Source organism: Lentzea sp. NPDC051838 (assembly GCF_040681245.1).
In the GTDB taxonomy this organism is placed as follows: domain Bacteria; phylum Actinomycetota; class Actinomycetes; order Mycobacteriales; family Pseudonocardiaceae; genus Lentzea.
In genome coordinates this window covers 1-57,177 of the sequence record NZ_JBFAYI010000021.1, presented here as the reverse complement: position 1 = coordinate 57,177, position 57,177 = coordinate 1, and the positions used below count along the sequence as shown (strand labels likewise).

Below are 57,177 nucleotides of genomic sequence, written 5' to 3'. Positions count from 1 at the left end.
GTCAGGCACGGTGAGACGGCGTCGAACATCGAACGCAAGCTGGACACGGCCATGCCAGGTCCACCCCTCACCGAACTGGGCCAGAAGCAGGCCCGCGAGCTGTCGGACGTGCTGGTCGGCGAGGACATCGCCGCCGTCTACGCGAGCATCGGCCTGCGCGCCCAGCAAACCGCCGCCCCGACCGCCGAACGCCTCGGCCTGCCCGTGCAGATCCTGGAGGGCGTCCACGAGATCCAGGTGGGCTCGCTGGAGGGGCGCAACGACCCCGACGCCTACCGGATCTACCTGGAGACGGTCATCAAGTGGGCCGAGGGCGACCTCGACCTGCCGTTCCCCGACGGCGGCGAGTCCGGGCAGCAGGTCCTCGACCGCTTCCTGGGTGCCGTCGAGTCGATCAGGCAGGACGGCACGGTCATGGTCGTCACCCACGGCGGCTCCGGACGGATGGGTGCGTTAGCGCTGGCGTCCAACGTGCCGGTGGAGCTGGCGGAGAACCTGCTGCCGAACACCGGCGTCGTGGTGCTGGAGTCCGAGGGCGACGGCTGGGTGTGCCGCTCCTGGGCAGGCGTGGAGCTCTAGCCCCAGCCCAGCTCGTGCAGCCGAGCGTCGTCCACCCCGAAGTGGTGGGCGATCTCGTGCACCACCGTGATGATCACTTCCTCCACGACGTCCTCCTCGGAGTCGCAGATGTCGAGGATCGCCTCGCGGTAGATGAAGATGTGGTCCGGCAGGTTGCCGCCGTAGTCCGTGCTGCGCTCGGTCAGCGCGATCCCCTGGTACAGCCCGAGCAGTGACGGTTCGTCGGGGTTGCGGTCCTCGACCAGCACCACCACGTTGTTCATCGCGTGCGTGAACTCCGGCGGGACCAGGTCCAGGGCTTCCTCGACCAGCTCGTCGAACCGAGCACGGGTCATCTCGACGGTCATCGGGGCTCGGTGGTCGTGGTCGGGCTGGACGAGGACGGCTTGTCGGGCTTGCCCGAGTCCGACGGCTTGCCGGACTCCGAAGGCGGCTTGCCCGACTCGGAGTGCAGCGGCGCGCCGGTCGGCTCGTCCTGCGGCTTCACCGAGGTGGTCTGCGGCGGGTTCGCGGTGGTCAGCGGGGCGCCGTTGGGGTTGCGGACGCTGTCCTTCCACGCCACGAGGTTGTTGCCCTGGGGGACGGCGCCGATCTTGCAGTTGGCCTTGCGGGAACCGACGGCCCAGCTCTTCTCCGAGCGGGTGTCCCAGGTGACGAGCAGGTTCTTCGCCTTCAGGTCGGCACCGCCGGTGTAGTCCGCGGCGATGGCGGCGCACTTCTCGGACATGGCCGAGTCCTGCTTCTCGATCGGCATGAACTCGCCCTCGGGGTGCTGGACGACGCCGACGATCTCGAACGCGTGCGGCTGGTCGCAGCCGACCGGGTCGCCGACCGTGTTGTTCTCGCCCAGGGCGACGCAGACCGCCGGGTCGTAGACGTTCGACTGGTCCTGGGTCTTCGCGCTGCCGAACGACGGGAGTGCCGCTCCGGAGGGCGCTGTGACCTGCAGGCCGCAGCGGATCTGCCGGTAGTTCTCGGACCAGCGGTGCTCGTCCGGGTTCAGGGTGCTGACGCCGTACTTGCCGTCCGGGTCGAGCTTGCCGGACATGTACGAGCTGGCGGCGGAGGCGCAGTGCTCCTGCGAGATCTTCTCCCAGGCGTCCGCGTTCGGGAACGGCGCGTCCTTCGGGTACGCGGCGGTGATGTCGGCCGTGCCGGTGACCTCGAAGCGGTGGGCGGCGCCGCAGTCGACCTTCTGCGCGTCGGAGAGGTCCTTCTTCTCCCAGTTGAGGCACTCGCCCGCGTTCGCCTGGTAGGCCGCGTTGACGAGCTCGCGTTTCGACCCCAGCGGGCCTCCTGCCAGCACGGACGTGAACGCGGACAACATCAACAAGACGAACGCGCCGAGGAAAGCGCCGACCATCACAAGCCGCGTGTCGCGGATGTGACCAGATCGACTCAACCAACCGGCGCTCGGAGACATCTCATCCATGATGCCCGTGCCGTGTGAGACGGCTGTGCGCCGGGTTCGGTCGAGTGTTGCTATTAGGACACTCGTCACGGAATCGGCCGTCGTTCAGCCGCGTCGCTAGGTACCTTGCCCGCGGGAGTGGTGATGACTGACAACAACGTGCCAGGACCTGGCCAGCCGACGCCCCAGCCAGGGCCCGGCCAGCCGCAGCAGCCGCAACAGCAGCCGCCGCAGTACCAACCGGCGCCGCAGCCGAACGCGCCCGTCAAGGGCAAGGGCAGCATGCGCCAGCAGCAGGCCGGCGTGACGCAGCCGCGTCAGGCGACGGTCGCCGAGCAGCGCGCTCGTGCCGCCGCGTTGAAGGCGCAGCAGGAGCGGTTCGCCGCCGAGTCCGCCGCGTTCGAGAAGAAGCGCAAGACCCGCAAGCGCCTGCTCATCGGTGGTGGTGTCACCGTGGGCATCGTGGCGCTGGTCGCGATCTGGTACGCCGCCGCCAGCCCGTCCAACGTGACGGCGCAGTGCACGGACCAGAACAACGTGATCGTCGACGACGACTACTGCTCCGACAGCTACTACCGCAGCCACGGCGGCTACAGCAGCGGTGGCTTCATCTACATCGGCAGCTCGTCGTACCGCTACAACTACGGCGGGTCCGGCGTGGTCGGGCAGAAGGTCACCGGCGGCAGCTACACGATCCCCAAGGGCGCGAACGTCACCACGAAGTCGGGCACGTCCGTCCAGCGCGGCGGCTTCGGCATCAGCAGCGGCTCGTCCAGCAGCGGAGGCTGACCCAGTTGCGTCGTGACACCTCGCAACCGCGGCCGAACTGGCAGCGCACGGTCTCGGACCAGGGGTTGGTCTTCGGCCTGCCCGCGAAGTACGCGAACGGAGCCGATCGCCCGTACTGGGACGAGTCGGTGCACTACGTGTTCGAGATGAGCGAGATCCTCTCGCTCGAAGCCGACGTCGAGCTGCTCCACTCCATGTGCCTCGACGCGGTGGACAACGTGGTCCTGACCGAGCGCTACCGGGACTTCGGCATCCCAGAGTGGGTCTGGCCGCACATCGCCGAGTCGTGGCGCCGCCGCGACCCGCACGTCTACGGCCGCTTCGACCTGCGCTACGACGGCTCCGGCCCGGCCAAGCTGCTCGAGTACAACGCGGACACCCCCACGTCACTGCTGGAGGCCGCGTACATCCAGTGGTACTGGAAGGAAGAGGTCTTCCCGGACGACGACCAGTGGAACTCGCTGCACGAGCGCCTGGTCGAGCGCTGGACCGAGATCGGTGCCAAGCTCCCGTCCGGTGAGCTGCACTTCAGCTGGTCGAGCGCGGACCCGTCCGGCGAGGACCACCTCACCGCCGCGTGCCTGCAGGAGACGGCCGCGGAGGCCGGCCTGAACACCGTGGGCATCGCGATGGAGGACATCGGCTGGGACACGCTGCTCAACAGGTTCGTGGATCTTGAGGAATCGCCGATGAACGCGGCGTTCAAGCTCTACCCGTGGGAGTGGGTGGTCGAGGAGCAGTTCGGCCGCCACGCCGTCGAGTCGCTGCCCGGCACCCTGTGGATCGAGCCGCTGTGGAAGATGCTGCTCTCCAACAAGGCGCTGCTCGCGATCCTGTGGGAGATGCACCCCGGCCACCCCAACCTGCTCCCGGCCTTCCTGAACGACCCCGGCCTGCTCACCGAGTACGTGCGCAAACCGCTGCTCGGGCGCGAGGGGTCGAACATCCAGATCGTCGCTCCTGGCTACGAGACGCAGACCGGTGGCGTGTACGGCAAAGAAGGTTTCGTGTACCAGCTGTTCGATCCGCTTCCGGAGTTCGACGGCTACCGCCCCGCATTGGGTGCCTGGGTCGTCGGCGACACGTCGGCAGGCCTCGGCATCCGGGAAACGGTCGGTCTGGTGACCGACGATGGCGCGGCGTTCGTGCCGCATCGAATTGTTGAGTAAGACTCCGAAAGGGAACAGCACATGACGACCACGCTGCTCGCGTTGGACCCCGGCTTCGGCGCGACCTTGGGTCGGAACATCGGCGCGATCGCGCTGTACGCCGTCGTCGGTCTCGTCCTCATGGTGTTCGGCTTCTACGCCATCGACTGGACGACGCCGGGCAAGCTGTCCGCCCTCGTCCGCAACGGCTGCCCGAACGCCGTCATCGTGACCGCCTCCGGACTCGTCTCGATGGCGTTCATCGTGGTCATCGCGATCACGTCGTCGGTCGGCAAGCTCGACGAGGGCCTGCTGTCGGCGCTGATCTACGGCCTGGTCGGCATCATCGTGCAGGTCGCCGCCGTGCGTCTGCTGGAGTGGGTGACCAAGCTGGACATCGGTTCGATCATCGAGTCGGAGAAGTTCGCGCCGGCCTCGGTCGTCGTCGCGTCGGCGCACGTCGCCCTCGGTCTCGTGGTGGCCGTCGCCATCAGCTAGTCACGCGTTCTCGTCGAGGGACCCGGTGCTCAGGCGCCGGGTCCTCGTCGTTTGCGCAGGAGGTGCCGAGCTCCGACGCCGACCGACACCAGGCCGGCCACGCCGAGCAGGATCGGCGGCACGAGCGGCAGCGGGCCCTGGCCACGACCGCCGAACTCGACCAGCCGGCCGTCGCCGAGGTCGACCAGATGAACGCCGTCCACGACGACGGGCACACCGCCGACCGCGTCCCGGTAGGCCTGCGGCAGCAGAACCGCGCACGCGACGAGCAGCGCGAGACCCGCGAAGCCCGCCAGTTTTCCGTTGCGATCGCTCGTCACGAAACGTCCGACGCGGGGCGGCCCGGGGCGTTGCCTCCCCTGCCTCGATATCCGGATGAAGTGCGTCCGAGGTGGGGACTACCCTTTTCAGGGTGATTGACCTCAAGGTGTTGCGCGAGAACCCGGAGATCGTGCGCGCTTCGCAGCGTGCCCGTGGCGAGGACGAGGGCGTCGTCGACTCCCTGCTGTCCGCTGACGAGCGCCGGCGGACCGCCATCTCCCGCGCGGACACCCTGCGCGCCGAGCAGCGGGTCCTCGGCAAGGAGGTCGGCAAGGCCAAGGGCGACGAACGCACGGCGTTGCTCGTCAAGGCCAAGGAGCTGGCCGCCGAGGTGAAGGCCGCCGAGGCCGAGCAGGGCGCCACCGCCGACGAGGTCAACGAGCTGCTCGCCAAGATCCCGAACCTGGTGCACCCGGACGCGCCGGTCGGTGGCGAGGACGACTTCGTGGTCGTGAAGACCGTGGGCGAGCCGCGCGAGTTCGACTTCGAGCCGCAGGACCACCTGGACCTGGGCACGAAGCTCGGCGCGATCGACATGGAGCGCGGCGCCAAGGTCGGCGGCAGCAGGTTCTACTTCCTCAAGGGCGTCGGCGCGCAGCTGGAGCTCGCGCTGCTCAACATGGCGGCGCAGCAGGCGACGGCCAACGGGTTCCAGCTCATGATCACGCCCACGCTGGTGCGGCCGGAGATCATGGCGGGCACCGGGTTCCTGGGCGCGCACTCGAGCGAGATCTACCACCTGCCGAACGACGACCTGTACCTCGTCGGCACGTCGGAGGTGCCGCTCGCGGGTTACCACGCGGACGAGATCCTCGACGGCGAGCGCCGGTACGCGGGCTGGTCGTCGTGCTACCGCCGCGAGGCCGGCTCGTACGGCAAGGACACGCGGGGCATCATCCGCGTGCACCAGTTCAACAAGGTCGAGATGTTCTCGTACGTGAAGCCCGAGGACGCCGAGGCGGAGCACGCCCGGCTGCTCGGGTGGGAAGAGGAGATGCTCGCCAAGATCGAGGTGCCGTACCGCGTCATCGACACGGCGACGGGTGACCTCGGCATGTCGGCGCACCGCAAGTTCGACTGCGAGGCGTGGGTGCCGACGCAGCAGAAGTACCGCGAGCTGACGTCGACGTCGAACTGCACCACGTTCCAGGCGCGCCGGTTGAACGTGCGCTACCGGGACGAGAACGGCAAGTCGCAGATCGCGGCGACGTTGAACGGCACGCTGGCCACCACGCGCTGGATCGTCGCGATTCTGGAGAACCACCAGAACGCGGACGGCTCGGTCACGGTGCCGCAGGCGATGCGGCCGTTCATGGGCGGTCTCGAAGTTCTCAAGTGAGCGAGGCGATGTGGCGCGCGATCTCCAGCGCGCTCGTCGCCGCAGGTGAAGGCGCGTTCAGGACGTGCACCTGACGGGGAGCCGACTCGATGAGGAAGTCGTCGACCAGCGACCCGTCAGGCAGCATCGCCTGAGCGCGCACACCGCTCTCCGCCCGCACGAGGTCGTCCTCGGTCACCGCGGGCACCAGCCGGGCCAGCGAGGCGGCGAACCGCTTGCGCGACAACGAGCGCAGCACCTCGTCCACCCCGGTCCGCGCGAACTTCCGCGCCAGCTTCCAGGTGCCGGGGAACCGCGCCACGTCGAGAACATCGCTGAACGAGAAGTCCCGCCACCGGTAGCCCTCGCGCCGCAACGCCAGCACCGCGTTCGGCCCGCAGTGCACCGATCCGTCGAGCATCCGGGTCAGGTGCACGCCGAGGAACGGCAGCGTCGGGTCCGGCACCGGGTAGATCAGGCCGCGCACCAACGAGGTGCGTCGAAGCTCGTAGTACTCCCCGCGGAACGGCACGATGCGCGCTGACGGCGTCAACCCCGCGAGCCGCGCGATCCGGTCGCTCTGCAACCCGGCGCAGTTCACGAGCACATCGCCGCGCACGACTTCCTGCGGCGTCGCCACCTCGACGCGCGAACCGACGGTCCGGATCGCCAGCGCGGGAGATTGAAGCCGCAGGTCGTGGCCGTCCAGCGACCGCACGAGCGCAGCGCAGACAGCCGAGTAGTCGATGATCCCGGTGCTCTCCACCCGCAACGCGGCCACGCAGGCCACCTCGGGCTCGTACTCCAAAGCCTCTTCCGCGGTGATCAGCTTCGCGGGCACACCGTTCGCTTCAGCGCGTGAGGCCAAAGCGTGCAGCCGTGGGAGTTCATCGGCGGAGGTGGCTACAACGAGCTTGCCGCACACCTCGACCGGAACGCCGTGCTCGCGCGCGAACGCGACCATCGACGCGTTGCCGGCCACAGACATGCGGGCCTTCAACGAACCGGGCTTGTAGTAGAGCCCGGCGTGCACGACGTTCGAGTTGTGGCCGGTCTGGTGCGCGCCCCAGCGCGACTCCTTCTCCAGCACGGTGACGCGATCACCGCGGGAGGCCAGCTCAGCCGCCACCGCCAGCCCGACGATTCCGCCACCGATCACCACAACAGAGCGCACAGTGACGGAATCTAGTTTCGGCCCGTCCGCCGTTACAGGTGCCGATCGAGTGTCGGCAGCACGTCGGCCGCGACCTCTTCGACGACCTGCTCGCTGCCGGCGTAGATCCCGTCGTGCCGCGGCCAGTGCGCCACCACGTCGGTGAAGCCCAGCTCAGCGGCCCTGCCGACGGCGTCGACGAAGCACTGCACGCTCGACAGCGAGTACACCGGCGCCGAGTCCAGGTTGAGGTAGCGGCTCACCCGCGACGTGCGGCCGTGCGTGGCCAACGTCTCAGTGAACTGCTCCGACAGCCGGGCGACGCCGCTCCACCACTCCTCGTGGTCTTCGACTGGCGGTCCGGTGGTGACCCAGCCCTGACCGAACTTCGCCGCGACGCGCATCGCCTTCGGCCCGTTCGCGGCGACCACGAACGGCACCCGCGGCCGCTGCACGCAACCGGGAGCGCTGCGGGCCTCCTCGGCGGAGAAGAACTCGCCGTGCCACGACGTGCGGTCCTTGATCAGCAGCTGGTCGAGCAGCTCGACGAACTCGCCGAACCGCGCGGTGCGGTCGCGCGGCAGCAACGGCTTCGCGCCCTGCACGACGGTGTCGTACCCGTCCCCACCTGCGCCGACGCCGAGGGTGAAGCGTCCGTCGGACACGTCGTCGATCGTCAGCAGCTCGCGCGCGAACGGCACGGGGTGGCGGAAGTTCGGGCTCGCCACGAAGGTGCCGAGTCTGATGCGCGAGGTGACCAGTGCGGCGGCTGTCAGGGTCGGAATCGCGCCGAACCACGGGCCGTCGACCAGGGTGCGCCAGCCGAGGTGGTCGTAGGTCCACGCGTGGTGGAAGCCGTACTCCTCGGCCGCGCGCCACTTCGGTTCGGCGATCCACCATCGGTGCTCAGGGAGAATCACGATGCCTACGCGCACGGACGTACGGTAACCAGCTGTTCAGCTCGTTACGAACTTGGCTCGCGTAGTTGACAAGGCAAGATGTCGGTGTGGAACAGCCGCGCCTGGTCGCCTCCGACGTCGATGGAACCCTGCTCAACCCGATGGAGACGGTGAGCCCGCGCACTGCGGCAGTGGTCGCGCGCGTGTTGGCGGCAGGCGTGCCGTTCGTCCTGGCCACCGGCAGGCCCCCGCGCTGGATCCCGCGGATCGCCCAGGAGGCCGGTCTCGACGGGCTGGCCGTGTGCGCGAACGGCGCGGTGCTCTACGACATCGGCAAGGACGAGATCGTCTGGGCGCGCACCCTCACGTCGATGCAGTTGCACGACATCGCGGCCGCCGTCGACAGCATCCTCGACGACTGCACGTACGCGGTGGAGTTGGTCGGCACGCCCAAGGACGAGAAGACGTTCGTCGCCGAGCTCAGCTACACGCACCCGTGGCCTGAGGGCCCGCACAGCGGCCTGACCAGGGCGGAGACGCTCGGCCACCCCGCGATCAAGCTGCTGATCAGGCACCGGAACCTGACCAGCGGCGAGATGGTCCGGGCGATCAGCGAGGTGCTGCACGGCGAGGTCGACCTGACCTACTCCACGAACAACGGCCTGATCGAGGCCTCGGTGCACGGTGTCACGAAGGCGTCGGGCCTCGCCGACGTGGCGGAGCGGTTCGGAGTCGAGCGCGAGCACGTCATCGCGTTCGGAGACATGCCGAACGACGTGGAGATGCTCACGTGGGCAGGGCACGGCGTGGCGATGGCGAACGGCCACGAGGCCGCGAAGGCCGCCGCCGACGAGGTGACCGGCCCGAACGCCGAGGACGGCGTCGCCATGGTCCTGGAACGGTGGTTCTGAGGCCGCGATTACCCTGTGCGGCATGCGCGCACTCGTGACCGGCGGCGCCGGTTTCATCGGCTCCACCCTGGTCGACCGCCTGCTGCGGGACGGGCACGAGGTCCACGTGATCGACGACCTGCGCCGCGGCAAGCGGACCGCGCCGGCCGACCCTGCCCACGCGGACAGGTACTCGTTCACCGAGCTCGACGTCACCTCTCCGCAGCTCGACGACCTGTTCGAGCAGGTCAAGCCCGAGGCGGTGTTCCACCTCGCGGCCCAGATCGACGTGCGGGTGAGCGTCGAACGGCCGTTGGACGACGCGCGGCAGAACGTCCTCGGCACGATCAACCTGGCCGAGGCGGCGCGCAGGGCCGGCACGCGCAAGATCCTCTTCGCGTCCTCCGGCGGGTCCATCTACGGCACGCCGGACGTCCTGCCGGTGTCCGAGGAGGTGCCGACGAACCCGAAGTCGCCGTACGCGGCGAGCAAGCTCTCGGGTGAGATCTACCTCAACACGTTCCGGCAGCTCTACGGCATCGACTGCACGCACCTGGCGCTCGCGAACGTCTACGGCCCGCGGCAGGACCCGCACGGCGAGGCGGGCGTGGTGGCGATCTTCGCGAACGCCCTGCTCGCCGGGAAGCCGACGAAGGTGTTCGGCGACGGCGGCAACACCAGGGACTACGTGTTCGTCGAGGACGTCGTGAACGCGTTCGTGCTGGCCAGCGGCGACAACGGCGGTGGCCGCAGGTACAACATCGGCACCGGCGTGCAGGTGTCCGACCGCGAGCTGCACACCCTGGTCGCGCAGGCCGCCGGTGCCGCCGACACCCCCGAGCACGCCCCTGCCCGGCTGGGCGACCTGCGGGCGTCCGCGCTCGACCCGAGCCTCGCCAAGGCCGAGCTCGGCTGGGTGCCGGAAGTGGACATTCAGACCGGCGTGCGATGCACCGTCGAGTACTTCCGCGAGGCCTGAGCCCGGCACCCCGGCCGGGTTCACCCGGACGAGAGCAGTTAGCATCGCCGTGTGTCGAGCGAATTCCTCGGCAGGGCCCTCATCGTGGTGCCTGCCTGGAACGAAGAAGCCGCCGTCGGTGACACCGTGCGCGAGATTCTCGATTCGGTGCCCAACGCAGACGTGCTCGTTGTTGACGACGGTTCCACCGACCTGACCGCGGAAGCGGCCAAGGCGGCGGGCGCCCTCGTCCTCGAGCTGCCCTTCAACCTCGGTGTCGGCGGGGCGATGCGAGCGGGCTTCCGCTACGCGGTGCGCCACGGCTACGACGCCGCGGTGCAGGTCGACGCGGACGGCCAGCACAACCCGGCCGAGGTCCCCGACCTGCTCGCGAAGCTGAACGAGGCCGATCTGGTCATCGGTGCGCGCTTCGCCGAGAAGGGCGACTACCAGGTGCGCGGCCCCCGCAAGTGGGCCATGGTCGTGCTGAGCAAGGTCCTGTCGTGGGTGGCGAAGACGAAGCTCACGGACACCACCTCGGGATTCAAGGCGACGGGCAAGCGCGCGCTGCCGCTGTTCGCCGAGAACTACCCCGTCGAATACCTCGGCGACACCATCGAGTCGCTGGTCATCGCGGTGCGCGCGGGCTGCACGATCACCCAGGTGCCCGCGCACATGCGGGAGCGCCGGGCGGGTACCCCGAGCCACAGCCCGTGGAAGTCGACGGTCTACCTGGGCCGCGCCGGGTTCGCCCTGCTGCTCGCGTTGATCCGCCGGTGGGACGTGTCGGTCAAGGCCTCCACGCCGCGCGTGCCCACGCCCACGGCGACCGCTGAGAGGGGTGTCGCGTGAGCGCGTACATCGTCGCCATCATCGGCAGCGTCCTGATCCTCCTCGGGATCATGGAGCTGCTGCGCCGCCGTCAGCTCAGCGAGAAGTACGCGGTGCTGTGGCTGGTCGTCGGTCTGCTGCTGCTGGTCCTCACGATCTTCCCGGGCCTGCTGGGCACGTTGAGCTCCGCGGCCGGCGTCGAGGTTCCGTCGAACCTGCTCTTCTTCACCGCGATCGTGTTCCTCATCGGTGTCGCGCTGCACCTGTCGTGGGAGCTCTCGCGGCTGGAGGACGAGACCCGCAAGCTCGCCGAGGACCTGGCGATCCTGCGTCTCGAGGTCGAGGAGCAGGGCAAGCAGCTGCGCGGGTCGAACGACACCGGGCGCTAGTCCCCAAGCACGAAGAAGCCCTGCTCCGGAGCCCGGAGCAGGGCTTCTTTCCGTCTGTGCTCAGTGCTGACCGGGAACCGGCGTGCCGTGCATCAGGGCGGTGACGACCGCGACGGCGTTGTCCCAGGAGAACTTCTCCGCGGTGTTCTTGGCCAGCAGCTCGGCCATCGCCTTGCGGTGCGCCTCGTCCGTCAGCGCCTCCTTCAGCGCTTTGCCCAGCGCCTTCGGCTGCTGCGCCGGCACGAGCCAGCCCGTCTCGCCGTCGGTCACGATCTCGGCGGTGCCACCGACGTCCGTGGCGATGACGCAGGCACCCATCGCGGCGGCTTCCAGCACCGTCGTCGGCAGGCCCTCGGTCCAGCTGGGGTTCACCACGACCGTCGCGGCCGCCATCTCCTTCAGCGCGACCGGGTGGGTCACGGCGCCGAGGAACTCGACCTGCTCGGCGAGCCCGAGCGACTTGACCTTCGACTCGAGCATCCCGCGCGCGGGCCCGTCGCCGCAGATCCGCGCGTGCACGGGCACTCCGGCGGCCTTGACCTCGGCGATGGCGTCCAGCAGGTCCTGCACGCCCTTGCCGTTGATCAGCCGGCCGACGAAGCACACGGTGTTCGGCTTGCCGGACGGCGCGGAGTGCACGCCGTCGGGCAGGTCCATGCCGCGGTGCACGACGATCGCCTCACGCCCGGCGAGCTTGCGGACGAACTGCTGAGCGGGCTTCGACACCGCCACGACACCGGCGGCCATGCGCAGCACCGGCTGGGCGATCGTCGTGTCGACCGTGTTCGCGACGAACCTGACGAACAGGTTGCCGCTCTGCACCGGCGTCGACCCGTGCTCGATGTGCACCCGGCGGATGCCCTTGCGCTTGGCCCAGATGCTCGCCAACGCAGCGTGGTAGAAGAACCGCGTGTGCGTCATCATCACCGAGTCCGGCGTGACGTACTGGCGCAGCAGCTTGTGGAAGCCGGGCTTGGGGACCGGGTAGGGCGACACCGGCATCCACGACGGCCAGCGCACCACGGTCCAGCGGTCCGACAGGTGCTCGACACCGGGCTTCGACGCGGTGTCCGAGGTCAGCACGGTGATGCGGAGGTCCGGATCGGCCTCCAGCAGCCTCTTGTGGAGCTCGAACGCGTAAGCCTCGAGACCACCGGGATGCGGGGGGTAGCAGGACGGCAGGTCCACCAGGTGCATGGGTCCAATTTCCCACACGCGCGGCTGCGTCCCTCAGCCTGCCTGTACCTTCGCGTCCGGCACCTCTGAGCGTGCCGATCAGTCCTGGGGGATTGGGGATACATGAAGTTGCTTTCGCGCGCCCTCGTTGCGATGGGCGCTGTTGCTGCTGCCACGGTGGTTGTTCCTGCCAGCGGCGTTGTCGACGGAACCCCGGTCGCGGACGGCGCCCAGCCGTACGTCGCCCGGATCACCGTCGGCACCGAGTCGGCGTGCACCGGCGCGTTGATCGACCCGTACTGGGTGGTCACCGCGAACGGCTGCGTGCCGGACGGGAGAGAGGCCACCGCGGTCATCGGCCGCACGCAGGCGGGCCAGACGACCGGAGTCACCAGCAAGATCACGCAGGTCGTCCGGCGCGACGACCGCGACATCGCGCTGGTCAAGCTCGAGTTCCCGGTGATGGACCTGCCGAAGCTCAAGATCGCCACCACGCCTGCCGCGGCCGGTGAGGTGCTGAAGATCTCGGGCTGGGGCCGCACGCGTCAGACGTTCGCGAACGACCGGCTGCACGTGGCGTCGTTCTCGGTCGACTCCGCCAACGGCCAGACCGTCGCGGTGACCGGTCAGTCGGTCGGCCTGTGCAAGGGAGACGCGGGTGGTCCTGCCATCCGTGAGGTGAACGGTGTCGCCGAGCTCGTCGCGGTCGGCACCAAGTCCTGGCAGGGCGGTTGCTACGGCGTCTCGGACACCCGCACCGGCGCGACCGCGGGCCGGGTGGACAACATCGGCGCGTGGATCACCGAGCAGATCGGTGGACGCACGGTGACGCTCAAGAACAACTACACGCAGAAGTGCGCGGTGCAGTTCGGTTTCGAGCCGACTGCGGGTACGACGCTGAAGCAGTACACCTGTGCGCCGTACCTGGACCAGGTCTGGACGTTGAAGCCGGTGAACGGCGGGTTCGCGGTGTACAACGTGCACACCAAGCTCTGCGCGTCGGCCCGGGGAACCTCCGACGTCGCCGGCTGGACCGTGCCGATGCTCGACTGCAGCGCTGCGGAGCCACTGCAGGCGTGGCAGGTCAACGCGGTCGCCAACGGCACGCAGATCCGCAACTCGGTGACCGGCCTCTGCCTGGCCGTGTGGTGGCGCACGCCGGACGACGGCGCCGAGGCCACCTATCAGGTCTGCGAAGCGGCATACGCGGACCAGGTGTGGACGCTGAACTCCTGATTCGAGCGGCGGCAGTGGTCACTCAGCGGTGGCCGCTGCCGCTTTCTCGGTGTCCGCACGGGCGTGCCGGGTGAGCCCGATCCACGCGATGGCCGCACCGATCGCCCACGCCAGCGCCATACCGCACGCGGCGCCGATGACACCGAACTGAGTGCCGAGCAACGCGATCAGCGCCAGCTCGCACAGCAGCTGGATGGTGCGCACCCGCGGTCCGACCCACGCCCGGCCGCTCGCCTTCGCGGCGACCATCGCGGTCTGCCCCGACGCGAGCAGCAGCGCGTAGACCAGCAGGATCAGCACGACTGGTTCGAGCTTCGTCCAGTCGGTCTTGAGGAACGTGCTCATGAGCTCCGTCGGCAGGACCAGGACGATCAGCATGCCGATCCCGCTCACCCCGGCGGCCAGCAGCGACACGATCGCGGGCGCGCGCACGACGTCCTTGGCGCTGCGACCGGCGAGGTGTGCGAGCAGCGCGTTGCCGATGCCGACGAACAGCACGGTCATCGCGGTGATCGGCGTCATCGCCTTGCGCAGCAGGCCGTAGCCGTCGAGGCCGGTCGCCCAGATCGCCATGCCGAACGTCGCGTAGATGCCGGCGGCGAGGTACACCGCGTCGATCAGGAAGCCGGGGATGAGCTTGCGCTGCTCCTTGATCCACCCGACGACCGAGCCCAGCGAGAACGGGGCGCCCGTCAGCACGATCGCGGCGAGCGTCGCCAGGATGCCGGTGATCGCCCACACCAGGTACATGCGCGAGACGTCGAGGTGGTCTACCAGCGCGAACGTGCCCGCGGCACCTGCGAACACGATCAGCCAGCCACCGTCGAGGGCGAGCGAGAGCAACGGGCGCTGCTTGCCGTAGCCGACGTACCGGGCGTGGTCGAGCACACCGAGGAACGGCGAGGCCACCGCCTGGATCAGCAACAGGTCGCGAGCGGTTCCGTCGAGGAACAGCGCGACGATCAGCGCGCACACGCCGATGACGAGACCGAGCGTGAGGGCCGTCGCGGCAGGCGGGCGCAGCGCCTTCGGATCGTTGGACGACGCGGTGCGCGCGACCAGCATCGGCTCGGACGCGATCGCCCGGCTCACGTACCACTGGCCCGTCTGCACCATCACGATCAGCGAGAAGATGCCGTACTCGGCGTCGCCCGAGATCGGAAGGGCCGCCGCCTGCACCACGAACGCGATCGCGGAGAACACGAGCTGGTCGACGGTGACGAGCGACTGGTAACCGGCCCGGTCGACGAGCTTGCGGATCAGCGAGGGCGCAGGCTTCGTCACGGCTTTGGGTACCTTCTCGAAGGGGAGTTCGAGTCGCCTACTCTACGGTGTCCCCGATTCACGCCTGCTTGGAGGCAGTGGTGGTCTCGCCGGTCTCAGTGGTCATCCCGTGCGCACCGAAGACCGACTTCCTCGAGGAGACGCTGCGCGCGGTCGCCGCGCAGACCCACCAGGAGTGGGAGGTCGTCCTCGTCCTCGACGGCGACTGCGCCCAGAACCGCGCCGCCGCCGAGGTGCTCCCGAGCGACCGCGTGCAGATCCTGGTGACCCCGGCCCCTCGCAGCGGCCCCGCGGTCGGCCGCAACATCGGCCTCGACGCGGCGAAGCACGAGCTGGTGGCGTTCCTCGACGCCGACGACCTCTGCACCCCCGAGCGGCTCGAGCGCCAGGCAGCGGCCCTGGACGCGGACCCCGGTCTTGGCCTGGTCGGCGCGTGGTCCTACAAGATCGACCCGGAAGGCACCCGCGTCGGCGAATTCCACTCCGTCACCGGCCGCGAGCAGGTCGCGAAGACGATGTTGCTCTACAACATCCTCACCACGTCCACGATCATGACCCGCAAGGCGCTGGTGGACGAGGTCGGCGGCTTCGACCCGCGGCTGATCCGGCTCGAGGACTACGACCTGTGGCTGCGCATCCTGGCCAAGGCGGACGGCGACGTGCTGCCGGAGGAGCTCCTCGGCTACCGCGTGCACCCCGGCCAGTACAGCAGGGGCGGCCTGCTCGGCCCGGCCACCAAGCTGCTGTTCGCGAGCAAGAAGGCAGCGGCCAGGCGGATCGGCGTCAGCGGGCTCGCCACCTCGGCCAGGCACGTGGCGTGGCTCGGCGTGCAGGTGGCGAACCGCCGCTGGTGACGCCCCGAGAACGGAAAAGGCCCCCGGCGAACCGGGGGCCTTTCTCATGTCCAGTGCCTCAGCCGGTGGCGCTGAGGTCCACCCGGTAGATCTTCGAGCCGCCCTGCGAGTAGACGAGCTTGAGCGAGCGCACCCCGTCGAGCTTGTCCGTGCCCGCGGCGATCGTGCTGCTGCCGAAGACCTTCTCGTCGCTGTGGAACACGTACGTGACCTTGAGCTTCGCGACCGTGCGACGAACCTCTTCGTTCGTGTCCAGCTCGTCGAAGTGCGAGAACAGCAGGACGCGGTCCTTGCCGACGCCCTTCTCGTCCGGCACACCGGTGATCACGTGACCGAAGACGGGCTGCACGTCCTCCAGCGCCCACATCCACGGCGAGCCGTCGCCGGGGTCGTTCATCACCAGGTCGCCCTTGGGCACGAGCTTGCCGAGCTCGTCCATCGCGGCTTCCTTGGCCGGCGTCATCGTGCTGAGGCCGTTGTAGGCACCCAGGATGTAGACCGTGTTGCGGTTGACGTAGAGGCCGCTGCTGACCAGCGTCAGCACCAGGACCACGACGGCCGAGCTGCCGATGCGCGACCACTGGGTGTCGCCGACCTTGAAGCGCTCGACCACGCGGAGCAGGCCGTCGCGGGCCACGACCAGGCCGTTGCCCGCGAGCACCACCAGCGGCAGCGTGCACAGCGCGATGAAGCGCCAGCGGTCGTTCCACCACGGGCCGGTCAGCAGGGCGACGAGCGTGCCCTTGTACGACGTGGTCATCACGAACAGCAGCATGAAGACGCCGCCACCGACGAACCACCAGGTGAGGTCCTTCAGCCTGCGTGCGCCGACAACACCGAGGACCAGTGCGAGGACCAGCCAGTACTGCGGCTTGGCCGACTCGAAGTTGAGGAAGAACAGCTGGCCCAGCGCCGAGCCGGGGGTCGCGTAGATCGGCCAGTCGACCGCGGAGAACGTGGCGGTGGCCGCCGCGCCGAGCAGCTGCGGCACCGCGACGAGCGACGCGAGCACCGCCATCACGCCCAGGGCGACGACGTCCTTGAGCGGGACCTTGCGGGCGAGGACCCAGCGCTGCACCACGAAGAAGAAGCCGACGATCGTGGCGGACAGCGCGATGCTCGGGTGGATCGTGACGAGGCCGATCATGCCCAGCGCGCCCAGCACCACCAGCGCCAGGTGCCGCACGGTCACCGCCTCGACCAGCAGCGCGATGAACGCCGGGATCACCGCGACACCGCTCGCGAACGGCCACACCGGGCCGAAGAACTCCAGCGCGTACGGGTACGTGGTGAACGTGCCGGCCAGCAGTGCCACCGAGCCGACGAGCGCCGGGCGGGCGTTCACCACGCGCAGCACGCCGACGAGGCTCAGCGAGAACACACCGGCGAGCAGGCCCATCCACACGTTGATCGTCGGCATCACGCCGGCGCCGGTGATCTGCACCGCGGTGGCGAGCAGGACGTGGAAGCCGTTGGGGTAGAAGAAGTTCGCGTTGTTCGGGTCGTTCACGAACCGCAGGTCGCCCGGCGCCGACGCCCCGCTGTCCGCGATGTAGCGGATGCCGTTGGCGTGGAACATCGCGTCCCAGAACTGGTGCACCTGGTTGAAGCCGCCGGTGGCCTTGCTGGTGACGTAGAGGCCGAGCGCGGTGGCGGCCAGGACGGCCAGCGCGATGCCCACGTGCTGCACCCGCGTCCACGGCGTCGTCGCGCCCGTCTCCAGCCGCAGCGAGCCGTACCAGCGGCGCGCGACCAGGCGGACCAGGAACACGACAGCCGCGATGACCACCGTGACCAGCGCGAACGTCCAGGGCGACCAGCCGCCGAGCACCTTGGGCACGATCGGCCCTGTCAGCGAGATGACGCCGAACGTCAGCACGGGCGCGCCGGAGGCCAGCAGCCAGCCGCGCAGTCCTGCTGCGAGCCCGACCACCAGACCGGGCACCATCAGCACGAGCAGCAACACGGCCAGCACGCCGATATGGGCACTCATCGGGTTACACGCCTTTCTGAGGACCCGCTGAGCACCGCGGGGCGGTTCTCACTGTATTCAAGCCCCGAGGTCAGACCTTCTCGGGTACGCGTTCTTCCTTGGGCTCGACCGGCGGCGGCGAGATCGTCACCGGCGTCAGCGGGGTGTCGACCATGAGCCGCATCTTCTTGCGCGAGGGCTCCTCGACGTAGCGCCACATCAGGTAGCCGGCCACGCAGACGATCACCGGGATCAGCGGCAGCACCACCTGGAACAGCGGCTGTCCGCCACCGAGCCAGTTCGGGTACTCCGACTGCGCCCACCAGATCACCTCGATGATCAGCATGTGCACCAGGTAGACGCTGTACGAGAAGTGCCCGCCGGTCACGAACGGCCTGGTGGACAGCAGCCTGGCCGGGCCTCCGTCGGCGATCGCCAGCGCGACCAGCAGCGGCGGGAACAGGAACACGACCAGGATGACCGCGTTCGGGCGGTCCAGAGCGTGCGCGCCGTACAGGACGACGAACACGGCGAGAAGCAGGATGTACGACCACCACGTGCCGTGGCGGTCCGTGCGCGCGGTCCGCGGGATGCGTCGCACCACGAGGCACGCCAGCGAGCCCGCGACGAACGCGCCGAGCAGGCGGATCAGCCACAGGTACGGCATCGCGTAGAGGCCCTCACCGGCCACCGCGAACAGCGCCACCGGCATCACCGCGAGCATCGCCAGCACCATCAGCTGACGGTTGCGCGCCACCCGCCCGATGCGCGCGAACAGCAGCACCAGCACCGGGAAGATGCAGTAGACGAGCCACTCCGCGCTCACCGACCAGGCGGGACCGTTCCAGGTCAGCCGGTCGAAGTCGGGCGAGGTCCACAGCACGACCATGAACAGCTGGCGCAGGTAGCTCAGCACCGAGAACTCGTCGACCACCACCGGGTCGTGGCTGTGGATGGCCATCAGCCCGCCGTGCCACAACGCCGCGATGTTCAGCGTCACGAAGTACACCGGCCACACACGCGACAACCGGGCCCAGAGGAACATCCGCGTCTTGGCGCGGTCGACCTTCTCGCCCATCTTGTCGACGTAGTTCAGCGTCAGCACGAACCCGCTCAGCCCGAAGAACAGGTCCACGCCCAGGCCGCCGTTGTGCAGGATCGGCCACAGCACCCGCGCCACGCTCGGGAACTCGCTCAGGAAGTTGCCACCGACGTGGAACACCACGACCCAGAGCGCCGCGACGATGCGCAGGCCGGTGAGGGGCAGGATCTCACCGCGGGCCGAGACGAACTTGGGGCTGACGCCGTTGACCGGTGCAGGCATGGCGAAGAGGGTACTGGCCGGGGTTCAGGCGGGATTCGGCACCGGCACGGGCGCCGGTTCGGCCACCGGGGGTTCCTCCGCCTGCGGCGTCCGCTTCTCCGCGGTCCGCCGGTCGAGGCGCGCGATGAGCTTGCGGCCGACCTCGATCATCGGCTGTTCCACGTGGCGGAACAGCAGGTCGGCGAGCCCGATCGCGGCCAGGGTGATCATGATCGCGGTGAACGTCCGGTCGATGCGGAACGGCGGGAACGTCGAGACCATGAAGCTGGCCGCGATGCCCTGGACGAGGTAGAGCGAGTAGGAGCGCTCCCCGACGAACTTCATCGGGGGCGTGCTGAAGAACTTCACCAGCGGTCCGTCACCCAGCACGCTCAGCAGCAGCAGGCACACCACCAGGCCGTAGATGAGGACGGGCGTGGTGTCGGACCCGGTGAGCATCATCAGCCGGTGCGCGTTCAGCTGAACCGCGACCAGCACCGGCAGGAAGACGAAACCGAGCCACGGCCGCGTCAGGCCGCGCAGGAACGCGAACCCCTTCGGGTCGTGCAGCAGGATCGCCACCACGCAGCCCATCAGGATGACGATGTAGGACGACGTGCCGTAGTTGAAGGACGGCACCATCAGCACGAGCGCCAGCAGGGCGATCGCACCGAACGCGATGCCGAGGCGCCTGCCCATCGGCATGAACCCGGCCGCGAACGCGAGCAGCGGCCAGACCAGGTAGAACTTCTGCTCCACGGCCAGCGTCCACGAGTGACCGAAGATGTGCCCGGCCGCGATGAACTCGTTGTTGAACGTCAGGTAGTACGGCAGCACCTTGTCCAGCTCAGCGGTCACCCAGTCGCCGCGCCAGTAGTAGAGCAGCGCGGTCGCGGCGAGCACGACGTAGTAGACGGGCATCAGCCGGAACACGCGCCGCAGGTAGAAGTTGCGCACCGAGGCGCGGCCCTTGCGACCCTCCTCGCGCAGGGCGAGCGTCGTGATCAGGAAGCCGGAGAGCACGAAGAAGAGGTCGACGCCCATCCAGCCGCCCGAGTAGGCCCACGTCTTGCCGCCGAAGTGCTGGAACACGACCATCACCGCCGCGACGGCTCGCAGCCCGTCCAGGGCGGGAAACCGTCTCAACGCCAGGTAGTCGGCATGGGTGAGCTGCGGCATGAAGACCTCGACCAGTGCAGGGGGAACCGCCACGACGGGCGCGCAAAGCGACCGCGTTCCGTAGCGGCCTGTGGGAGGATGCCATCCACTCGGGGCATTCCTGAGTGTTTGCTGTGAAATTCGGCGACGCGGAGCTACCGGCGATGGGCCGAACGGTCTAGTTGGATGCTTACGTGGGGCGTTCGGGTGTCCCCGGTACCATCGGCTTCGCTCGGCTCCCCAATTCTGCGGTGAGCGCCGATCGACCCCACCCGAGAGACGTGACGGACAAGCCAAGAAACCAGAAGCCGACCGCTGTGTTCGAGGTGCTCGACGACAGCGGAGTCGGTCTGAGCGACGGCGAAGCACTCCTCGACGACCGGGAGCGCCGCCTGGTCGAGGGTGCCGCGAACTTCTACGCGCTGGCAGGCCCTGGCCAGACCTTCCGCTTCACGGTCCTGCGCGGACCCGCGGGCACCATGCCCGCTCTGACGGACGAGGAGCGCACGACCATCGAGTGGGAGGACGACCACGAGGTCGTCGGCTCGCTGGTCGTCCGCAGCCTCATGCACACGATCGCTGACCACCCGCCGTCGGACGGGCTCGTCGACATCGCGGTCGACATCGGCGGCCCGCCCGCCATGATCAACGCGTACGACCAGCTCAAGGGCGTGCTCGGCAAGGCGCGCAAGGCCGTGCGGTTCCTCGCGCCGGTCCAGTTCGACGCGCTGCGCCAGTTCCGCACCGACATGGTCGAGCGCAGGGGCCGCGACATTCCCCGCAAGGCGCCGATCCGGCTGTCCCGCGGTGCCGCGGCCACCCCGCACGGCGACACCCCGGCGATCCTCTTCGGTCTGCACTGGCTGGAGCTGGGAGGTGCCGAGCGCTGGGCGATCGACACCATCCGCCTCGCCAAGGAAGCGGGCTTCCTGCCGATCGTGGTCACCGACCGCGACTCGGCGCACGAGTGGATCACCCGCCCCGAGCTCGACGGCGCGCTGGTCGTGCCGCTGACGGTGCCGATGGACCCGAAGCAGGAGTCGGCGTTCCTCAACGGCCTGCTGTCGGCGTACGACGTGCGCGGCATCCACCTGCACCACTGCACGTGGCTCTACGACAAGCTGCCGTGGATCAAGTCGGTCCGCCCGGAGATCCCGGTGGTCGACTCGCTGCACGTGCTGGAGTGGCGCACCGGCGGGTTCGTCGACATCTCCGTGCGGCTGTCGAACATGATCGACGAGCACCACGTGATCTCGCCGCAGCTGCGCGACTACCTCGTCGGCAAGCACGGCATGCCCGAGGACAAGGTCGTGCTCGCCACGCTCGCCGGCCTCACCACCGACGGCATCGCGGTCGGCGGCGCGGACGACGTCGAGAGCAACCCGTTCACGGTGGCGTTCGTCGGCCGGTTCACCCAGCAGAAGCGCCCCTACCTCTTCCTGCAGCTCGCCGCGGAGCTGAAGAAGAACTCGCCGCGCGAGGTGCGGTTCATCATCCACGGCCACGGTGAGCTGGCCGCCGAGGTGAACAGCCTGCGCGCCCGTCTCGGTGACGCCGTCGAGCTGCGCGGTCCCGACCGCCCGGTGAGCGACACGTTCCGCGACTCCGACGTGCTCGTCGTCTCATCGGACAACGAGGGCCTCACTCTCACGTCTTTCGAAGCGACGGCGGCGGGCGTGCCCGTCGTGTCGGCCGACGTGGGTTCGCAGTCGTCGCTGATCGCGGACGACCTGCTCTGCCCGCGTCACCCCTACGCGTTCATCCAGGCCGCCGCGGCCAGGATCCGCACCATGATGACCTCTCCCGACCAGCGCAAGACCTGGCTCGACGAGCAGGCCGCCAAGGCTGAGGCCTTCGCGAAGCTGCCGCGTGCCGAGGACTGGACGCGTGACCTTTACCGAGGATGGCTCAAGTGAGCACTGTCGCCGCCGTTGTCGTCACCTACAACCGCAAGGACAAGCTCACAACGGTCCTCGACCACGTCCTCGCGCAGACCCGCCGTCCCGAGTGGATCGTCGTCGTCAACAACGCCTCCACCGACGGCACCGACCAGGTGCTGAAGGAGTACGAGCAGATCGACGGCGTCGTCGTCGTGTCGCTCAGCGAGAACACCGGTGGCGCGGGCGGTTTCGCGACCGGCATGAACAAGAGCTACGAGCTCGGCGCGGACTTCATCTGGATCATGGATGACGACTGCTACGCCAACTCGGACGCGCTCGAGGAGCTCCTCAACGGCCACTCCAAGGCCGAAGAGGCCATGGGCATGCCGCTGCCGTACGCGTGCTCGCTGGTCAAGTGGGTCGACGGCAACATCTGCGAGATGAACAACCCCGGCACCACCTGGGACTGGGGCAAGCTGATCGCGAAGGGCCAGGAGAACGTCCTGGTCACGCACTGCTCGTTCGTCTCGGTGCTGTTCCCGCGCTGGGCGCTCACCAAGTTCGGCCTGCCGCTCACCGAGTACTTCATCTGGTTCGACGACCAGGAGTACACGCTCCGCATCACCAAGGCGGGCCCCGGCGTGCAGGTGCTGCGCAGCGTCGTCGTGCACGACCTCGGCGTGAACCGCGGCGTGAACTTCGGCGACGCCAACGCGTCGAACCTGTGGAAGTTCGAATACGGCGCCCGCAACGAGTCGTCCTTCCGCCTGCACCACGAGAACCCGGTGGCGTGGCTGAAGTTCCTCTACCGCCTGGCGCAGGGTCTGCGCGGCGGCAACGTGCCGTGGTCCATCCGGGCCAAGCTGTTCCGCAAGGCGATCGAGGGCATCACGTTCAACCCGAAGCCGAAGATGCCGCGCTCGGTTCTCTGAGCGAGATCAATTTTCCGTGCTGTACCAAGGGACCCTCGGCGAATTCCTCGCCGGGGGTCCCTTGTAAAATCAGCGAGGTGAACTTCGCGGGCTATGACCTTATTGTCGTCGGCTCTGGTTTCTACGGCCTGACCGTCGCCGAACGCGCCGCCGCCACGCTGGGCAAGCGGGTGCTGGTGATCGACCGACGCGACCACATCGGTGGTAACGCGTACTCCGAGCAGGAGCCGGAGACAGGCATCGAGGTGCACCGCTACGGCGCGCACCTGTTCCACACGTCCAACAAGCGCGTGTGGGACTACGTCAACCAGTTCACCGAGTTCACCGGCTACCAGCACCGCGTCTTCGCGATGCACGCCGGCCAGGCGTACCAGTTCCCGATGGGCCTGGGCCTGCTGTCGCAGTTCGTCGGCCGCTACATGTCGCCGGAGGACGCCAAGGCGTGGGTCGCGGAGCACGCCTCCGAGATCGACACCAAGGACGCGGCGAACCTCGAGGAGAAGGCGATCTCGCTGGTCGGCCGTCCCCTGTACGAGGCGTTCATCCGCGACTACACCGCGAAGCAGTGGCAGACGGACCCGAAGGAGCTGCCCGCCGCGGTCATCGCGCGCCTCCCGGTCCGCTACAACTTCGACAACCGCTACTTCAACGACACCTACGAGGGTCTGCCGGTCGACGGCTACACCGCGTGGCTCGAGAAGATGGCGGAGCACGAGAACATCACCGTGCTGCTGTCGACGGACTACTTCGACGTGCGCGAGGACATCCCCGCGGGCATCCCGGTCGTCTACACCGGCCCGCTGGACCGCTACTTCGACTACTCCGAGGGCTGGCTCGGCTGGCGCACGCTCGACTTCGAGCGCGAGGTCCTGCCGATCGGCGACTTCCAGGGCACGCCGGTCATGAACTACAACGACGCGGACGTCCCGTACACCCGCATCCACGAGTTCCGGCACTTCCACCCGGAGCGCACGACCTACCCGTCGGACAAGACGGTCATCGTCCGCGAGTTCTCCCGTGCCGCGGAGAAGGACGACGAGCCGTACTACCCGATCAACACGCCGGAGGACCGCGCCAAGCTGGAGAGCTACCGCGAGCTCGCCAAGAAGGAAGCGGCCGAGCGCAACGTGATCTTCGGTGGCCGCCTGGGCACCTACAAGTACCTCGACATGCACATGGCCATCGGTTCGGCGCTGACCGTGTTCGAGAACAAGATCGCGCCGTTCTTCACCGAGGGCAAGCCGCTGAACGGCTCGCTCGACGACTGATCCGCACGGTAAAAGGCCCGGTCACCGTTGCGGTGACCGGGCCTTTCGCTGTCTAGCTGGTGGTCAGCGACGCTGTGGCGACGTCGTTGGCGGTGTTGGTGTCGGTGCTCCGGTACAGGCCCTTCCACACCTCGAACTTGAGCTCCGCGCCGTTCATCTGCTTCTCGACGACGACGCGAGCGCCGACGAACTCACGTGCGCTGGGCGAACGACGGTCGTGGAAGAACCCCGTGACCTTGCCGGCGGGCTCGGTCTCCCAGAACTTCGGCATGCCGCCGAGGCGCTCGACGACGCGCAGGCCCTCCGGCAAGGAGAGCTCGCCGCCGAACTGGTCCCAGGCGTTGCCGTCGGGGTACGCGCCACCGACGATGTCGATCGTGTCGCCGACCTTCGGGTTCGGGTTGCTGACGTAGATCTTCTCGGCGATGTGGTCGAGCTTGGCGGTGACGAGCCCGGCGTCGAGATGCTTCACCTTCTGCCCGGCCTTGACGACCACGGGGTTCAGCGGAACACCGTTGGACGGGTGGAACTTCGAGGTGCCGCCCAGACGCGTCAGCGCCTGGCCGTGCGAGAGCGAACGGTCTCCCACCCGGACCGGGTAGGTACCGGCGGTGAGGTTCTTGAACTCGTAGCGACCCTGCTCGTCGGTGAAGACTGCGGTGCCGGTGTCCTCCATGTACATGGCGGCCCCCTTGATCGCGGGCTCGCCGGCGTCACGCAGGCCGTTGGAGTTGAGGTCGTGCCACACGACACCGGAGACGGAACCGGTGGGTGCGGCCTCGGCGGTGCCGGCGAGTGCGAGCGGCGCGGCGACGGTGAGCGCCAGAGCGGCCAGGCGCGTGCTGATCTTCATGGTGTCCCCCCAGGACGTTTTCAACGGTGCCGCGGCCCGGCTCACCCCCAGTGAGTCGGACCGCGTCCCCCAGGAACTGCTTACGCGGACAACTCTGCCGAGCCGACCTTGCAGAAACCTGCAAGAGCCCCTGACCAGCAAAAAAGAAGCCCGGCTCACCCCCAAGGGAGCCGGGCTTCACGGTCGGATGATCAGCTGGTGGTGATCGTCTTCGTCTCGGTGTCGTTGGACAGGTTCGTGTCGGAGTTGCGGAACAGGCCCTTCCACACGTCGAACTTGATCTCGGCGCCGTCCAGCGGCTTCTCCACGACGACACGGGCACCGACCCACTCGGGCAGGCCACCGGGCTTGCGGTCGTAGAAGTAGCCGGTGACCTTGCCGGCGGGCTCGGTCTCGTAGAACTTCGGCATGCCGCCGAGCCGCTCGACCACGCGCAGGCCCTCCGGCAGCGTGAGCTGGCCGCCGAACTGGTCGTACACGTTGCCGTTGTGGACCGTCGAGCCGACGATGTCGATCGTGTCGCCGACCTTCGGGTTCGGGTTGCTGATGAAGAGCTGGTTGACCTTGGTGTCGACGACGCCGGTCACGAAGCCGCTGTCGAACATCCCGTACTGCTGACCGGCCTCGAGCTGGACCGGGCTGGTCATCTTGCCGTTGGCCTGGCTGAACCTCGAGCTGAATCCCGCGCGGCTCCACCCCTGGCCGTGCGAGAGCGAACGGTCGCCGGATCCGACGATGTAGCTGCCCGCCGCGAGCCCCTTGATCTCGTAGCGGCCGTTGGCGTCGGACTGCGCGGCCTTGTTGGTGCCGTCGATGTACATCCAGTGCCCGGCGATCGGTGCCTCGCCGACCTCGCGGACGCCGTTGTTGTTGGCGTCCTCCCACACGAAGCCGTAGATCGAGCCGGTGTCGTCGGCGTGAGCGGTGCCGGCGAGGCTGAGCGGTGCGGCGACGGCGAGAGCAAGTGCGGCGAGGCGAGTGATGGCCTTCATTGTTCGGTTCCCCCCTGGAACTTTCTTGCTGGCATTGCCTGACGATGAGAACTCTGCCGGGCGCACCTGCAAAAAATCTGCAAGCGGCCTGCAAGCCGTCTGCAGGGCTCTGAACTGCGCCGATGTACGAAAAAGCAGGCCCCACCGGAGACGGTGAGGCCTGCTTCGTCGAGGAGTTGCGCGCTAGGGCTTGCGGACCGCCAGCACCTGGCCGCCGGGCAGGTCCTGCACGATCAGCCACTTCGAGGAGTCGAACGACTCGGGGCGGAACGAGGCCAGCACCGCGTCCCACCACTTCTGGTCCGCGGACTTGGTCATCAGGAACACGTCGATCGAGCCGAACTCCGTGTTCGCACTGGCTCGCGCGAACTCGGCGGGATCGGTGATCTCGGAGATCCTGTGCACCTCGGCCTGGCGGTCGTCCCACCTGGTCAGCGTGCTGGCGGCGGTGCGGTCCACGCCCATGTAACCGGGCCACGGCACGTAGGCGAACAGCCGCTCGTCCGACGCCACCGTGCGGGGCATCGCACCCTTGCCGCGCACCTGCTCCACCTCGGCGATGATCCGGTTCGCGGCCAGGCAGTCGAAACGCCCTTCCTTCGGCGCGAACCTCGGGTAGGTGCAGTCGGGCAACGGCGAGAGGTGCGCCCAGCCCGTGTACGTGTTGAAGGTGCCCGCCGTGTTGTACGTGACGGTCGTGGCCGTCTCGGTGCTCGGCCGCCAGTCCTGCCAGTACGCGTAGACGACCCACACCAGCGACACCGCGACGACAGCGGCACCGGCGCGGTACGGCGTCGGGAACGAGAACCGCTTGGCGAAAGCAGGTCCTGCCGTGGCCAGCGTCAGCACACCGGCCGGCACCAGGATCGCGCCGATCAGCACGGGCACGTAGAAGTACAGCGTGGTGTGGGTGCTGAACACGAACCGCAGACCGGCGAGCAGCCAGAACAGGTACGCGCCGACGAGCAGGTAGAGCAGCGGCCGGGCCCAGTCGGTGCGGCCGCGGTACCAGACCAGCCCGGCCAGACCGACGAGCTCGAGCACGCCCAGCAGCGACGGCTTCAGGAACGGGAACGCGTTCAGGGTCTGGCCGTTGAACACGAACTCGTCGCTGACCGCCTGGCCCTTCTCGGTCAGCACCCCGAAGGCGTACGGCGCGAGGTAGGGCGAGGCGACGAGCAGCGCGACACCGGCGGCCAGCAGGACGTGGCGGACGTAGGCGCCCTTGTCGCCCACCCGGCGCCACGTGGAGATCGCGATGGCCGCGAAGCCGATCACGCCGAACGCGTACCAGCCGTTGTAGAGCATCATCATGACGCCGGCGATGATCCCGGCGGGCAGCCAGTGCAGCCGTCCGCGCTTGGGCTCGCCGAGCGTCGAGATCAGCCACGGCACGGTGACGAACAGCGTGATGACCGCGAACGCCTTGCGCGGGTCGCCGTTCACGAACAGGCTCACGCCGCTGATCACGAGCGCGGCCGGAGCGGGCACGATCCGCCGCCACATCAGGAACGTGGCGAGCACGGCGAGCGACAGCAGGCCGACCTCGAACACGACCAGCAGACGCCAGACCGGCACGCCGACGAGCAGCGACGACTTGGCCACCAGCCACGGGAACAGCGGCGGGTACTCCGCCGGTGCCTCCGCCACGAACTGGTCGGTCGGCAGCAGCGAGACCGTGTCGCGCATCGCCGCGGCCGCGGTCCTGGTGCGGTCGCCGCCGTTCATCAGGCCGGTGGTGCCCCACGGGGACCCGTAGAGCCCGGTGCGGAAGACGAGGACCACCCACGCGGCCAGCAGACCGGCACCGGCGGCGGAGACGAGCTCACCGGCACGCGGCCGCCACGCCAGCGCGGTGACGGCGGCCAGCGCCAGCAGACCGACGCCGAGCGGGAGGAAGATGCCGTTCTCGCTGAACGGGCTGACGTCCGCGATGCGCGGCAGGACCACCGCGACCGGCAGGGCGAGAACCCACGTCGCAAGGGCGACGGTGACGGGCGAGAGGAGCACCCGGCGGAACCGGGAACCCCGCGACGGTGCTTCCACCGTCACAGGGTCCACTGGTTCGCTGTGCTGAAGTGCTTCTGCAGGGATCGGGGGTGCCCCGGTCACTGCACACTCCCGGCCGGCTCGGTCTCACGTGCGGCGGCGGCCGCGGTGAGACCGTCCGTGGTCGGGATGCTGAGCACACCGGCGAACATGCTGAACATGATCGTCTGGAAGCCGAGGAGCAGGCCGAGCACGGCGGGGATCGCCATGCGCACGGTCGCCGTCGCGTCCATGTTGCCGAAGCCGTCGCCGCCCCAGAAGCCGACCTGCAGCGCGGCGGCCACGAAGCCGACGACGAAGATCAGCAGACCGAGGATGAGGCCGCGCTCGACGGTGAACCGCTCGACGAGCTGCCGGTAGTGACGGCTCATCGGCAGCAGGTCCTCGCGGGCGCCGAACAGCTTCACCATCACGGAGAACAGCACGGCCTGGTAGCCGACCGCGGTGAGTCCGGCGGCGTAGGTCATGGTGCCGACGTCGAACGTCACGTTGCCGACCTTGGTGGGACCGCTGATGAGCAGCGTCAGCGTGGTGATCAGGCCGAGCAGGGTGGCGGCGATGCCGGGGTACAGGAACAGCCAGCGCGGGCTGTAGATGAGCAGGAAGCGCAGGTGGCGCCAGCCGTCCCGCCAGCTCCGCAGGTGCGGCGGACGGCTGCGGCCGTCCTTCTTCAGCGTGGTGGGGACCTCTTCGATGCGCAGACCGGAGAGACAGGACTTGACCACGACCTCGCTGGCGAACTCCATGCCGGAGGTGTGCAGGCCGACCTTGAGCATGCTCTCGCGGCGGAAGCCGCGCAGGCCGCAGTGGAAGTCGCGGACCGGGGCCTTGAAGAACAGCACGCCGATCGCGGAGAGGACCGGGTTGCCGAGGTACTTGTGCAGCGGGGGCATGGCGCCGGGCTCGATGCCGCCCTTGAACCGGTTGCCCATGACCAGGTCCGCACCGCCGCGCAGGCGGGTGACGTAGTCGTCGAGGCTGGAGAAGTCGTAGCTGTCGTCGGCGTCGCCCATGATGACGAACTTGCCGCGAGCTGCTCGGATACCGCCGAGCAGTGCGTTGCCGTAGCCCTTGGCCGGGATGTCGACCACTCGGGCACCGAGATCGGTGGCGATCTTCTGCGATCCGTCGGTGCTGCCGTTGTCCGCGATCAGCACCTCGCCGACGACGCCCGAACGCTCCAGGTAGCCCTGTGCTTTCCGGATGCAGATCTCGAGCGTCTCCGCCTCGTTGAGGCAGGGCATCAGGATGGTCAGCTCACAGTCCATGTCTCACAGTCCATTGCTCACAGTCTTTAGTGGACGCTGCGTTGCCCCCAGCGCCAAGACGGCCGTCGCGAGACTTCATGAGTCATCGCCAAGAACCGCCTTACCGCGTGTCCTAAAAGTTCCCCCAGAACTGGAGCACCTGGACGGCTGGTGCGGGCTGCATCGCCTCGACCCTGCCGTGGGCTTTCGCAGCTTAGCCGTGTATGAGCCCCAAGACTCAACCCGGCTGGCCTGGTGTCACCCGGTTCAGTGGCGGGTGGATCATTCCTTGATGCCCGTTTCGGTGACGCCGCGCACGAGCAGGCGCTGCAGGGCGACGAAGACGATCACCAGTGGTGTGATCGAGATCACCGCCGCGAGGAAGAGCTGCACGACGTCGGTGGACTGCGCGGTGAGGAACGTCGAGAGCGCCACCTGCACCGTCCACGAGTCCTGGTCCTGGGCGATGACCAGCGGCCAGAGGAACTGGTTCCAGCTGGTCACGAACGCGATGACGCCCAGCGCGGCGAAGAAGCCCTTCGAGTTCGGCACCACCACGCGCCAGTACGTGCCCCAGTGCCCGAGCCCGTCGATCCGCGCGGCCTCCTCCAGCTCGCGCGGGAAGTTCAGGAAGTACTGCCGGAACAGGAACGCGGTGAACCCGCTGAACAGCCCGGGGACGACGAGTCCGCGCAGGTCCGAGACCCAGCCCAGCGTCGACACGACCACGAACGTCGGGACGAACGTCACAGCGGCCGGGATCATCAGCGTCGCGACCACGAGGTACAGCACGACGTTCGCGTACCGGTACGGAATCCGGGCCAGGCCGTAGCCCGCCAGCCCGCACAGGAACAGCTGTCCCACGGTCTGCAGCACGGCGACGACGAGCGAGTTGACCATGCTGCGGACCATCGGCACGGCAGGGTTGCCGAACAACTCCGTGAAGTTCTCCCAGTGGATCTCGCTCGGCCAGAACGTCCAGGTCTGCGCGGTGATCTCCTGCTCGGTCGCGAGCCCGTTGCGCAGCACCAGGTAGAACGGGACCAGGAACAGCACCGCCGCCATCGACAGCGCCAGGTACCTCAGCGCCTTCACCGCGTGATCACCCGGCCCTGCAGCAGCGTCACGCCCGCGATCAGCAACGTGAGGATCACCGCGCCCGCGCTGCCGTGCCCGAAGTCCTGCCCGCCCGACCCCAGTGCCGTGTAGTAGAGGTAGATCAACGGTGGCCGCGCGAACGGCGGGTAGCCGCGGTCGGTGCCCAGCACGTTGTAGAACTCGTCGAACGCCTGGTACGCCGCGATGAGCAGCAACAACACGACGGCGACCGACGTGGTGCGCAGCTGCGGCAGCGTGATGTACCGCAACGTCTGCCAGCCGGGCTTGGCGCCGTCGATCCACGCCGCCTCGTACAGGTGCTGTGGAATCCGTTGCAGCCCCGCGATGAACAGGATCAGGTAGAAGCCGATCTGCAGCCACAGCCGCAGCGTCACGAGCACCAGCCAGTACCAGGGCGGCGACGTCGACACCGTCCACGCGACCGGTTCGGCGCCGAACCACCCCAGCACCGTGTTCGCGAGCCCGAACCGCACGCCGTTGAAGATCGACAGCTTCCACACCAGCGACGCCACGACGTACGAGCACGCCGTCGGCAGGAAGAACACCGACCGGAAGAACCCCTGCATGAAGGTGATCTGGTTGACCAGCAACGCGAGGGCGAGCGCCAGCACGAACGTCAGCGGGACGATGAAGGCCGCGAACACGCTGAACGTGCCGAGGCTCGAGAGGAAGGGCTGGTCGGTCAGCATGTCCGCGTAGTTGCGCAGCCCGACGAACTCGCTGGGCGTCACCGTGTTGCGCGCGTCGAAGAACGACAGCAGCAGGCTCCACCCGATCGGCACGTACACGAAGACGACCAGCCCGATCGCGAACGGGCCGACGAACAGCCAGAACGCGCGTCCGTTGTTCATCCGTAGATGCGCTTCAGCTCGTCCCGCACCTTGCCCGCCGCGGTCTTCAGTTCCTCGTCGGCCTTGGCGCCATCACGGACAACCTTGGACACCGCGTCGTTGAACGCGGTCCGCATCACCGACGTCCAGTCCGGCGGGTTGGACGCCTTCGCGTTGTCCCGCACGAACTTCACCGCGTCCGCCGCGGCACCGGACGTCAGCTTCGACGCCTTCTCCGAGATGGACTTGCGCGGCGGGATGTGGAAGCCGTAGCTGAGGTTGAAGTCCTCCTGGTAGTCGGTCTTCTCGATCCACAGCCAGCGCACGAACTCCTTCGCCTCGTCGACCCGCTTCGACTTGGCGTTGACCATCGCCCCGAACGCGCCGACCGGCACGCTCGGCCTCCCGCTGTCGCCGAGCTTCGGGAACGGCAGCACCCCGAAGTCGTCGCCCAGCGCCTTCTGCACAGCCGGAACCGCCCACAACCCGGTCCACTGCATGGCGACGAGCCCCTGAGTGAACGCGTCCGGTTCCGCCCAGTCCTTCACCGCGCCGAGCAGCAACCCGCCGCTGGAGTACAGCTCGCGCAGCTTGCCGATCGCCTGCGCCGCAAGGGGATCGTCGAACCCGACCTGGTGGTCCCGCACGTGGTCGAGCCCCGCCGACCACAGCGCGGGCCCGCCGAGCACCCCACCGCCACCGTCGTTGCCGGCGAAGAGCCCCTTCACGCCGTCCTTCGTGAGTTTCCGCGCGGCATCGATCAATTCATCCACTGTGGACGGTGGCTGAACTCCTGCGGCGGCGAGCATGCTCTTGCGGTAGAACAACATCTGCATGTCGACGGCCTGCGGGACCCCGTAGATCTTCCCGTCAACGGTGTGCGTCGCGAGAATCGACTCGGAGAAATCGCTCTTGGCGGCGCCGAAGACGTCGTCGAGCGGCACGACCTGATTCGCCCTGACCGAGCTGATCTGCGGGGTGGACTCGAAGACGTCCGGTCCGCCGTCGGACAGCAGGCTCGTCGCGAGCTTGGAGTCGTAGTCGCCGGGGTTCCACTGCACGTCGACCGGGGTCTTGGTGAACGCCTTGGCGTAGCGCTCCACCGCTTGTTGCACGCCGGGCTCGCCGTAAGCGTGGTACCACTGCTTCAGGGCCTGGCCGTTGCCGCCCCGGCCGGTGTTCGAGCCGCACGCCGCCAGCAACGCGGACGCGCCCGCCAAAGAGAGAAGTCTGCGTCGGGAGATCACCCATCCCGTCTTACTCCGATCACCTCGTGTGCGCGAGCGGTTACTCGAAGTGCGCGACGACGACGTTGGCGAAGTTCACGACGTACTCACGACCGTCCGGCCCGGGGATCGGTTGCGTGTGGCCGTTGCGGACGATCTGGGTCAGCCGCGGCGCGAGGTCGTCCCGCGTCTCGGGCGTCACCGTGAGGGTGATGGGGTTCGGGTTGGCGGCGAGGAACAGCACGAGTTTGCTCATGGTTGAAGCAAACCGCGTTCCGGGCACGGCTGTAGGGCGGTTTCGCGGGTAGCGAATCCGCCCTCAGCAGATCAAGACTTACTTGCGGAAGAACCGCTCCCGCTGGCCGAGGCGCACGAGCTTGAGCCACTCGACGAACGCCTTCGGGTCCCGCTTCACGGCGAGGAAGTACAGGCCGAACCGGAACACCTCGAGCGCACCCAGCTTCCGCATGCCCGGCTGCGAGAGCAGGTAGCCGCGGTTGCGGTAGGTGTAGTAGCGCTTGATCGGGTTCTCCGGGTCCTGAGCGTGGAACTTGCCGCCCAGCATCGGCTTGAACTCGTCGGAGCCGTCCGGGTGCACGTACGCGACCCGCAGCGACGTGCCGAACGGCAGGCCGGAACGCACCATCCTGCGGTGGATCTCCACCTCGTCGCCGCGGAAGAACAGCCGGTAGTCCGGCACACCGACGACGTCGAGCGTCTCCGCCCGGAACAGCGCGCCGTTGAACAGCGACGCGATGCCCGGCAGGAAGTCCGTGCCGAGCTCAGCTGCCGAACGCTTCCACGTCAGGCCGCGCCGCAGCGGGAACGCGAGCTTCTCCGGGCTGTCGATGTTCGTGACGACAGGGGAGATCTCGGCGAGCTTGCGGCGGTCGGCCTCTTCGAGCAGCACTGCCAGCACGTGCTCATCGGCGGGGCGCCCGTCGTCGTCCGCGAGCCACACCCAGTCCGCGCCCAGCGAGAGCGCGTGCAGGATGCCGAGCGCGAAACCACCGGCGCCGCCGAGGTTGCGGTGCGACGGCAGGTAGGTGGTGGGAAGCGGGCACTGCTCGACGAGGTCGTCGACCGGCTGGTCCGGTCCGTTGTCGACGACGACCAGGTGGTCGGGGACGCGGGTCTGGGTCGCGAGCGCCTTGAGCGACTCGGCCAGCAGCTCGCGGCGGTGGCGGGTGACCACCACCGCGACGACGGAGCCCTTGGGCAGTGCCTGGAGGTTCACGGTCTATTCGCCGCCATTTCCGCTGAGGACGGGGGAGGAGTAGCCGAGCCTGGCCAGCTGGTCCGCGCTCATCCGCTCGAACGGGTCGAAGCCCTTGTACGCGGTGAGCACCTCACGCAGACCGCCGTGCTGCTTGACGCGGCCCTCGTCCATCCAGATCGCGCTGTCGCAGAAGTCGAGCAGCGTCTCGTCCGAGTGGTTCGCGAACACGAGCAGACCGGAGCGCTTCACGAGGTCCTTGAGGCGGTCGCGGGCCTTCGCCATGAACGCCGCGTCGACCGCGCCGATGCCCTCGTCGAGCAGCAGGATCTCGGGGTCGATCGAGGTGACGACACCCAGCGCGAGCCGCACGCGCATACCCGTGGAGTACGTGCGCAGCGGCATCGACAGGTAGTCGCCGAGCTCGGTGAACTCCGCGATGTCGTCGACCCGCTTCTCCATCTCCTTGCGGGTCATGCCCAGGAAGAGGCCGCGGATCATGATGTTCTCGTACCCGGAGATCTCCGGGTCCATGCCGACGCCGAGGTCGAAGACCGGCGCGACCTTGCCGACGATGCGCTGGCTGCCGCGGGTCGGCTCGTAGATGCCCGCGAGCAGGCGCAGCAGCGTCGACTTGCCGGCGCCGTTGTGGCCGACCAGACCGACGCGGTCGCCGTGCTTGAGCGACAGCGTGACGTCGTGCAGTGCTTCGATGATCGGGACGCGGCCTTCGGAGCCGATCTTGCCGCCGACCTTGCCGAGCGCGAGCTTCTTCAGCGACCTCGACTTGGCGTCGAAGATCGGGAAGTCGACCGACGCGTTCCAGACGTTGATGCTGACCATGGTTTGCCGACCTCCTCTTAGACCCAGTACGAGACGCGGGCGCGCCAGTTGCGCAGTGCGATCAGGGCGAGCGTCCACCCGAAGACCGTCAGGCCACCGACGACGGCCCAGTGGTGCCAGTCGATGACGTGGCCCAGCAAAGGCGCCCTGACGATTTCCAGGTAGTGGTACACCGGGTTCAGCTCCGCGATCAGGATGCGCCAGCTGCCCTGGCCGTTGGTGACCTTGTTGAGCACACCCGCGTGCCAGACGATCGGCGTCATGAAGAACACCAGGTTGATGAAGCTGTGCACAACCGGCGGGATGTCGCGGAACCTGGTGCTGATGATGCCGAACAGCAGCGCGATCCACACACCGTTGATCGCCAGCAGCGCGAAGCCGGGCAGCGCGAGCAGGATCTCCCAGCTGACACCCGGCTTGGGCTCCGGGTCGTTCGTCATCGAGTACTGGTGGCTCAGCGTTGTGAAGAAGATCGCCAGCACGACGAAGTAGACGACCAGGTTGTGCAGGAAGAACAGGGTCTGACGCCACACCAGCCGCAGCACGTGCACCGTGATGGGTGCCGGGAGGTGCTTGATGATGCCCTCGTTGGCGATGAAGACGTCGGTGCCGTCGTTCACGCAACCGAGGATGAAGCCCCAGACGATGAAGCCGACTGTCACGTACGGCAGGAACGTCGCGATGTCCTCTTGGAACAGCTGCGAGTACAGCAGGCCGAGGGCCAGCGCTGTGGTTCCCATCGAAATGGTGATCCACAGCGGCCCGATGACCGACCGGCGGTAGCGCTGCTTGATGTCCTGCCAGCCCAGGTGTCCCCACAGCTCACGGTGGTTCCAGGCCGCCGTGATGTCCTCGAAGGCGCGGCCGAACGTCCTGGAGTTCGCGGCAGGGGGTGCCTCAGGATGGTCCTGCGTACTGGTGGCTTGCACGAGGACTGAGCGTACCGGCGAGTTCTGAACGACCTCGCCCCCGGTCGGTCACGGGCAGGTCAACGTCACGACTGCCCAGGCACCTCGGTGATCTTCACGATCACCTGTTCGTGGTCGACCGAGTACCCCTCGTAGCTGAACTTGATGCCGGTCTCAGCCGTGAACTCCGCCCACGCCTTGTACTCGTGGTCGCGCCAGCCCTGGTAGTTGAAGTACTCGTCGAACAGCACGATCGAACCGACCCGCAGCCGCGACCCGACGTGCTCCAGCACGGTCTTGGTCGACGAGTAGAGGTCGCAGTCGACGTGCAGGAACGCGACGGGACCCGCGTGCTCGGCCGCGAAACCGGGCAGGACCTCGTCGAACCAGCCGGCGATCAGCTCGGCACCCGGCACGTCCGGCAGCTGGTCGACGCCGAACGCGCCCGCGCCGAACCCGGTCCGCCAGTCCTCGGGGAGCCCGGTGAACGAGTCGAACCCGTAGACCTCGCGGCCGGCCGTGGCGTTGGCGATGATCTTCAGCGTGGTGCCGGTGTAGACGCCGAACTCGAGGACCATGCCCTCGCCGTCGTCCATCAGGCTCAGCGCGTGGTTCAGCGTCGCGTGCGGGTCCGGGAACCGCGGCGCCGTCGGCATGGCCTCGATCGCGAATCTCGCGCTGTCCGCCGCCGCGTCGCGTTCGGCCGCGAAGAACAGGTCGCGGCGCTGACGGTGCTCGTAGTTCGCGGTGATCTCGGCCAGCCGGTCGGCCTGGTCCTTGATCGCCTCGTTGAGCTGGTGCTGCAGATCGTCGATGCGCCCCTGCTGAACGGCGTGGATGGGGCGGACGGCGTCCTCGACCACGCGGATCAGCTTGTCGCGGACGGCCTTGCGGACGAAGCCGGGCTGCAGACTCCGGCGAACACGGTCGAGCACGTTCGACTCCTCACACCACTTTGCTGTGGGCCGCATGGTAGGGCCCACGCGGGGGTCAGAGGTACTGCCCCGTCCCCTTGCCGGTCGGCCCTGCTTCCTGGGCGTCCCCGCTGCCCGCCGGAAGGGCCCGTCCGCGCATCTGCTCGAGCTGTGCGCGTGCGGCCATCTGCTGCGCGAACAGGGCCGTCTGGATGCCGTGGAAGAGACCCTCGAGCCAGCCGACGAGCTGAGCCTGGGCGATCCGCAGCTCGGCGTCGCTCGGGGTGCCCTCCTCGGTGAACGGCAGGGAGAGGCGCTCCAGCTCCTCGCGCAGCTCCGGCGCCAGGCCGTCCTCGAGCTCCTCGATCGACCGCTTGTGGATCTCCTTGAGACGGTTGCGGCTGGCCTCGTCCAGAGGTGCCGCCCTGACCTCCTCGAGCAGCTGCTTGATCATCGTGCCGATCCGCATGACCTTCGCGGGCTGCTCGACCATGTCGGTGATGTCGCCGTCCTGGCCGCCGACGATGACGACTGGCTGCTCCTGGTTCATGGTCTCCATCCTGGCCTTCTTCCGTCGTCGGAGGTTATCCGGGTGGGGGTTGGCCGACACCGTGTTTGCGCACATACGTACGGTGTGTGGCATGGCGTTCGACGTCGCACGGGTACGAGGGCTCTTCCCCGCGCTCGGCGACGGCTGGGTCCACCTCGACGCACCGGCCGGCATGCAGGTGCCAGAACAGGTCGCCACCGCCGTCTCCACCGCGCTGCGCGCCCCGGTCTCCGGGCCGGGAGGCATCTTCCCCGCCTCGCAACGGGCGGAGGCGATCGTCGACGCGGCCCGTCGTTCGGTGGCCGACCTCGTGGGCGGTGACCCGGCGGGTGTCGTGCTCGGTCCGTCGTCCGCGGTGCTGCTGCAACGTCTCGCCGACGCGATGACGGACGACTGGTTCATGGGCGACGAGGTGCTCGTGTCGCGGCTGGACCACCCGGCGAACATCGCGCCGTGGCTGCGCGCCACTCAGCGCACCGGCAGCGCGGTCAAGTGGGCAGAGATAGACATCGAGACGTGCGAGCTGCCGAGCTGGCAGTACGACGAGCTGGTCACCGACCGCACCAAGCTCATCGCGATCACCGCGGCGTCCGGTGTCGTCGGCACCCGGCCGGATCTGGGAAAGATCTCCGCGGTGGCGCGGACGCACGGGTCGTTGATGGTGGTGGACGCGTCTTCCGCGGCGCCGTTCGTGCCGTTGGACATCGTCGACATGGGTGCCGACGTGGTGGCCATCTCCGCCGGTCAGTGGGGTGGTCCGCCGGTCGGGGCACTGGTGTTCCGCGACCCGTCGATGCTGGAGCGGCTGCCGTCGGTCTCGGTCGACCCGACGGCGCGCGGCCCTGAGAGGCTCGAGCTGGGTCCGCACGCGTACCCGATGCTCGCCGGGCTCGTTGCGTCCGTTGAGTACCTCGCGGACCTCGACGACGCGGCCTCGGGCACTCGTCGTGAGCGTCTGGTCACATCTTTGGGATCGGTGAAGGCGTACCAGGCAGGTCTGCTCGCTAATCTCATCAACGAACTGCGAACGCTCCGGCACGTGATGGTGATCGGCGACGCCATGCGCAGGGTTCCCGCGCTGGCGTTCACGATCGCCGGGGTCAAGGCGGAGGACGGCGTGGAACACCTCGCGTCACGGGGTGTCTGCGCGTTCGCCGACCCCGGACAGCACGGCGTGTTCTCGGTGCTCGGCGTCGGTGAGGTCGGCGGCGCGATCCGCGTCGGGCTCGCGCACTACACGAACGCCGTCGAGGTGGACGACCTGGTGAGGGCGGTGTCCGAGCTGGGCTGAGGTTTGGGAGATCTTGTTTGGACGACTCGCTTGCTCGCGAGCTCGCCGATCTCTCGGCCCTGCAGCGCATCGGATCCCTGAACACCGAGTACCTGCCCCAGCTCTCCGGTGACCTGCGACCGGCAGGACTCGTCGTGGTGATGGACGAGATCGTGCTGGGCGCCCGGACCGTGCTGGTGCAGCTGGGTTGTGGCTCTTCTTCCGTCCTGCTGGCTCGGTTGTTGCAGCAGCGCGGGTTCGGACATCTGTTGTCCATCGAGCACGACGAGCGTGCGGCTGCTTTCGTTGCCTCACAAGTACGTCGTGAAGGGCTGGGGTCGGTCGCGCGCGTCGTGCACGCGCCGTTGTCGCGTCATCCGGCGGCGTTGTCGCGGCACGGCCAGTGGTACGCGCCGCAGCAGGTGCACGACGAGGTGCTCGCGTACATCGACCAGTTCGGGCTGGTGGACCTGTTGCTCGTGGACGGGCCGGGGTTCGGCGACTCGCGCTATCCGGCGCTGCCCGTGCTGCGAGCCGTTCTGGCGCCCGGTGCGACGGTTCTGGTGGACGACGTCGATCGTCCGGACGAGCAGGCGGTGCTGACGCGGTGGTCCGAGGAGTTCGGGCTGAAGTTCCGCACGGCTCCCCGGACCTCGCTCGCGGGTGCTACCGCTCTCGCGTGAGCAGGACCTTGCCGAAGACGTCGCTCGCTTCCAGGAGTCGGTGAGCTTCGGCAGCGTTCGACATCGGCACTTGCTGGCCGACGATCGGCTTCACCGCGCCACTTTCGACGAGCGGCCAGAGGTGTTCGCGGACCTGGGCGACGATCGCGCCTTTGCTGTCGATGCTGCGGCCGCGCAGACCGGTCGCCATGACCGAGGCTCGTTTGGTGAGGAGCTTGCCGATCGGCAGCTCGCCCTTCACGCCGCCCTGCATGCCGATGATCATGAGTCGGCCGTCCGGAGCGAGGACGTCGATGTTGCGCGGCAGGTAGGAGGCGCCCATGTTGTCGAGGATCACGTCGGCCCGCTTGACCTCGGCCACGAAGTCCTGGGTCTTGTAGTTGACCAGCACGTCCGCGCCGAGCTCCGCGCACTTCTGGAGACGCTCGTCGGAGCCCGCCGTCACCGCGACCGTGGCGCCCAGTGCCTTGGCGACCTGGATGGCGTGCGTGCCGATGCCGCCCGCGCCACCGTGGACGAGGAACGTCTCGCCGAGCTTGAGCTTTCCGTCCATCACGACGTTCGACCACACCGTGCACGCCACCTCGGGCAGCGCGGCGGCCGTGACGACGTCGACGCCCTTGGGCAGCGGGAGGACCTGTTGCTGGGGGACCGCGACCTTCTCCGCGTAGCCGCCGCCGGCCAGCAGTGCGCACACCTCGTCGCCGACGTTCCAGCCGGTCACGCCCTCGCCGAGCGCCGCGATCGTGCCGGAGCACTCCAGGCCGATGATGTCCGACGCGCCGGGAGGCGGCGGGTAGAAACCCTGTCGCTGCAGGAGATCCGCGCGGTTGACCGCACTCGCGGCGACGTCGATCAGCACCTCGCCAGGACCGGGCACCGGGTCGGGGACCTCGGTCCACACGAGCGCGTCGGGGCCGCCGGGTTCGCGAACAGAGATGGCATGCATACAGTCGACCGTAATACCGTTCGACAGGCCCGGCACCATCGGAACATGGATGCCTGGCCGTTGAGGAAGTTGGTGCTCCGCACCCCGCGCCTGGAGCTGCGCCCGGACGACGACTCCGGCTTGTTCGAGCTCGTCGACGTGGCTCTCGCCGGTGTGCACGACCCGGCCGAGATGCCGTTCACCGTGCCGTGGACCGACTGGCTGCCCGGTGATCACGGCTTCGGCATGGTGCAGTTCTACTGGGCTCAGCGCGCGAAGATCGCTCCGAAGGACTGGACGATCAACTTCATCGCGCGGTTCGAGGGCAAGGCGATCGGCGTGCAGTCGTTTAGTGGGCATGACTTCGGTGTGCTGCGCGAGGTGCGCACGGGTTCGTGGTTGGGCCAGAAGTTTCAGGGCGCCGGTCTCGGCACTGAAATGCGAATGGGCGTATTGGAATTCGCGTTCGACCACCTGGACGCGCGCGTCGCTCGTTCGGAGGCGTGGGTGGGGAACCGGGCTTCGAACCGGGTCAGCGCGAAGCTCGGCTACGTGCCCGACGGCACCATCACCGCCGCACCCCGCGGCGAGCCCCTTGAGCAGGTGCGATTGCGGTTGGACCGGGCCAATTTCGTGCGCCCGCAGTGGAACGTTTCTGTCGAGGGCCTTGCTGAGTGTGTTCAGCTGATCACCAACTGAACTCCCAACGACTGACGGATTGTGGCGCAGGTCTCCGTTTTGTGAGGGTTCAGCGAGTCTCGAACGAAGGGGAACGTTCATGTCAGGCAGAACCAAGCTGGCGACAGTGCTTGCCATCTCGGCACTTGTCGCAGCCCCTACCGCCACCGCGTCCGCCGCGGAAGAACCCGCAGGTCCTGCTCTCGCCAAGAAACTCGCCAAGAAGGTGACGACCGAGGGTGTCAACCGGCACCTGATCGCGTTGCAGCGCTTGGCTGATCGCAACGGTGGCACCCGCGCCGCCCTGACGCCCGGCTACGACGCGAGCGTCGACTACGTCGCGGGCAAGCTCCGCGACGAGGGCTTCATCGTCACGACGCCGACCTTCAACTTCGACATCCAGGTAGTCGACGCGAAGGTCGCCACCACCGGCGGCGTGAACTACGAGGCGCTGGTCATGACCGCCTCCCCGCAGACCCCGGTAGGCGGCGTGACGGGCCCCCTGCGCGTAGTCCCGGAAGACGCCACCACGGGCTGCGAGCTCACGGACTTCGACGGCCAGGACTTCACCGGCTCCGTCGCCCTGATCCGCCGCGGCGGCTGCACGTTCGAGCAGAAGCACCTCAACGCCTTCGCCCGCGGCGCCGTGGCCGTCCTGGTCTCGAACAACGTCGACGGCCCGCTGTCGAACGTCACCCTGACCAACCCCGGCAAGATCCCGACCGGCGGCGTCTCGAAGGCCGACGGCACGACGCTGGCTTCGAAGGCCGGTGCCGCGATCACCGTGGACATGCGCTACCACCTGGAAACCCGCACCCAGCGCAACGTCGTCGCCCAGACTCGCACGGGCCGCACCAACAACGTCGTCATGGCAGGCGCACACCTCGACTCGGTCGAGGTCGGCCCCGGCATCAACGACAACGGCTCCGGCTCAGCGGGCCTGCTGGAAACCGCTCTCCAGCTCGGCTCGCGCCCGAAGGTTGACAACGCGGTCCGCTTCGCCTGGTGGGGCGCCGAAGAGCGAGGCCTCATCGGCTCGACCCAGTACGTCCGCTCGCTGACGTTCGAACAGCAGCTGGACATCGCCCTGTACCTGAACTACGACATGATCGGCTCCCCGAACGCCGCCTACTTCATCTACGACGGCGACAACTCGGACGGCGTGGGTTCTCCTGCCGGCCCGTACGGCTCGGCCCAGATCGAAAAGGCCTTCGCCGACTACTTCGCGGCCAAGGGCGTCCCGACCGAAGGCACGGACTTCTCGGGCCGCTCCGACTACGGCGAGTTCATCGCCCAGGGCATCCCGGCCGGCGGCCTCTTCACCGGCGCCGAGGGCGTGAAGACCGCGGCCCAGGCAGCCAAGTGGGGCGGCACCGCAGGCATCGCCTACGACCCCTGCTACCACTCGAAGTGCGACAACCTGGGCAACATCGACCGCGTGGCCCTGGGCCGCAACGCAGGCGCCATGGCCTTCGTGACCGCCTCGTACGGCGTGTCCACTGAGGACGTCAACGGCGTGCCCCCGCGCTCGAAGCGAGCCGACGCCCGCAAGTCTGCGTCGCTGATGAAGGCAACCGTGGCCGACGATCACTCGCACGAGGCCACCGCCTAACCGCTCACTGAACGACAGAGGGGTGTGAGAGTCCAAACCGGACTCTCACACCCCTCTTGCCCATGCGGTTGATCGGGGCCCCGGCCCCCAAAGACACCTGGAGCGAGGTCAGGTCGACGCTCTCCGTCGACACACCTCACCCACTGAGCGGAAGCGGAGGGATTTGAACCCCCGGACGGTTTCCCGTCTCCCGCTTTCAAGGCGGGTGCATTCGGCCGCTCTGCCACGCTTCCAAGACGCCAAGTGCGTCAGCCAGGAAGCCTAGCCGTTCGACTCCCGCAGGTGTGTCATGACCCGGTCGAACACCTTGGCCAGCACCTCACCCTCCTCAGGCGTCAGCAGGTCGACGATGTGCGCGCGCACCCCGGCAAGGTGCGTGGGCGCCGCCTCCACGAGCTGCGCCATGCCCTTCTGGGTGAGCTCGGCCAGCACCCCGCGCCCGTCCTCGGTGCACTCGCGCCGCAGCACCAGCCCGGCCTTCTCCATGCGGGCCACCTGGTGCGAGACGCGGGACTTCGAGGAGGCCACGTCCTCTGCCAGCTGGGTCATGCGCATGCGCTGGTTGGGCTGCTCGGACAGGCGCACCAGGATCTCGTAGTCCGCCAGTGACACTCCGTGGGTGTCCTGCAGCTCTCGGTGCAGGCGGTCCATGAGCATGGAGGAACCGTTCACGTAGGTGCGCCACGCGCGCATCTCGCCCTCGTCGAGCCAGCGCGGCTCCTGCTCACTAGGTGTCACGCGAACAAGGCTAAACCTGCAAGTGTCGATAAGGTCATTCCTCTGGTAAACGCCGCGCTCGGGAGGCAGACTCCTCCGCCGTACACGCGCGTTAACCACGCCTTGTCGGAGAGGCTTCCCCCCATGAGTTCGTTCAGACGGCTTTCCGTTCTGGCGATCACCGCCGCCGCGGCCACCCTCATCAGCACCACCGGGCCTGCTCAGGCCGACGTCCAGTCACTGCGTGGTCGGGGCACGGTTGACGTGCGCCTGATCGGCATCAACGACCTGCACGGCAACATCGAGCCGCCGTCCGGGTCGTCCGGGCGTGTCGTGCTGGCCGATGGCACGACTGTCGACGCCGGTGGTGCCGCGTTCAACGCGACGCACATCAAGAACCTCCAGAACGAGGTCAAGAACTCGGTGATCGTCGGGCAGGGTGACCTGATCGGCGCGAGTCCGATCGTGTCGGCGCTGTTCCACGACGAGCCCACGATCGAGGTGCTCAACAAGGTCGGCATGGACGCGACCGCTGCGGGCAACCACGAGTTCGACGAGGGCTACCAGGAGCTCCTGCGCATGCAGCGCGGTGGCTGCCACCCGACGGACGGCTGCCAGTTCCGCGACACCTACCCCGGCGCGAAGTTCCCGATCCTCGGCGCGAACGTCACGAAGGCCAAGACCGGGCTGCCGGCGCTGCCTCCGTTCTGGGTCGAGATCCGGGACGGGATGCCGATCGGTTTCATCGGCATGCCGCTCAAGGACGTGCCGATCCTGGTCGACCCGAACGGCATCAAGGAGCTGCAGTTCGGCGACGAGGTCAAGGCGGCCAACAAGTACGCCAACTTCCTCGACGCGATCGGCGTGAAGTCGATCGTGCTGCTCGTGCACCAGGGTGACCAGGTCACGGCGCCGACCGGTGGGCCCAACGCGTGCAACGTCGCGCCGAACAACCCCGGCTCCACGATCGCCACGCAGGTCAGCCCGAAGATCGACGCGGTCTTCTCCGGCCACAGCCACCAGCACTACAACTGCGTGGTCAAGGACCCGGCCGGCAACCCGCGGCCGTTCATCGAGGGTCTGGCGTTCGGGCGTGAGCTCAGCGTCGTCGACCTGAAGATCGACCGCCGGACGCGCGACGTCATCCGCGGCGAGACCAAGGCCGACAACAAGATCGTCACCCGCACCGTCACCCCGGACCCGGAGATCCAGGCCCTGGCCGACGTGGCCAAGACGAAGGTCCGCCCGATCGCGAACCGGCCGGTCGGCACCATCAGCGCGGACATCCCGAGGGCCGCGGCGCCCTCCGGCGAGTCGCCGCTCGGCAACCTCATCGCGGACTCGCAGCTCGCGGCCACCACGGGCAACGGCGCGGTGCTCGCGCTGATGAACCCCGGCGGCGTGCGCGCTGACCTCACGTTCGCCGGCTCGACCGAGGGCGAGGGCAACGGTGTCGCCACCTACGGCGAGGTCTTCACCGTGCAGCCGTTCGGCAACATCCTGCAGACGGTCACGCTGACCGGCGCGAACATCAAGAGCGTGCTGGAGCAGCAGTTCACCGCTGCCAGGACGTTCGTGCTGCAGCCTTCCGCCGGCCTGAAGTACAGCTACTCGGCGTCCGCGCCGTTCGGGTCGAAGGTCTCCGGCGTCACGATCAACGGCACGCCGCTGGACCCGAACGCGAGCTACCGCGTGACGATCAACAGCTTCCTCCAGGGCGGTGGTGACGGCTTCAGCGAGTTCACCAAGGGCACCGCGATCACCGGTGGCGGCATCGACCTGGACGCGTTCACCGCGTACCTGGCGGCGCACCCCAACCAGGCGCCCCCGGCGACCGACCGCATCACGAAGCTGCCGTAACCGCAGAACGCGCAGGAAGGCCATCTCGGCGACGAAAGTCGTCGAGATGGCCTTTTTCGCGTGTGAGGCTGCTCCATTTGATCTAGGGTGAGGGCCGATGTCCTGGTTGCGTCGGCTACTCCTGCTCGCTGGTCTGGTGACCGGCGCCTGGTTGCTGGGCAGCTCAGGCGAGGCGAGCGCCGACGTGAAGGTCGAGATCGACCAGCTCCACGTCGAGGTGAAGCTTCCCGTCGTCGACCTCGGACTGAAGGTCGAGACCGGCCTCGTCCCGCACCAGCCGGACGCTCCCCAGCCTCCGAACAAGCCGGACCCGCGCACCGAGACGCCCGCTCCGGACCCCGTGGCACCGCAGCCGGCACAACAACCTGCCGTGCAAGCGCCCGTTCAAGCCGAGGCGCCGCAGCAACACCACGCGACGCCGCCGACGACGCGCCCCACGGACCCCGTTCCCGTTCCGCGGCGTGAACACCAACCGCAGGCGGAACCGATCACCGGCACGCTCCCGCAGAGCGGCGCCGGGACGAGCACGACCAGCCAGATCCCGGCGGGCACGCTGACGTACGCGATGCGCCCGCCCACCACCACGACGTCTCTCGTCAGCACAGAGCAGCAAGACGTGCCGCGCACCGTGCGCGCGGAGGAACCGACGTTCTCCCCCGACTGATCCCGCGCCTCCACAGGGCACGCAGAGGGATTCGTCATTCCACTCCAGGGAGAACAGCCATGCGCAAGAACCTCAACAGGACCATGTCCGCCGCACTGCTGACCGGCGGCATCATGCTCTCGACGGCCGGGTTCGCCCAGGCCATTCCGGTGCCGCTCGACGTCGACCAGGAGGTCCGCGTCGGCAACCTGGTGAGCGTCCCGGTCAAGGTCTGCGGCAACGCGATCAACGTCCTCGGCAACAGCGACGCCACGTGCGACGAGACGCCCGAGGCTCGCATCCAGGCCGACAAGGCGCTCGTCTCCGCGCCGATCACGGCGTGCGGCAACTCGGTCGGCGTCGCCGGCGGCGGCTCCGGCAGCTGCGGCGAGACCAAGCCTGAGGCGCCCAACGGCACCATCGAGGCCCCGGTGACGGTCTGCGGCACCAGCGCGGCCGTGCTCGGTACCGCGAGCGGCGACTGCGGCAAGTCCGAGGCGCCCGGCGAGGAGCCTCCGGGTGAGGAGCCGCCCGGCGAGCAGCCTCCCGGCCAGAACCCGCCCGGCCAGAACCCGCCCGGAACGACCCCTCCCGGCCAGACCCCGCCTGACAACGGTGGCAACCCCGGTGGCGGCAACAACGGCGACAACAACAACTCCGGCGGCAACACCGGCGACGGCGACTCGGGCTCCGGCGTCCCGACGACCGGCGAGAAGGCGTCGCAGCAGGCGTCCCCGATCCCGAACCTGTCGAAGACCGGTGCGGACCCGCTGGAGTTCCTGCTGGTCGGCCTGGGTCTGATGACCGCGGGCGTGATGGCCCGTCGCGGCGCGCGCCGCGTGACCAAGGTCTGATCATTTTCAGGTAGTTTTACGACGATTTCTCACAATCGCCCGGCGAGAACCTTCTCGCCGGGCGATTGCTGTCTGCACAGTCGATCTCCGCTGGTCACCCGTCCGACTTCACCAATTCAGGTTCCGCGTGAGGTGTTGAGAAATGCGGCGATCAAGCGCATAGTCGATAACGAGCTGGCAACCGGAAGGTGAATGAACTAGACCACCGGAGGCCACGCCCAGAAGGGGTAGGTGGTGCTGTGCAGGTATCTCCTCGCTGTGGCGAAACGCGGTCTGTTGCATCCCCGCGAGTGGATCGGACGTGACCGGTCCGGTCGCGACTGTGTAGCAACGGACACGAGGTTTCGGGTGCCCAGGCGCCATCGGCGTCGCTCGGTGCACTTCGACGCTGTTGAGCTCGGCATCGCTGACGTCTCATGGCGTCATCGGCTGAGCGCCACGCCAACCTTCGTGGGCCGTAGTCGTCACTACCAAATGGGAAAAGCCTTGGTGCGGTGCCCCGACGTCGGGCTCCGCACCAAGGCGTGTTTCGTGCTTTATCGTTTGCGGCACCCACCCCCACGGGGTCCTTGGCAGGAGGATTGCGGTGCAGTTCAACGAAGGCGCGGAACTCGATCTCTCTCAGGTCTCGGACCAGCGCGGAGTGGGCGGCCGCGTCGCCGGCGTCGGTGGTGGCCTCGGCGTGGTCGGCCTCATCGTCTACTTCCTGATCCAGCAGTTCACCGGCATCCAGCTGCCCGCGGGCGGTCTGGAGAGCGGCGGGCTGAGCCCCGGCGCCCAGGTCGAGTCGAGCCAGCTGGCCGAGAAGTGCAAGACCGGCGCCGACGCGAACCGCGACAGCGACTGCCGGGTCGTGGCCACGATCAACTCGATCCAGGCCTTCTGGACCGACCAGTTCTCCCGCTCTGGCCGCAGCTACGTGGTCACCAAGACCAACTTCTTCCGCGGCAGCGTGAACACCCGCTGCGGCAACGCGACCTCCGCGGTCGGCCCGTTCTACTGCCCCGCGGACTCCCAGGTGTACATCGACCTGGACTTCTTCAACGAGCTGCGTACGAAGTTCGGTGCGACCGGCGGCCCGTTCGTCGAGGCCTACGTGCTGGCCCACGAGTACGGCCACCACGTCCAGAACCTGCTGGGCACCTCGGACCGCGTCAGCTCGCGCACCGGCCCGACGTCCGACTCGGTGCGGCTGGAGCTGCAGGCCGACTGCTACGCGGGCGCGTGGGGCAAGGCCGCGACGACGACCCCGTCGGCCAACGGTCAACCTCTCATCTCGAACATCACCCAAGAGGATGTCAACGCCGCCCTGGACGCGGCCTCGCGCATCGGTGACGACTTCATCCAGCGCGAGCTCGGTGGCGGCCGGGTCGACACGACCAAGTTCAGCCACGGCAGCTCGGCGCAGCGGCAGAAGTGGTTCACGACGGGTCTGCAGACCGGCGACCCCGCCCGCTGCAACACGTTCGACACCAACAACCTGGGCTGAGGTCCACGCCGGAACAGTTGTAGCGCGCACGGCTCGGGTGTTGCCAAGGTCGGATCATGACTGTTCGCACAGCCACCGCGGCACTCGCCCTGGCCGGCGCCACCGTCCTCGTCCCGACCGCGAACGCCTCCGCTGACCTGGCCTCCCAGGTCAGCGCTGAGGGCGCGAACCGGCACCTCATCGCGTTCCAGCGCATCGCCGACACCCACGGCGGCAACCGCGCGGCCATGACCACGGGCTACGACGCCAGCGTCGACTACGTCGCAGGTCGTCTTCGTGAGGCCGGTTTCGACGTCACCACACCCACGTTCGAGGTGAAGCGGAAGGTCAACGACGCCGGCCGGATCGCGGTCGGCGGCAGCGCGTACGACCTGATCCCGTTCGGCGACACACCGAACGCCGAAGGCCTCACGGCGCCGCTGCGGGTGGTCGCGGAGGACGGCACCCCCGGCTGCGAGGCCTCGGACTTCGCCGGCCAGGACTTCACCGGCTCCGTCGCGCTGATCCGGCGCGGTAGCTGCACGTTCGTCACCAAGTACACCAACGCGGTGAACGCCGGCGCGGCCGCGGTGATCATCTCCAACAACGCCGACGGGCCGCTCGACCTCCGCATCCCCGGAAAGATCCCCGGCGCCGGGGTGACCAAGGCGGACGGCACCGCGCTCGCCGCGAAGGCAGGGCAGCAGGTCACCGTCGAACTGCGGCACCACGACGTCGTGCACCTGGACCGCAACGTCATCGCGCAGACGCGGACCGGGCGCGAGGACAACGTCGTCATGGCCGGCGCGCACCTGGACAGCGTCGAAGCCGGACCGGGCATGAACGACAACGGCTCCGGCTCGGCCGCGTTGCTGGAGATCGCGCTGAAGATGGGCGCGCGGCCCGGCCTGCCGAACGCCGTCCGCTTCACCTGGTGGGGCGCGGAGGAAGCCGGGCTGGTCGGGTCGAAGGCCTACGCGGCAGGGCTGACGTTCGAGCAGCAGCTGGACATCGCGCTGTACCTGAACTTCGACATGGTCGGCTCGCCGAACCCCGGCTACTTCGTCTACAACGACCCCGGCCTCCCGTACGGCTCGAAGCACATCGAGAAGGCGTTCACCGACTACTACAACGCGAAGAACCTCGGTCCTGAGGGCCTGAACGTCCGCGGCGCCAGCGACTACGGCTCGTTCACCGCACTCGGAATTCCGGCCGGCGGCATCATCTCCGGCGGCGGCGAGGTCAAGACGCCGGCGCAGGCCGCGAAGTGGGGCGGCACGGCGGGCGTGGAGATGGATCCCTGCTACCACCGCGCCTGCGACCACCTCGGCAACATCAACCGCGAGGCCCTCGGTCGCAACGTGGCCGCGGCAGCGCATGTCATCGCTGCCTACGGCGTCACGACCGAGGGCGTGAACGGCGTGCCGTCACGGGCCGAGCGAGCTGTTGATCAGCGGCGCGCCACGGCCAGCAACCGGTGGCTGCCGACCTCGAACGCCCGCCCGTCGGTGTCGCCGAACAGCTCGACCGACGCGAACCCGGCCGCCTGAAGCATCCGGGTCAGCTCGCCGGCCGTGTAGACGTGCTGCGCGCAGGTCGACTGCTGGGTCCGCTCACCGTCGGTGAAGGTGAAGTCGATCAGCAGTCGGCCTGACGCCACGTCGTAGGTGTTGCGGGCGACCATGTCGACGCCGCCCGCGGACATCTCGATCGAACCCGGCAGCGACGGCAGCAGTGACTCCGCCGCGCAGCCGTAGTCGATCACGAGAACCGGTGCGACGGCCGCGAAGTCCGCCAGCAACCGCACCGACTCCTCGTGCTCCAGGTAGCCGAAGCTGTTTCCCATGCACAGCGCCAAATCCGCCGTGATGGACTGCGACGCCATCGACGTCAGGTCGCCCAGCCGCCAGTCCAGCTCGGGGGCCAGCGAACGGGCGTGGTCGACGGCCTCCGCGGAGATGTCGAGGCCCACGACCGAATAGCCGCGGCGGGCCAGCTCGATGCTGTGCCTGCCGCTGCCGCACGGTGCGTCGAGCACACGGGAACCCGGAACGTCCAGGCCGGTCACGAAGTCGATCTCGGCGGTGGTCTGCGAGGGCTGGACGGCACCGCGCCAGAAACCGTTGGCGAGATCGGTGAAGAAAGAGGTGTACCAAGTCAAGGTAGGAAACTCCCTGGTGAGCGCGAAAAAGGGCGCGTGTCACCGGGCACTGCGGAGGCGCCCGGTGTGTCCGGGGCTGCCCATGGCATCAACCTTGTCTCAAGAGCCGTCCTGAAGGCCCTACTTCAGCACACCGAGCCGATGATCGGAACCGGTTTACGGCGAGACGGACCGCGGAGTGGAAAACCGGATCATGTTGCCCGACGGGTCGCGGAACGCGCAGTCGCGGACGCCGTAGAACTGGTCGATCGGCTCCTGCAGCACCTCGGCACCGGCCGCGCGGACCTGTTCGAACTTCGCGTCCACGTCGTCGATCTCGAAGATGATCCCCTGCAGGGATCCCTTGGCCAGCAACGCGCCCAACGCCTCGTAGTCGGTCGGCGGCACGGGCGGCCCGATACGGGACAGGCCGATCTCGATGTCCGGCTGGTCGGCGGGGCCCACGGTGAGCCAGCGGTAGTCGTTCTCGACGGTCTCGTCGGTGCGGACTTCGAGGCCGACGACGTCGCGGTAGAACTTCAGGGCCGCGTCCTGGTCGTGGACGAAGAGGAACGTGTGCGAGAGCTTCATGTCACGAAACCCTAGGTACGGCGGGAACGCGACGCTTCTCGAAACCTGCTCGGTCGCGTCAGGCCTTTCAGATGACATCCCGGCACGGCGGCCAGCGCGTCGTGCGTCCGCGCCCGGTATGCGGAAGGCGTCTCGCCGACCAGTTCGGTGAAGCGGGCCGAGAACGAGCCGAGCGACGTGCAGCCGACCTCGACGCAGACCTCGGTCACGGACAGCGTGCCCAGCCGCAGCAACGCCTTCGCGCGCTCGATCCGGCGCGTCATCAGGTAGCCGTACGGGGTCTCGCCGTAGGCCGCGCGGAACTGGCGGGAGAAGTGCGACGGTGACATCAGGGCGGCACGGGCCATCGCGGGCACGTCCAGCGGTTGGGCGTACTCGCGGTCCATCAGGTCGCGTGCCCGGCGCAGGTGCGCGAGGTCCTCCGGCGTCACGCCCACCAGCATGCCAGCCGGGCTCGGGCACAGCTGTCCTCGCTGTGCTCACGTTTGTCGAAGCCCTGCGGTTGCCCTGTTCGAAAGAAAATCTTGAGCGCATTTTCGTGACCTCTTGACACTTCCGCGAGCACTGTGCGTGCGGTATTTTTCGGGCGTCTTGCGGACGCGTGCGGGGGCTCTGACGTCGGCGGACGCCATTCGTCGTGGGGTCCTTGGGGGATTCGTTGGCCAAGAGGTCGGTCAGTCGTGCGCTGTTCAAATGCGGTGCTTTGGCGGCTGTTGTCGCGCTGACGTTCGGGTCACCCGCGTTCGCGCAGGACGAGCCCACGAGCACGCCGCCTGCCCCGGTCGAGACGTCGACGGCGTCGAGCACACCGACGACACCGGTCGCGCCGACGCCGAGTGACGAACCCGCGCCGCCGCAGTTCGAGGTGAAGCCGGGCGGCCAGCCCAGCGACAAGCCCGCGTCCGCCGGCAACCTCAACGGTGTCCTGTACGCCGACAAGAACCGCAACGGCGCGCAGGACCCGGACGAGGCGATCTCGGGCGGCAAGGTCGTGATCAAGGGAGACGTCGACACCTCCCCGCACGAGACGACCAGCGACGCGAACGGCAAGTTCGTCTTCACGGGTCTCGTACCCGGCAACTACCGGCCCACCTACCAGCTGACCGACGGCTGGGCCGTGCACCAGTACGACGTCAACGGCGGCCTGGTCACGGTGTTTCCGAACCAGACGGCCGAGGTGTCCGCACGCGCGGAGCGGCGTTTCGACGAGCAGCTCAAGGCGACGTTCACGCTCGACAAGGTCAGCTACGGCTATCCGGGCATCGCGACGATCAACGTGAAGCTGACCAACACCACCGACAGCACGATCAGCGGCATTCAGGTCGTCTGCGACCGCGAGATCTTCCCGGAGATGCTCGGCCGCGACCTGGCGCCGATGAGCCTTGAGATCGAGGCCGGCGACGAGCGCACCGTCACCTTCGTCCGGGACATCCCGCGCGCGGCGAGGGACAAGGGCAACTTCCGCCTCGACTGCGACTTCGCGCCGTTCGCCAAGTGGAACACCGACGGCCCGAAGATCCACACCGAGGCGCCCGTCGCCGGCACCCCCGCCTACACGCTGCTGCTCGCCGACGACAAGAACGGCAACTCCGCCGTCGACCCCGGCGAGGCGATCGCCGGTGCCGAGGTCGTCCTCCTTGACGCGAGGACGGGTGCACGGGTCGTCCAGGGCGCCAGCGAAAGTGACGGCACGATCGAGTTCGGCAGTCTCGCGGTCGGTGACTACCGGGCCGTGCTCCTCGGCGACTGGGACTTCCGCGACGCCGCCGGGGAGCAGGTGCACGTCACCGAGCAGGGCGGTGCGGGCCACCGCTTCCTGAAGCACTCGTCGCCGCCGGACCTGCGCGGCACGATCAAGTTCGGCAAGCCGCGCTACGAGTCGCACGAGACGATCAGCATGGAGCTGACTGTCACGAACGTCGGCGGGAAGGCTGCCGAGCGCGCGCGCCTCGATTGGAACCCGTACCAGCTCAACATCCCCAACGAACAGTGGGGCGAGTTCCGGGACAACGGCGCCGGCATCCGGATTCCCGTCGGCGAGTCGCGCACGTTCAACGTTTCGGGACAGCCCCGCGACTTCACCTTCGGCAAGCTGACGGTGTGGGTGGCCTTCGACTTCGTCGGTCAGACGAGGACCGGCCAGCCCGCGTTCTCAGGTTCCGTCGAGGTGGGACAGACCCGAGGTGACCTCGGCGGTCTCGTCTACACGGACAAGAACCGCAACGGGCAGCCGGATCCGGGCGAGGGCGCCGCGGACGCCGTGGTCGAGCTCGGCGGCGGCGCGCCCTACTGGAGCACCAAGCTCTACACGGACGCCAACGGCAGGTTCTCCGCGAAGAACATCCCGTCCGGCCTCTACTGGATCAACTACACGCTGGCCGGCGGCTGGGTCGTGCACTTCGAGGGCCAGCAGGAGCAGATCAAGGTCGAACCTGGGGCACCGGTCGACCTCACCGTGCGCGGCGAGCGGCCGTACCGCGAGACTCTCAAGGCGGCGGTGGTGCTCGACAAGGCCACCTACAACGCCGGCGACGACGCCAAGATCACCATCACGCTGACCAACACCGGAGACCGCGTGATCACCGGGATTCAGGCGGGCTGCAACAGGGTCGGCAACCGCAACCAGCTCGGCGGCACGGATCTCGACCCCATGCCGGAGAGCTGGGGTGACCTCCGGTACGGAACTCCGGGCGTCACTCTCAACCCCGGCGAGACGAAGACGCTCGTCGCCGTGGAGAAGGTGCCCGTCGCCGCGCGGGCCGCGCGCAAGGTGGAAGTGGCCTGCGACTTCGCGCCGAACCCCGGCTACAACACCGACGGCCCGTTCGGCTACGACTGGGCCAGCGTGCCCGGTGGATCCAGCGGCGGGCTGAAGGGGCGGCTCTACCACGACCTCAACCGCAACTTCCTGGTCGACAGCGGCGAAGCGATCCCGAACATGAGGATCATGCTGGTCACCGATGCGAAGGACGGTTTCCTCGTCGCCGAGACGAGGTCGGACGCGAAGGGCTACGTCACCTTCGAGAACCTTCCGGTGGGGAACTTCTGGCTGGTGGTCGACGGACCGTGGCAGTTCCAGGGCGAGTACGGCGGCCACGTCGGAATCTGGGACGGGGGCGTGGCGCAGGTCGACCTCTCCGTGGTGCCAGGCCCCGCTCCCCAGCGCGGTGGCGATGACCCCCACCCGGTCACGCCTGAACCCGAGGACGACACGGACACCACGAGCACCGAGGGCGCCCTCGCCAAGACCGGCGCCAGCGTGCTCGGACTCGCCGGGCTCTCCGCACTGCTGGTCGCGTTCGGCATCGGCGCACGTGTCGCCGGGCGCCGCAGGACCTCCTGAACCACAACGCGACGAGCCCACCGAGGTGAAGCCTGCTTCTGCCAGCGGAAACCGCATGACAAACAACCGACTATGACGAATCTTGTTCACTTGGGGGATCCACATGTCCGAGAGATCGGCCAGACGCGCCCTGCTCAGGGTTGGTGCCCTGGCCACCGCCGTCGTCCTCGCGTTCGGTGGCATGTCCGCCGCGCTCGCGCAGGACGACGACCCGACGAGCACCTCGCCGGTGCCGACGGAGACGTCCACTCCTCCGACGGAGTCCACTCCGCCGACGAGCGAGCCCGCACCACCCTCGTCCACGCCGACCACCGAGTCGCCTCAGCCGACCGGGTCGACCGGGTCGCCTCAGCCGACTGAGTCCGCCGAGCCGACGACCGAGGCCCCCGCCGCGCCTGCCGAGACGCCCAAGGCCGCCGTCGGCAAGTTCACGGTCAAGTTCATCCAGGACAAGAACGGCAACAACCAGGACGATCCCGGTGAAGAGATCGTCGGTCTCAAGGTGGCCGTGCTCAACCAGGCCACCGGCGCCAAGGCCGCCGACTTCGTGAGCGGCTCGGACGGCAAGATCGTGTTCACCGGGATCCCTGCCGGCCAGTACTGGGGTGTGTTCGACACCGCCTGGAGGCTGCGGGGTGGCCAGGGCGGCATGCCGGTGTACGTCCCCGAGTCCGACACGGGCAGTGGCGCCATCTACTTCATGGAGCCGGGTGAGTCGGCCGCCGACCTGCGTGGCTCGCTGACGTTCGAGAAGTCGAGCTACGAGTCGCACGAGACCGTGCGCATGACGGCGACTGTCACCAACATCGGTGGTCAGACGGCCCATCGCGCCAAGCTGATGTGGTCGCTGTCGGGCGTGGAGACCGCTGAAGAGCAGTGGGGCGACTTCGGCTGGCGCGGTGCCGGCATCGAGCTGGCTTCCGGGGAATCCCGCACGTTCCAGGTTTCCGGTTTGATCCGCGACATCTCGAACGGCAAGGTGCGACCGTCGACCATCATCGACTGGGAGGGCCGGCCGAACCCGTGTCAGTGCGGACTCTCGGGCGAAGTCATCGTCGTGCAGACCAAGGGCGAGATCTCTGGTGTCGCCTATGCCGACAAGAACCGCAACGGGCAGCAGGACGCGGGCGAAGCCACCGCGGGTGTCGTGGTCGAGGCCAACGGCGGTGCGCCCTACGGCTACTTCAAGACCACCACGGACGCGGACGGCCGCTACTCGTTCAAGGACCTCCCTTCGGGTGACTACCACGTCGGCTACACCTTCACGGACGGCTGGGTCGTGCACTCGGACGGCACGGACTCGAAGATCCGGGTCCAGCCCGGCCAGCCGGTCCAGCTGACCGCACGCGCCGAGCGCCCGTACACCGAGTCGCTCAGCGCGACACTCACGCTCGACAAGGAGGTCTACCAGGCCGGCGAGGATGCCAAGATCACGATCACGCTGACGAACTCGGGTGATCGCGAGCTCACCAACATCCAGGCCTGGTGCAACCGGATCGGTGACGGCGACCAGCTCGGCGGCTCGCCGGGCGGTCCCGCCACGGGCTGGGGCGAGCTGATCCCTCCCGGCAAGGGCGTGACGGTCGGTGCCGGCGAGACGAAGACGTTCATCGCCACCGAGAAGGTGCCACAGGCCTCGTTCGCCACGGGCAGGGTCATCGCATCCTGTGGCTTCGCTCCGTACGCCGGCTGGAACAGCGACGCCGCCGAGGCGTTCGACTCCGCACGCGTTCCCGGTGGGTTCGGTTCGTTGTCCGGTGATCTCTACTACGACCGCAACGGCAACTGGACCCTCGACGGCGGTGAGGCAATCGGCAACACCCGGATCGTGCTGCACGACCGCGAGCTGAACGTGGACGTCGCCGAGACGTTCTCGGACGCCCAGGGGCACGTGCGTTTCGACCGGGTGCCCGCAGGCGACTTCTGGGCACGCGTCGACGGCCCGTGGAAGTTCGAGGGGGAGTACGGCGGCCACGTCATGGTCCGGGCCGACATCGAGGGTCGCACCGGCTTCGTCGTCGTGCCCGACACGCAGGCTCCGCCCGCACCGGGAGGCGGTGGCGGCAACACCCCTCCGCCCGCCGCGGGTGGTGGTTCCGGTGACGCGCTCGCCAAGACCGGTGCCAGCGTGCTCGGCCTGGGCCTCGTCGGTGCGCTGCTCGTGGCCTTCGGGTTCGGTGCCAGCCTGATCGGTCGGCGCCGCCTCGCATAACTGAATTTCCACCTACAAGGCCCGCACTCATCCTGAGTGCGGGCCTTGTTGTCATCAGCGCCACACTTCTTCGTCCCGAGTGGAGTGTTAGCGTCGCTAACCATTGGGTACCTGGGGGTGACATGACAGGTGACATGACGGTCTGGGAAGCAATCGCGGTGGTCATCGCGGGTGTGTTCGCAGGCGGCATCAACACCGTCGTAGGCAGCGGCACGCTCGTGACGTTCCCGGTGCTGCTCGCTGTCGGTTATCCGCCCGTGGTGGCGAACGTCTCCAACAGCCTGGGGCTGGTGCCCGGCTCGTTGTCCGGCGCGTGGGGGTACCGCGAGGAGCTCAAGGGGCAGAAGTCGCGTGTCGCTCGGCTGTTGCCCGCTTCGATCCTGGGCGGCATCGTCGGCGCGATCTTGTTGGTGACGTTGCCCGCCAAGGCGTTCCAGGCGATCGTGCCGGTGTTGATCGTGATCGCGCTGGTCCTCGTGGTGATCCAGCCCTGGCTCAACCGGAAGCTCGCTCATCGTCGCGGCGACGGCGACGGCGGTGTGTTGCTGTGGGTCGGGGTGTTTGCGGCTGGCGTTTATGGCGGGTACTTCGGGGCTGCTCAGGGTGTGCTGGTCATGGGGATCATGGGGGTGCTCGTCAACGAGCATCTTCAGCGGATGAACGCGTTGAAGAACCTGTTGACCGCGTTCGTGAACCTCGTTGCCGGGGTTCTGTTCATCTTCATCGCTGATGTGGCTTGGTTGGCGGTGTTGTTGTTGGCTGTTGGGTCTGTTGTTGGTGGGCAGATCGGGGCCAAGGTTGGGCGTCGGCTGCCGCCTGCTGTGCTGCGTGGGGTGATCGTTGTGGTGGGGGTTGCGGCGATTGTGCAGCTGGTTATGAAGTCGTGACGCGGTTTGGGCGGGTGGTCGCTTTGCGTATCGCGTGTCCCGTTCCGTGTCCGTGCCGTTCCCCTGTTGCGTAGTCAGAGTTCCTGTTGCGTGCTTCCCTCTTGGAGCTCTGCCCCAAACCCCGCCAATCTGATCAGGGGTCCAGCGCCCTCAGCGGGCTGATGGCACGCCTGTTGCTTTGGGCGGCTTGCTGTTGCGTAGGTGGTGCGGTCCGGCGGGCCCCGTCACGAGTCGCGTCCGAGCGAGCCACACCAGAGGGGATGGGTCAAGTCGACGAAAAGCGTGTCGACTTGACCC

The 57,177-nt window shown here is 68.2% G+C and carries 54 protein-coding genes and 1 tRNA gene (1 of these 55 only partly in view); 26 read left to right on the top strand and 29 right to left on the bottom strand.

The annotated features are described in order from the left end of the window. Nucleotides 1-579: the 3' portion of a histidine phosphatase family protein gene (locus tag AB0M24_RS33385; protein ID WP_363777147.1), read on the top strand. The gene continues 15 nt to the left of window position 1, outside the view; only the last 579 of its 594 coding nucleotides appear in the window; its start codon lies off the left edge, out of view; it ends in the stop codon at nt 577-579. Here the strand turns inward: AB0M24_RS33385 and AB0M24_RS33380 are convergent. Continuing rightward, nucleotides 576-926 (bottom strand): metallopeptidase family protein, encoded by a 351-nt coding sequence (locus tag AB0M24_RS33380; protein WP_363777144.1) that lies wholly within the window; start codon nt 924-926, stop codon nt 576-578. The genes AB0M24_RS33385 and AB0M24_RS33380 overlap by 4 nt on opposite strands. Beyond that, a complete protein-coding gene (locus AB0M24_RS33375) occupies nt 923-1,942 on the bottom strand; it encodes a septum formation family protein (RefSeq protein WP_363777141.1) in 1,020 nt (339 codons plus the stop codon). Before AB0M24_RS33375 ends, AB0M24_RS33380 begins: the two co-directional genes overlap by 4 nt. Nucleotides 1,943-2,134: 192 nt before the next feature. Here AB0M24_RS33375 and AB0M24_RS33370 point away from each other — a divergent pair, with 192 nt between their 5' ends. From AB0M24_RS33370 to AB0M24_RS33360, 3 genes are read left to right on the top strand one after another with little or no spacing between them, the layout of a single operon-like run. Further along, nucleotides 2,135-2,779 carry a hypothetical protein gene (locus tag AB0M24_RS33370; protein ID WP_363777138.1) on the top strand — a complete coding sequence of 215 codons (645 nt, stop codon included), beginning with the start codon at nt 2,135-2,137 and terminating at the stop codon, nt 2,777-2,779. 5 nt (nt 2,780-2,784) lie between these two features. Continuing rightward, nucleotides 2,785-3,948: a glutathionylspermidine synthase family protein gene (locus tag AB0M24_RS33365; protein WP_363777135.1), complete on the top strand. Its 1,164-nt coding sequence runs from the start codon at nt 2,785-2,787 to the stop codon at nt 3,946-3,948. A 21-nt stretch (nt 3,949-3,969) separates the two neighbouring features. Continuing rightward, nucleotides 3,970-4,425 (top strand): DUF350 domain-containing protein, encoded by a 456-nt coding sequence (locus AB0M24_RS33360; protein WP_363777132.1) that lies wholly within the window; start codon nt 3,970-3,972, stop codon nt 4,423-4,425. 29 nt (nt 4,426-4,454) lie between these two features. Here the strand turns inward: AB0M24_RS33360 and AB0M24_RS33355 are convergent, their stop codons facing one another. Beyond that, a complete protein-coding gene (locus AB0M24_RS33355) occupies nt 4,455-4,745 on the bottom strand; it encodes a hypothetical protein (RefSeq protein ID WP_363777128.1) in 291 nt (96 codons plus the stop codon). 92 nt (nt 4,746-4,837) lie between these two features. On the opposite strand from AB0M24_RS33355, the gene serS reads away from it, so the two are divergent. Continuing rightward, nucleotides 4,838-6,085, top strand: a complete 1,248-nt coding sequence (gene serS / locus AB0M24_RS33350; protein ID WP_363777125.1) for a serine--tRNA ligase — start codon at nt 4,838-4,840, stop codon at nt 6,083-6,085. On the opposite strand, the gene lhgO is transcribed toward serS, so the two are convergent. Together lhgO and AB0M24_RS33340 are read right to left on the bottom strand one after the other, a co-directional pair. Further along, nucleotides 6,078-7,364 (bottom strand): L-2-hydroxyglutarate oxidase, encoded by a 1,287-nt coding sequence (gene lhgO, locus AB0M24_RS33345; protein WP_363777357.1) that lies wholly within the window; start codon nt 7,362-7,364, stop codon nt 6,078-6,080. The two genes, serS and lhgO, sit on opposite strands and share 8 nt — an antisense overlap. Continuing rightward, a complete protein-coding gene (locus AB0M24_RS33340; RefSeq protein WP_363777122.1) occupies nt 7,271-8,152 on the bottom strand; it encodes an LLM class flavin-dependent oxidoreductase in 882 nt (293 codons plus the stop codon). The genes lhgO and AB0M24_RS33340 overlap by 94 nt, the downstream gene beginning before the upstream one ends. Nucleotides 8,153-8,223: 71 nt before the next feature. Here AB0M24_RS33340 and AB0M24_RS33335 point away from each other — a divergent pair, with 71 nt between their 5' ends. From AB0M24_RS33335 to AB0M24_RS33320, 4 genes are read left to right on the top strand one after another with little or no spacing between them, the layout of a single operon-like run. Then, nucleotides 8,224-9,027 carry an HAD family hydrolase gene (locus AB0M24_RS33335; RefSeq protein WP_363777119.1) on the top strand — a complete coding sequence of 268 codons (804 nt, stop codon included), beginning with the start codon at nt 8,224-8,226 and terminating at the stop codon, nt 9,025-9,027. 22 nt (nt 9,028-9,049) lie between these two features. Continuing rightward, the gene (locus AB0M24_RS33330) at nt 9,050-9,985 is read left to right on the top strand and encodes an NAD-dependent epimerase/dehydratase family protein (RefSeq protein WP_363777116.1); all 936 of its coding nucleotides are present in this window, start codon (nt 9,050-9,052) and stop codon (nt 9,983-9,985) included. 51 nt (nt 9,986-10,036) lie between these two features. Then, on the top strand, nt 10,037-10,816 hold the full coding sequence (locus AB0M24_RS33325; RefSeq protein WP_363777113.1) for a glycosyltransferase family 2 protein: 780 nt from the start codon (nt 10,037-10,039) through the stop codon (nt 10,814-10,816). Beyond that, entirely contained in the window at nt 10,813-11,184 is a 372-nt protein-coding gene (locus AB0M24_RS33320; protein WP_363777110.1) for a DUF2304 domain-containing protein, read from the top strand. The genes AB0M24_RS33325 and AB0M24_RS33320 overlap by 4 nt, the downstream gene beginning before the upstream one ends. Before the next feature lie 60 nt (nt 11,185-11,244). Here the strand turns inward: AB0M24_RS33320 and AB0M24_RS33315 are convergent, their stop codons facing one another. Next, nucleotides 11,245-12,381 carry a glycosyltransferase gene (locus AB0M24_RS33315; protein ID WP_363777107.1) on the bottom strand — a complete coding sequence of 379 codons (1,137 nt, stop codon included), beginning with the start codon at nt 12,379-12,381 and terminating at the stop codon, nt 11,245-11,247. A gap of 102 nt (nt 12,382-12,483) precedes the next feature. Here AB0M24_RS33315 and AB0M24_RS33310 point away from each other — a divergent pair, with 102 nt between their 5' ends. Further along, complete coding sequence (locus AB0M24_RS33310; RefSeq protein WP_363777104.1) at nt 12,484-13,596, top strand: trypsin-like serine protease; 1,113 nt, start codon at nt 12,484-12,486, stop codon at nt 13,594-13,596. Between the two features lie 18 nt (nt 13,597-13,614). On the opposite strand, the gene AB0M24_RS33305 is transcribed toward AB0M24_RS33310, so the two are convergent. Further along, a complete protein-coding gene (locus tag AB0M24_RS33305) occupies nt 13,615-14,880 on the bottom strand; it encodes a hypothetical protein (RefSeq protein WP_363777101.1) in 1,266 nt (421 codons plus the stop codon). Between the two features lie 80 nt (nt 14,881-14,960). On the opposite strand from AB0M24_RS33305, the gene AB0M24_RS33300 reads away from it, so the two are divergent. Then, nucleotides 14,961-15,734, top strand: a complete 774-nt coding sequence (locus AB0M24_RS33300; protein ID WP_363777098.1) for a glycosyltransferase — start codon at nt 14,961-14,963, stop codon at nt 15,732-15,734. A gap of 58 nt (nt 15,735-15,792) precedes the next feature. Here AB0M24_RS33300 and AB0M24_RS33295 read toward each other — a convergent pair whose 3' ends face one another. The 3 genes from AB0M24_RS33295 to AB0M24_RS33285 form a co-directional block, all read right to left on the bottom strand. Beyond that, nucleotides 15,793-17,727, bottom strand: a complete 1,935-nt coding sequence (locus AB0M24_RS33295) for a DUF6541 family protein (protein WP_363777095.1) — start codon at nt 17,725-17,727, stop codon at nt 15,793-15,795. A gap of 70 nt (nt 17,728-17,797) precedes the next feature. Next, nucleotides 17,798-19,030, bottom strand: coding sequence for an acyltransferase (locus AB0M24_RS33290; protein WP_363777092.1), 1,233 nt, complete (start codon nt 19,028-19,030; stop codon nt 17,798-17,800). Nucleotides 19,031-19,054: 24 nt separating this feature from the next. Further along, nucleotides 19,055-20,221 (bottom strand): acyltransferase, encoded by a 1,167-nt coding sequence (locus AB0M24_RS33285; protein ID WP_363777090.1) that lies wholly within the window; start codon nt 20,219-20,221, stop codon nt 19,055-19,057. A 227-nt stretch (nt 20,222-20,448) separates the two neighbouring features. Between AB0M24_RS33285 and AB0M24_RS33280 the strand changes: the two genes are divergently transcribed. From AB0M24_RS33280 to glf, 3 genes are all read left to right on the top strand, one after another. Beyond that, nucleotides 20,449-22,083: a glycosyltransferase gene (locus AB0M24_RS33280; RefSeq protein ID WP_363777087.1), complete on the top strand. Its 1,635-nt coding sequence runs from the start codon at nt 20,449-20,451 to the stop codon at nt 22,081-22,083. Further along, the gene (locus AB0M24_RS33275; protein ID WP_363777084.1) at nt 22,080-22,979 is read left to right on the top strand and encodes a glycosyltransferase family 2 protein; all 900 of its coding nucleotides are present in this window, start codon (nt 22,080-22,082) and stop codon (nt 22,977-22,979) included. Before AB0M24_RS33280 ends, AB0M24_RS33275 begins: the two co-directional genes overlap by 4 nt. 77 nt (nt 22,980-23,056) lie before the next feature. Then, a complete protein-coding gene (glf, locus tag AB0M24_RS33270; RefSeq protein ID WP_363777081.1) occupies nt 23,057-24,247 on the top strand; it encodes a UDP-galactopyranose mutase in 1,191 nt (396 codons plus the stop codon). Between the two features lie 52 nt (nt 24,248-24,299). On the opposite strand, the gene AB0M24_RS33265 is transcribed toward glf, so the two are convergent. The 13 genes from AB0M24_RS33265 to AB0M24_RS33205 all read right to left on the bottom strand — a co-directional run bounded on the left by AB0M24_RS33265 (nt 24,300) and on the right by AB0M24_RS33205 (nt 36,994). Then, nucleotides 24,300-25,100 (bottom strand): SdrD B-like domain-containing protein, encoded by an 801-nt coding sequence (locus tag AB0M24_RS33265; protein ID WP_363777078.1) that lies wholly within the window; start codon nt 25,098-25,100, stop codon nt 24,300-24,302. Nucleotides 25,101-25,291: 191 nt separating this feature from the next. After that, nucleotides 25,292-26,092, bottom strand: coding sequence for an SdrD B-like domain-containing protein (locus AB0M24_RS33260; RefSeq protein ID WP_363777075.1), 801 nt, complete (start codon nt 26,090-26,092; stop codon nt 25,292-25,294). A gap of 183 nt (nt 26,093-26,275) precedes the next feature. Continuing rightward, complete coding sequence (locus tag AB0M24_RS33255) at nt 26,276-28,138, bottom strand: arabinofuranosyltransferase (RefSeq protein WP_363777072.1); 1,863 nt, start codon at nt 28,136-28,138, stop codon at nt 26,276-26,278. A gap of 62 nt (nt 28,139-28,200) precedes the next feature. Beyond that, nucleotides 28,201-29,409 carry a glycosyltransferase family 2 protein gene (locus tag AB0M24_RS33250; RefSeq protein WP_363777069.1) on the bottom strand — a complete coding sequence of 403 codons (1,209 nt, stop codon included), beginning with the start codon at nt 29,407-29,409 and terminating at the stop codon, nt 28,201-28,203. A gap of 261 nt (nt 29,410-29,670) precedes the next feature. After that, nucleotides 29,671-30,453 carry a carbohydrate ABC transporter permease gene (locus AB0M24_RS33245; RefSeq protein ID WP_363777355.1) on the bottom strand — a complete coding sequence of 261 codons (783 nt, stop codon included), beginning with the start codon at nt 30,451-30,453 and terminating at the stop codon, nt 29,671-29,673. Between the two features lie 26 nt (nt 30,454-30,479). Next, nucleotides 30,480-31,358: a sugar ABC transporter permease gene (locus AB0M24_RS33240; protein ID WP_363777066.1), complete on the bottom strand. Its 879-nt coding sequence runs from the start codon at nt 31,356-31,358 to the stop codon at nt 30,480-30,482. Next, on the bottom strand, nt 31,355-32,557 hold the full coding sequence (locus tag AB0M24_RS33235) for a sugar ABC transporter substrate-binding protein (protein ID WP_363777063.1): 1,203 nt from the start codon (nt 32,555-32,557) through the stop codon (nt 31,355-31,357). Before AB0M24_RS33235 ends, AB0M24_RS33240 begins: the two co-directional genes overlap by 4 nt. Before the next feature lie 67 nt (nt 32,558-32,624). Continuing rightward, entirely contained in the window at nt 32,625-32,819 is a 195-nt protein-coding gene (locus AB0M24_RS33230) for a hypothetical protein (RefSeq protein ID WP_363777060.1), read from the bottom strand. A gap of 78 nt (nt 32,820-32,897) precedes the next feature. Continuing rightward, nucleotides 32,898-33,800: a glycosyltransferase family 2 protein gene (locus AB0M24_RS33225; protein ID WP_363777057.1), complete on the bottom strand. Its 903-nt coding sequence runs from the start codon at nt 33,798-33,800 to the stop codon at nt 32,898-32,900. 3 nt (nt 33,801-33,803) lie between these two features. Further along, the gene (locus AB0M24_RS33220; protein ID WP_363777054.1) at nt 33,804-34,622 is read right to left on the bottom strand and encodes an ABC transporter ATP-binding protein; all 819 of its coding nucleotides are present in this window, start codon (nt 34,620-34,622) and stop codon (nt 33,804-33,806) included. Between the two features lie 17 nt (nt 34,623-34,639). Beyond that, the gene (locus AB0M24_RS33215; protein WP_363777051.1) at nt 34,640-35,551 is read right to left on the bottom strand and encodes an ABC transporter permease; all 912 of its coding nucleotides are present in this window, start codon (nt 35,549-35,551) and stop codon (nt 34,640-34,642) included. 65 nt (nt 35,552-35,616) lie between these two features. Beyond that, nucleotides 35,617-36,465 (bottom strand): class I SAM-dependent methyltransferase, encoded by an 849-nt coding sequence (locus AB0M24_RS33210; RefSeq protein ID WP_363777048.1) that lies wholly within the window; start codon nt 36,463-36,465, stop codon nt 35,617-35,619. A gap of 55 nt (nt 36,466-36,520) precedes the next feature. Then, nucleotides 36,521-36,994, bottom strand: a complete 474-nt coding sequence (locus tag AB0M24_RS33205) for a bacterial proteasome activator family protein (protein ID WP_363777353.1) — start codon at nt 36,992-36,994, stop codon at nt 36,521-36,523. Between the two features lie 91 nt (nt 36,995-37,085). Between AB0M24_RS33205 and AB0M24_RS33200 the strand changes: the two genes are divergently transcribed. Further along, nucleotides 37,086-38,285 (top strand): cysteine desulfurase-like protein, encoded by a 1,200-nt coding sequence (locus tag AB0M24_RS33200; protein WP_363777045.1) that lies wholly within the window; start codon nt 37,086-37,088, stop codon nt 38,283-38,285. Nucleotides 38,286-38,302: 17 nt separating this feature from the next. Further along, nucleotides 38,303-38,947, top strand: a complete 645-nt coding sequence (locus AB0M24_RS33195) for a class I SAM-dependent methyltransferase (protein WP_363777042.1) — start codon at nt 38,303-38,305, stop codon at nt 38,945-38,947. On the opposite strand, the gene AB0M24_RS33190 is transcribed toward AB0M24_RS33195, so the two are convergent. Next, on the bottom strand, nt 38,931-39,896 hold the full coding sequence (locus tag AB0M24_RS33190) for an NAD(P)H-quinone oxidoreductase (RefSeq protein ID WP_363777039.1): 966 nt from the start codon (nt 39,894-39,896) through the stop codon (nt 38,931-38,933). The two genes, AB0M24_RS33195 and AB0M24_RS33190, sit on opposite strands and share 17 nt — an antisense overlap. Nucleotides 39,897-39,941: 45 nt before the next feature. On the opposite strand from AB0M24_RS33190, the gene AB0M24_RS33185 reads away from it, so the two are divergent. Next, nucleotides 39,942-40,574 (top strand): GNAT family protein, encoded by a 633-nt coding sequence (locus tag AB0M24_RS33185; protein WP_363777036.1) that lies wholly within the window; start codon nt 39,942-39,944, stop codon nt 40,572-40,574. 79 nt (nt 40,575-40,653) lie between these two features. Then, entirely contained in the window at nt 40,654-42,165 is a 1,512-nt protein-coding gene (locus AB0M24_RS33180; RefSeq protein ID WP_363777033.1) for a M28 family metallopeptidase, read from the top strand. A 148-nt stretch (nt 42,166-42,313) separates the two neighbouring features. On the opposite strand, the gene AB0M24_RS33175 is transcribed toward AB0M24_RS33180, so the two are convergent. Continuing rightward, a tRNA-Ser gene (locus AB0M24_RS33175) sits at nt 42,314-42,398 on the bottom strand. Between the two features lie 28 nt (nt 42,399-42,426). Beyond that, on the bottom strand, nt 42,427-42,858 hold the full coding sequence (locus tag AB0M24_RS33170) for a MarR family transcriptional regulator (protein WP_045310758.1): 432 nt from the start codon (nt 42,856-42,858) through the stop codon (nt 42,427-42,429). 168 nt (nt 42,859-43,026) lie between these two features. On the opposite strand from AB0M24_RS33170, the gene AB0M24_RS33165 reads away from it, so the two are divergent. The 5 genes from AB0M24_RS33165 (at nt 43,027) to AB0M24_RS33145 (ending at nt 49,257) form a co-directional block, all read left to right on the top strand. Further along, complete coding sequence (locus tag AB0M24_RS33165; RefSeq protein ID WP_363777030.1) at nt 43,027-44,742, top strand: 5'-nucleotidase C-terminal domain-containing protein; 1,716 nt, start codon at nt 43,027-43,029, stop codon at nt 44,740-44,742. A 97-nt stretch (nt 44,743-44,839) separates the two neighbouring features. Then, entirely contained in the window at nt 44,840-45,406 is a 567-nt protein-coding gene (locus AB0M24_RS33160; protein WP_363777027.1) for a hypothetical protein, read from the top strand. Between the two features lie 59 nt (nt 45,407-45,465). Further along, nucleotides 45,466-46,239, top strand: a complete 774-nt coding sequence (locus tag AB0M24_RS33155) for a hypothetical protein (RefSeq protein ID WP_363777024.1) — start codon at nt 45,466-45,468, stop codon at nt 46,237-46,239. Nucleotides 46,240-46,825: 586 nt separating this feature from the next. Then, nucleotides 46,826-47,728 carry a neutral zinc metallopeptidase gene (locus AB0M24_RS33150; protein WP_363777021.1) on the top strand — a complete coding sequence of 301 codons (903 nt, stop codon included), beginning with the start codon at nt 46,826-46,828 and terminating at the stop codon, nt 47,726-47,728. 56 nt (nt 47,729-47,784) lie between these two features. Further along, nucleotides 47,785-49,257 (top strand): M28 family peptidase, encoded by a 1,473-nt coding sequence (locus tag AB0M24_RS33145; RefSeq protein WP_363777018.1) that lies wholly within the window; start codon nt 47,785-47,787, stop codon nt 49,255-49,257. Here AB0M24_RS33145 and AB0M24_RS33140 read toward each other — a convergent pair. The 3 genes from AB0M24_RS33140 to AB0M24_RS33130 all read right to left on the bottom strand — a co-directional run bounded on the left by AB0M24_RS33140 (nt 49,158) and on the right by AB0M24_RS33130 (nt 50,869). Next, on the bottom strand, nt 49,158-49,868 hold the full coding sequence (locus tag AB0M24_RS33140; protein ID WP_363777015.1) for a class I SAM-dependent methyltransferase: 711 nt from the start codon (nt 49,866-49,868) through the stop codon (nt 49,158-49,160). The genes AB0M24_RS33145 and AB0M24_RS33140 overlap by 100 nt on opposite strands. Nucleotides 49,869-50,024: 156 nt before the next feature. After that, nucleotides 50,025-50,438 carry a VOC family protein gene (locus AB0M24_RS33135; protein ID WP_363777012.1) on the bottom strand — a complete coding sequence of 138 codons (414 nt, stop codon included), beginning with the start codon at nt 50,436-50,438 and terminating at the stop codon, nt 50,025-50,027. A gap of 11 nt (nt 50,439-50,449) precedes the next feature. Continuing rightward, nucleotides 50,450-50,869 (bottom strand): helix-turn-helix transcriptional regulator, encoded by a 420-nt coding sequence (locus tag AB0M24_RS33130; RefSeq protein ID WP_363777009.1) that lies wholly within the window; start codon nt 50,867-50,869, stop codon nt 50,450-50,452. Nucleotides 50,870-51,084: 215 nt separating this feature from the next. Here AB0M24_RS33130 and AB0M24_RS33125 point away from each other — a divergent pair, with 215 nt between their 5' ends. The 3 genes from AB0M24_RS33125 (at nt 51,085) to AB0M24_RS33115 (ending at nt 56,880) form a co-directional block, all read left to right on the top strand. Beyond that, nucleotides 51,085-53,781: an SdrD B-like domain-containing protein gene (locus tag AB0M24_RS33125; protein ID WP_363777006.1), complete on the top strand. Its 2,697-nt coding sequence runs from the start codon at nt 51,085-51,087 to the stop codon at nt 53,779-53,781. Nucleotides 53,782-53,884: 103 nt separating this feature from the next. Next, complete coding sequence (locus AB0M24_RS33120; protein ID WP_363777003.1) at nt 53,885-55,993, top strand: SdrD B-like domain-containing protein; 2,109 nt, start codon at nt 53,885-53,887, stop codon at nt 55,991-55,993. Nucleotides 55,994-56,127: 134 nt separating this feature from the next. Next, nucleotides 56,128-56,880, top strand: coding sequence for a sulfite exporter TauE/SafE family protein (locus AB0M24_RS33115; RefSeq protein ID WP_363777350.1), 753 nt, complete (start codon nt 56,128-56,130; stop codon nt 56,878-56,880). The last annotated feature ends 297 nt before the right edge of the window (nt 56,881-57,177 follow it).

What these genes read in the sequence shown, in the direction of transcription:
- AB0M24_RS33380 (WP_363777144.1), bottom strand. Translation starts at nt 926, where the DNA reads ATGACCGTCGAGATGACCCGTGCTCGGTTCGACGAGCTGGTCGAGGAA.
- AB0M24_RS33375 (WP_363777141.1), bottom strand. Translation starts at nt 1,942, where the DNA reads ATGGTCGGCGCTTTCCTCGGCGCGTTCGTCTTGTTGATGTTGTCCGCG.
- AB0M24_RS33370 (WP_363777138.1), top strand. Translation starts at nt 2,135, where the DNA reads ATGACTGACAACAACGTGCCAGGACCTGGCCAGCCGACGCCCCAGCCA.
- AB0M24_RS33360 (WP_363777132.1), top strand. Translation starts at nt 3,970, where the DNA reads ATGACGACCACGCTGCTCGCGTTGGACCCCGGCTTCGGCGCGACCTTG.
- AB0M24_RS33330 (WP_363777116.1), top strand. Translation starts at nt 9,050, where the DNA reads ATGCGCGCACTCGTGACCGGCGGCGCCGGTTTCATCGGCTCCACCCTG.
- AB0M24_RS33315 (WP_363777107.1), bottom strand. Translation starts at nt 12,381, where the DNA reads ATGCACCTGGTGGACCTGCCGTCCTGCTACCCCCCGCATCCCGGTGGT.
- AB0M24_RS33310 (WP_363777104.1), top strand. Translation starts at nt 12,484, where the DNA reads ATGAAGTTGCTTTCGCGCGCCCTCGTTGCGATGGGCGCTGTTGCTGCT.
- AB0M24_RS33295 (WP_363777095.1), bottom strand. Translation starts at nt 17,727, where the DNA reads ATGAGTGCCCATATCGGCGTGCTGGCCGTGTTGCTGCTCGTGCTGATG.
- AB0M24_RS33290 (WP_363777092.1), bottom strand. Translation starts at nt 19,030, where the DNA reads ATGCCTGCACCGGTCAACGGCGTCAGCCCCAAGTTCGTCTCGGCCCGC.
- AB0M24_RS33265 (WP_363777078.1), bottom strand. Translation starts at nt 25,100, where the DNA reads ATGAAGATCAGCACGCGCCTGGCCGCTCTGGCGCTCACCGTCGCCGCG.
- AB0M24_RS33260 (WP_363777075.1), bottom strand. Translation starts at nt 26,092, where the DNA reads ATGAAGGCCATCACTCGCCTCGCCGCACTTGCTCTCGCCGTCGCCGCA.
- AB0M24_RS33250 (WP_363777069.1), bottom strand. Translation starts at nt 29,409, where the DNA reads ATGGACTGTGAGCTGACCATCCTGATGCCCTGCCTCAACGAGGCGGAG.
- AB0M24_RS33245 (WP_363777355.1), bottom strand. Translation starts at nt 30,453, where the DNA reads ATGGCGGCGGTGCTGTTCCTGGTCCCGTTCTACCTGGTGCTGCGCAAC.
- AB0M24_RS33240 (WP_363777066.1), bottom strand. Translation starts at nt 31,358, where the DNA reads ATGAACAACGGACGCGCGTTCTGGCTGTTCGTCGGCCCGTTCGCGATC.
- AB0M24_RS33230 (WP_363777060.1), bottom strand. Translation starts at nt 32,819, where the DNA reads ATGAGCAAACTCGTGCTGTTCCTCGCCGCCAACCCGAACCCCATCACC.
- AB0M24_RS33220 (WP_363777054.1), bottom strand. Translation starts at nt 34,622, where the DNA reads ATGGTCAGCATCAACGTCTGGAACGCGTCGGTCGACTTCCCGATCTTC.
- AB0M24_RS33205 (WP_363777353.1), bottom strand. Translation starts at nt 36,994, where the DNA reads ATGAACCAGGAGCAGCCAGTCGTCATCGTCGGCGGCCAGGACGGCGAC.
- AB0M24_RS33200 (WP_363777045.1), top strand. Translation starts at nt 37,086, where the DNA reads ATGGCGTTCGACGTCGCACGGGTACGAGGGCTCTTCCCCGCGCTCGGC.
- AB0M24_RS33190 (WP_363777039.1), bottom strand. Translation starts at nt 39,896, where the DNA reads ATGCATGCCATCTCTGTTCGCGAACCCGGCGGCCCCGACGCGCTCGTG.
- AB0M24_RS33185 (WP_363777036.1), top strand. Translation starts at nt 39,942, where the DNA reads ATGGATGCCTGGCCGTTGAGGAAGTTGGTGCTCCGCACCCCGCGCCTG.
- AB0M24_RS33180 (WP_363777033.1), top strand. Translation starts at nt 40,654, where the DNA reads ATGTCAGGCAGAACCAAGCTGGCGACAGTGCTTGCCATCTCGGCACTT.
- AB0M24_RS33170 (WP_045310758.1), bottom strand. Translation starts at nt 42,858, where the DNA reads ATGCGCGCGTGGCGCACCTACGTGAACGGTTCCTCCATGCTCATGGAC.
- AB0M24_RS33165 (WP_363777030.1), top strand. Translation starts at nt 43,027, where the DNA reads ATGAGTTCGTTCAGACGGCTTTCCGTTCTGGCGATCACCGCCGCCGCG.
- AB0M24_RS33160 (WP_363777027.1), top strand. Translation starts at nt 44,840, where the DNA reads ATGTCCTGGTTGCGTCGGCTACTCCTGCTCGCTGGTCTGGTGACCGGC.
- AB0M24_RS33155 (WP_363777024.1), top strand. Translation starts at nt 45,466, where the DNA reads ATGCGCAAGAACCTCAACAGGACCATGTCCGCCGCACTGCTGACCGGC.
- AB0M24_RS33145 (WP_363777018.1), top strand. Translation starts at nt 47,785, where the DNA reads ATGACTGTTCGCACAGCCACCGCGGCACTCGCCCTGGCCGGCGCCACC.
- AB0M24_RS33135 (WP_363777012.1), bottom strand. Translation starts at nt 50,438, where the DNA reads ATGAAGCTCTCGCACACGTTCCTCTTCGTCCACGACCAGGACGCGGCC.
- AB0M24_RS33120 (WP_363777003.1), top strand. Translation starts at nt 53,885, where the DNA reads ATGTCCGAGAGATCGGCCAGACGCGCCCTGCTCAGGGTTGGTGCCCTG.
- AB0M24_RS33115 (WP_363777350.1), top strand. Translation starts at nt 56,128, where the DNA reads ATGACGGTCTGGGAAGCAATCGCGGTGGTCATCGCGGGTGTGTTCGCA.